We start from the raw sequence: 48873 nt of genomic DNA, 5'->3' as shown, positions 1-48873 counted from the left end.
CAGTTTTGGGTCGGGTTTAGTTTCGTGCGGTCTAAATTTTGTGAAAACGATGAAAAGAGCGTTACTTATCACTTGACTTAATACCACAAGACTTTCACTTATATAAACGTATGATTTTAAATAAATGTCTCCATCTCAGGAAACAATTTGTTTAAATAGTCAAAAATCATGTATACTAGTGATTAGGAAATCATTTTAGGAGGTCAATTTATGCAGATTCAACAAATTCCAACTGGTCCAATCCAAGAAAATTGTTATTTAATTTGGCAACAACAAGATTTATTAATTATTGATCCAGGAGCAGATGCCCATCTATTAAAAGAGCAAATAAAAAAAAACGCTGCTCACCCTTTAGCGATTTTATTAACACATACGCATTATGATCACATCGGAGCCGTAGAAGAATTACGCGCTTTCTACAACATTCCAGTATACGTAAGCCCTTTAGAAAACAATTGGCTAGCGAACCCCCTCTTAAATTTATCCAGTCGCCATCCTGAGTTAGGTGGAATCGTTGTACAGCCAGCTGAACACGAATTGGAATTAAGAGGATACAAAATCGGTTCAATTGAATTTCAGGTTGTGGCAACACCAGGACATTCTCATGGGAGTCTAAGTTTTATTTTTGAAGATTTTGTTGTGAGTGGTGATGCATTATTTAAAGGAAGCATTGGACGAACAGACCTACATACAGGGAATCTAGAGCAATTAATCGAAAGTATTCAAACCCAATTATTTACGCTACCAGACCATTACGAAGTTTTCCCTGGGCACGGAGAACCAACAACAATTGCCTGGGAAAAACAAACAAATCCTTTTTTTAATCGATAAGACGATAGGAGAAAAAAACATGACAAAAACAGAAATCTATTTAGTTCGACATGGAAAAACAATGTTTAATACGATGCAACGGGTACAAGGTTGGTGCGATACGCCACTAACAACGTCTGGTGTTGAACGAATTGAAGATTTAGGGCGTGGGTTAAAAGACACGCGCTTTGCAGCAGCTTTTTCAAGTGATAGTGGCCGAGCAATTGAAACAACACGATTGATTTTAAGTGAAAACGTAGCCGGGCATAAGACACCCTACCATACCGATCAAAGAATTCGTGAATGGTGTTTTGGCTCGCTTGAAGGTGGGTATGACGCGGAGATGTGGGGGGTCATTCCAAGAGTATTGGATTTTAAAACGTATGATGAAATGATTACTGCTAAAACGACTTTTGAAGAAATTTGCGAAGCGATTTATGTAGCAGACACGGCCAACTGGGCTGAAACCTATGAAACACTTAGTACCCGGGTAATGACTGGCTTTGAAGATATTGCACACAAAGCAGAGAAAAACGGTGGTGGCAAAGTATTGGTCGTTTCACATGGTTTAACGATTGCTTTATTCCTTCATCTCATCAATCAAGAAAATAACGTGCGAATTGACATTGATAATGGCTCTGTCACAAGATTAGAATACGAAAATGGACAATTTACCATCCATGAAATTGGTAGCCGCGTCTATTACGAACGCGGAAAAGAATAACTCAAAACAAGTCATCTTATAAATTTAAGGTGGCTTGTTATTTTTTTGAAAAATGCTTGGTAATCTACAAAAGAAAAGGTATACTTAAAAGGCATGTAAAAAAAAGATTATTTATTTGGAAAGGATTTTTTTATGGAGTTCATTGATTTTTTTAAAGCCATATTATTAGGGATTGTTGAAGGGATTACGGAATGGTTGCCTATTAGTAGTACTGGACATTTAATTTTAGCAGACGAATTTATTCAGTTGAACGTGTCAGAAGACTTTATGACCATGTTTAATGTTGTCATTCAACTTGGTGCAATTATGGCGGTCGTTGTTTTATATTTCCACAAGTTAAACCCTTTTTCACCAAAGAAAACGGCTCTTGAGAACAAACAAACTTGGTCATTGTGGTTTAAAGTGATTGTGGCGATCTTACCTTCTGTTATAATCGGGCTTCCTTTTGATGATCGGTTAGATGCTCACTTTTATAATTTTATTACCGTTGCTATCATGCTAATGGTTTACGGAATTGCCTTTATCTTAGTTGAAAAACGGAATCAATCAAAAACACCAATTGTTACGAATTTAAACCAAATTACCTATCAATTTGCTCTATTTGTTGGAATGTTCCAAGTTTTAGCTTTAATTCCTGGAACCTCTCGTTCAGGTGCGACTATCTTAGGTGGAATTATTCTAGGTGCGTCTCGTTTTGTCTCAGCTGAATTCTCTTTCTTTTTAGGCATCCCAACCATGTTTGGTGCTAGCTTTTTGAAAGTAGTTAAATTTTTACTAGCCGGCAATACATTTGACGCAGCAGGTATTGGTATCTTACTAACCGGCACAATTGTATCTTTTGTTGTTTCAATTTTAGCAATTAAGTTCTTAATGAATTATATTAAGAAAAATGACTTTACCATTTTTGGTTGGTATCGAATCATCTTAGGTATTATTCTAATTGCTTACTGGGTTATTGCTTATTAATTAACAAAAAATAAAAGTAGATCAACCTTGCGGATTATTCGCTTACCGGTTGATCTACTTTTATTTTATTAAGTATTTTTGATAATTAAGCCGTCGATGATATCCACTGCACTCTCGGTATGATTGATGATGGTTTCAAACAAGTTATAGACATCACGCCATTTTACAATTTCTAAAACATCTTTTTCTTCACTAAATAATTGCTTTTTCAAACGACTGTATAACAAATCTGCCTCTGATTCAATCTGATTTACTTCAACAATTAATTTTTTTAAATTTTTAGAATTCTTAAATTTAGGAAACTCTGCCATTGCTAAGTGTACTCCTTTGGCCGCACGACTAACAAAAGCCGCAAAGACTTCAGTTTCCGCTCTTAACTCAGTGATGACTAAGTTTTCAAATAAGTAGGTCATGCCGTTAATTCCGTCCATAATATCATCTACACGTTCCGCAATAATTAAAATATCTTCACGATCAATCGGAGTGATAAAAGCATCATATAATTCATTGGTTAATTCATCAATTAAATAATCATTTCTTTTTTCGAGTTGATGAATCACTTGGGAATTTTCCTCTAGTTTTTCAGCATCGTAGTTTTCTATAATTGTTTCTAAATGTTCAGCAGCAGTATGTGCATTTTCAGCTAATTGCTCCATTGTTTTAAAATAGTCGTACTGTTTTTTTCTAGCCATTTTATTATCTCCTTAAAAAATTGCCACAAATATTTTTGCCATTGCATATGCGATTAAGCCACAACCTGGGAAGGTCATTACCCACGCAAAGAGCATTTCTTTTACAATCCGCCAATCGACACTTGATAAGCGCTTAGAAGCACCGACCCCCATGATTGCGGTTGTTTTCGTATGAGTCGTTGAAACTGGAATACCTAAAACCGAAGCTAAAAACAAGCAAATTGCTGCACTTAAATCAGCAGAAAAGCCTTGATAAGTTTCTAATTTCACCATATCCATTCCAACAGATTTAATAATACGCATCCCGCCGACAGAAGTTCCAACCCCCATCGTAATTGATGAAACAGCCATTACCCACAATGGGATTTCAAAGCCATTCCCTGTTTTTTCTGCTAAGTTGTTATAAAACAAAGCTAACATAAATACACCCATAAACTTTTGACCATCTTGTGCACCATGTAAAAAGGCATTTGCCGCAGCTGCACTTGCTTGGCCATAATGAAAGAATTTATTCGCTTTTGGTCTTGGCACGTCCATAAAGATCCAAACGAGCGCTTTTGTAATAACAAAACCACCACCAAAACCTAAAATAGTAGAAACAACTAAACCAATTAAAACTTTTTTCCACTCGCCCATGTTTACCGCACCAATACCACCTAGTGCCATTGCCGCCCCGGTTAAGCCTGCAATCAAAGCGTGGGATTCACTAGTTGGGATACCAAAATACCAAGCAGCTACTGCCCAAAAAACAATCGCAAATAAAGACGCTGCAAGCGCAATCTGAGCCGCCTCCACCCCTTGAGAATCAAATGAAACAATATTACTAATTGTTTCAGCAACCTGAGCATTAAAGAAAGTCATCACTAACGCACCAAAAAAATTCATTACAACCGCAATCCCAATCGCGACATTGGGTTTTAATACCCTTGTCGAAACGGCCGTTGCAATCGCATTTGGGGCATCCGTCCAACCATTCACAAAAATAACACCCATGACCAACGTGATTGTTACAATTAAAGCAACATTCAAAATTTACACCACCATTATTATTATTACTAGTTATATTTTTCCATTGTATCATAGCACATTATAGTAGAAAATTGAAAGTGCTTTTCTCTTTTATTTGACAATAAAAAAATGAACAACCATGTAAAAGTGGCCAAAAACTTTAAGAGTTTGTTTCATTTCAACTCACATAGACGTTTATTAAAAATAAAATACCACTACTTTATTAAAAAAAAAGAGCAGCTTAATCCGACGATAGATGAAACACTAATAACACTACCTCCTTTATTTTCATTTTTTTCGTGTAAAGTAAAAATTCCTGACATCATCTATTGCATTGCGTGTTTTCATTAGGTATAATGACTAGTGTTGATTTATACGTAATTCGTATAAAACTTTTTTATCGGAGGTGAAACAAATGCCAAACATTGAATCTGCAATTAAACGTGCTCGCACAAGTGAAGCTGCTAATGCTCAAAATTCATCTCAATTAAGCGCAATGCGCACTGCTATCAAAAAATTTGAAAAAGCAGCTGAAGCTGGAGCTGATAACGTAGCTGAATTATTCCAAGCTGCGACAAAAGCAATTGACATGGCTGAATCAAAAGGTTTAATCCACAAAAACAAAGCTAGCCGCGACAAATCTCGCTTAAGCAAGAAAATCGCTAAATAGTCTAAAATAAAAGAACCAACGATTTTAAGATCGTTGGTTCTTTTTTATTTCACCCATTTTTAAAATTAACAGCTGAAAAGCAAATTCTTTTTCAACCTTGCCAGTTTTTGTCGCATAATCATTTTCAATAAGTTCGTCCAAAAGTTTAACGAGTTGGGGTACTTTAAATTTTCTAGCTTGTTGCATTGCCAGTTTGATTCGATAAGGATGAACTTTTAGCGTCTCCGCAATTGAACCTTGTTGATAACCGATATTTTCAAGTAAGCGAACTTGTAACAACAAGCGGATTTGACTAATCAAAATCGCGTTAATCTTAATTGTTTCTTCTCCTTGTACCCGTAGCTCTTCATATAAACGCAAAGCCGCTTCGACCTTGCCGGCTAAAATACTTTCGGTTAAATCAAAAACATTTTGTTCAAGTGATTTAGGAACTAAAGAGTCAATGATTGTTATATTAATCTTTTTTTCTTCTGCAGCAAATAAGCGAATTTTTTCGAATTCTCTCATCGCCTTACTTAAAGAAGCGTCTGTTAAGAATAGAAATTGCTCAAAAGCATCGCGACTAAACTCAAGTCCCTCGTTATTAAAAGTTTGCTGTAAATAACGTCGCACTTCTGCTTCTTTCATTGGTTCAACATCAATACGAGTAGCCGCTTTTTTTAATCTTTTTGTTATCTTTTTTCGTTCATCCATTTTTTCTTGATTAAACCAAATAACTAAAATCGTTGTTTCTAAAGGCTGCTCAATATATTCAATAAATTTATCTAGGACATCTTCTTGCTCACTCTTTATTTTTTCAGAGCTTAAGAATAATGGATTTTCTAGAAAAACTAAGCGATAATCCCCGAAAAATGGGCTTGATTCAACTTCTAGTAACACATCATTTAAGGAATTTTCAACTAAGTCAAATTGCTGGAAGTTTAAATCCGTTTCAGTGAGCATTAAGCGCTCAAAAAAAGCTTGGCGAACTTGCTCTCGTAAAAAATTTTCGGTTCCAATAACTAAATAAATATTTTCAAGTTTCTTTGTTCTAATACTTTGAATTGCTTCTTGTGCATTCATGGTAAAACCTACCTTTAGCTAATCTAAAACTTTCTCTTTATTTATCCTAACAGAAGAATTGGGCTTTGACTAGCCTTCTTTCGAGGTCAAGACTTTAGGATAACGACTAAGAAATGACCATTCATAGCGAATCATTCCTTCTTGATCGGTTCGGTAAACTTTTACTTGTTGCTTTTCTAATGTTTCTAGCACTTCCCGATTCGGGTGTTTGAATTGGTTCTTCACGCCACAAGAAATGATTCCGTGTTTTGGTTGAACTTGCTTGATAAAATTTTCCGTACTCGAAGTTTTACTACCGTGATGACCTAATTTTAAAACATCTGCTTTTAAATCGAATCCACTTTTTAAAAGTTGTGTTTCTCCTTCTTCTTCTAAATCACCCATAAATAAAAATTGTAGCCTTTTAATTTGACTACTCAAAACAAGGGAGTCGCCATTCGTTCCTTTTCCTAGTTTACTTGGATGTAAAACTTGAAATTGAATTTTTTTCCCGACTTGATCACCCGCTTTTAACTCAATAATTTTAGTTGAACGACTTACTTGCTTTTTTAAGTTTACCATATTCGGATGTTGCAAACTTCCGTGTCCAATATAAATTGTTTGAATTGAAAAATTTTGAATTAAAACAGATAAGTCACCTACATGATCAATATCCCCATGCGTTAAGAAGAGGCCATCAATCGTGCGAATTCCCTCTCCTTTTAAAAAAGGGACAAGTGTATACTCGGCATTTTTTGATGTCATCTGACTGTTTTTATTAAAATGAATTTTCCCACCTGTATCAATGACATAAACTTCTTTGTTCCCAAAACTTTGTAAAACGATACTATCGCCTTGGCCTACGTCAACAAAACTAACCGCTGTTTTTAAAGACCATTTCGGAAGAATCGTAACTAGTAGCAACAATACAAATACCCACTTGCGCGATTTTTTATTGGGATAACAATATAGACTGAAAATAAAGAGCAAAAAAACGAAGAAAAAAGAGCGTTTACCAGTAATAAAAACAAAATAACGACTAAATTGCAAACTATTCTCTAAAAAAGCAATGAACATTTGAAAAAGCGTGATTAACCAAGTAATCGGCCATTTTAAGAGAGTTAAACCAACAAGTATAACAAAACCAGGTAGTAAAAATAAACTAAATATTGGCGCGATAAACGCCGTTAAAAGACCACCAACTAAACTAACTTCATAAAATAAATACATCAAAATTGGACTAGCTAAGAGCCCCACGTCGATACTTAATCGCCAAGAACTTTTCTCAATACTTGCACAAGATAAAATAACAAAAGATAACAAGATTGATAAAATACCAGAGACCTGTAAGAAGGACTTTGGCTCAATCAATAATAAAAGAAATAAACCAATTGCAAAACGATCATAGGCTGAAAGATGAATCTGTTTACTTTTAAATAAAAAGTTGACTAAGTACATGATTGTCGCGCGCCAAATACTAATTCCTTGACCAAATAGAATTAGTAAAAAAAACATTATTGCTAAAAAAGGCCAAATAAATTCTTCCATCACAAGTTGGCTTCGACGAAAAAAGTAGAAAAACCAACCGAGAAAGATGGCTAAATGCATACCAGATATACTAAATAAATGCAAAATCCCACTACTACTATATGCCTCGCGAATTTCTTGGAAAGATTGGTCTCGATAACCTAAAAGTAAGGCTTTGATGTAGCGTGCTAAATCTGGTGGGAACTTTTCTTCAACCCAATCAATGGCTTGCGCACGTATTTGTCGCCCTTTTGAAAAGTGTGACAATGGTTTTTCACTTGTAACTTTTTCAATCATAAACGTTCCTAATTGGTTACGCGAAAATTCATAGTCCTTCCGATTAAAGCCGTGCAAATTACGTGAACCTTCTCTTTCTTTAAAAGAACCAACGACTTGCATCGCTTTGTTCCGTGTACCCCTTTTTTGCCAACTCGCTAACTCTGCTTGGTTTTTCGCCTGATATTGAAACGTTAATCGTCCAAAGTCCGTTTTTCCTTCTCCTGTCACAAAAGTATCGTTTATTTTTATCGTATCCGGATAAATAGCAATTTGAATGCGAAGCGAAGTTTGTGTTGGTGGTAATTCATAATGACTAAAAGGCAGTCGGATTAAGAATAAACAAGTCATCCCAAAACTAATGTACAATAATAAACTTTGCTTTTGATAAACCATTTGAATGACATAATAAAACGTCACCCCCAGTAACAACCAGCTTTTTAATAACAATGCGTATAAAATTGTAGTAGAAACAATTAAAGGCAATAGTAAGTAATTTCGCCAATTCGTTCCTTGAATACTATTCATTGAATGAACCAAATAAATAATAGTAATGATTCTTTCTTTTTAAGTTTGTCATCATAAATCTCCTCTTTATTTGTTTTTTCTAACTAATAAAAAGTACGCATTTACGTTCTGATTTAATTAAAATCACAAAAAAACTAACAAAAAAATTTTGCTAGTTTTTAGTTAAAATATTTAGGATTGGCCTTTGTCGGCTAAATTGCCAAAAGATAATTTCTCAAAATATTTCGGTTCTAACTGCACTTGATGAACAGTTGCACCGACTTTATGAATAAGTTTTTGTGCGTATTCATCGTTTCGATAATTATGTAAGTAATGAATTTTCTTTATTCCTGCTTGTAAAATTGCTTTTGTACAATGCAAGCAAGGAAAATGGGTCACATAAATCTCCGCCCCATCTGTTGAAATACCCAGCTTCGCACATTGAAGTAAAGCGTTCATTTCAGCATGAATCGTTCGAATACAATGACCGTCCACCACATAACAATCATGATCAATACAATGCTCATCGCCACTGACAGAACCATTATAACCGCCTGCAATCACACGCTTGTCTTTGACTAAAGTCGCTCCAACTTCAAGTCGAGTACACGTGCTTCTTAACGCTAATAAAACCGACTGAGCCATAAAATATTGGTCCCAAGGAATTCTTTGATTACTCATTTTTTACCTCTTTTTGTTTTTAATTATATTTTAATCGAGTTTCGTAATTTTTCAACTGTCTTTTCACCAAACCCAGATACTTGAGTCAAGTCATCCACACTTTTAAACAACCCGTTTTCTTCACGATGGTCAATAATGGCTTGCGCCTTGGCAGGGCCAACGCCCGTTAACTGTTGTAATTCGCTTAAACTAGCTGTATTGATGTTAATCAACGCTTCTTTTGTTTCGGAAATTTGTTTTTCTGGTAGTGGCATTGAAAAAGCAACTTCTTCTTTTGTTGCTACATAAATCATTTGTTGATCGACTAATTTTTCCGCTAAATTTAATGAACGGTCTTCGGCAAGCTCATTCAACCCTCCTGCTAGAAGAATCAACTCTTGTAAACGCGCATCAAATGCCAATTCATAAACGCCTGGTCGCATAACAGCCCCTTTTATATCAACAAGAATTGTTTCCGTTATTTGCTCACTAATAACGGAATGCGTCTCAGTGCTTGCAGTCGAATATTGCGTATTTTCCCAAAGCGGGACATCCTCCTTTTGAAAATAAAAGAAAAAAAGGCTACCTAAGCCCAAACTCACTCCGACGATAACAACGATTAACGGCATCATTTTGTTCTTTTTTAACCATGTCATAGTAAGTATCCACTCCTTTCAAGAGATAGATACGCAAAAGACCGATTAGAAATTCAATCGGTCTCGTTTTTTTATAAAGCAATAATTTGAGTGAGTTCCGTCACGTAATGGTCCGCTTGAATATTCGTCAAGATTTTTTCATTATCAAAAAAGATCGTTTGCATGCCGGCGTTCTTTCCCGCATCAACGTCAAGTTTACGGTCGCCAATCATCACTGTTTCGACCGGGTCTAATTGGTATTTATCCATTAGGTATAACAGTGACGTCGGATTGGGTTTGCGCGGAAAAGGTTGTTCAGAACCAATGATTTCTACAAAGTATTCATTTAATCCTTCTTTTGCTAACATTTCTGCCGTTGATTGTTGCGTTCGATGAGTCAAAATAAAATGTTGCCCACCGCGTTGGATAATCGCAGTCAAAACTTCTCTTACTTGTAAAAAAGGCTGCGGTTGTCTAAGATCCGCCATTTCAAGTGCTTTAAATTTTTGAGTGAACTCCGTAAAATCTAAAGCATATTCGCGAGCAACCGCCGCTGAAGACTCATTTTTTAAAAGAAAATATATTTTAGCTGCATCACCTGAAATCGCAAAATCTTTGGCTAAACTACTTAAGATACATTCGAGCATTACTGGATACGTGTCATAGAGTGTGCCATCAAAATCCCAAATATAATTTTTATACATTTCTTCACCTAACTAATTTTTAAATGAATGAATCGGTGCTGGAATACGACCACCACGTTGAATGAAATCAAATGACTTTGCTGAATTAACTTTCATTACTGGTGCTCGACCTAAAAGTCCACCAAATTCAATCATATCACCAACCTGGCTATTTTTTGCTGGAATAATCCGAACAGCTGTCGTTTTATGATTAATTACCCCGATAGCTGCTTCATCGGCAATCATTGCCCCAATTGTTTCAGCTGGTGTATCACCTGGGATTGCAATCATGTCTAATCCTACAGAACAAATCGCTGTCATCGCTTCAAGTTTCTCTAAATTTAATAAGCCACGTTCAACTGCTTGAATCATCCCTGCATCTTCAGAAACCGGAATAAAAGCACCGGACAAACCACCTACATGATTACATGCCATGACGCCACCTTTTTTCACGGCGTCGTTTAATAAAGCTAAAGCAGCCGTTGTGCCGTGCGTTCCCACCGATTCTAATCCCATTTCCTCTAAAATAAAAGCGACACTATCGCCAACAGCTGGTGTTGGGGCAAGGGATAAATCGACAATCCCAAATGGCACGCCTAAACGTTCTGATGCGACACGCCCGACTAATTGACCCATGCGTGTAATTTTAAAAGCAGTTTTTTTAACTGTTTCAGCCACGACATCAAACGATTCACCACGAACTTTTTCAAGCGCACGTTTCACTACACCAGGTCCACTCACTCCAACGTTAATTTCACAATCGGCTTCTCCAACGCCATGAAAGGCACCAGCCATAAATGGATTATCTTCGACTGCGTTAGCAAAAACAACTAATTTCGCACAGCCCATATCAGAAGTTTCGGCTGTTTCTTTTACGATTTCCCCCATTAATTTAACAGCATCCATATTAATTCCAGCTTTGGTTGAACCGATGTTTACAGAAGAGCAAACAAATTGGGTCTGGGCCAACGCTTCAGGAATCGATTGAATTAAAGCCAAGTCAGCCCCTTGATAGCCTTTTTCAACGAGTGCACTATAACCACCAATGAAGTTTACGCCAACCGTTTGAGCAGCCTTATCTAAAGACTTAGCAATTTTGATACAATCAGCTGGTGTCGCTTGAGCAGCAGAGGCGACTATGCCAATTGGCGTAACTGAAATTCGTTTATTAATAATTGGAATACCAAACTCTGATTCAATGCCTTCTCCAACTGAAACTAAATTTTTAGCTTTGGTTGTAATTTTTTGATAGATTTTCTCACAAGTAACATCGATATTCGCATCCATACAGTCAAGTAAGGAGATCCCCATTGTAATTGTTCGAATATCTAGGTGTTCTTCTTCGACCATGCGAATTGTTTCTAGTATATGATTAACTTCCATTCATCTGACTCCTTAATTATAATTTATGCATTGCTTCAAAGATTTCTTCATTTTGAATATTAATTTTTACGCCCAAATCAGTGCCCACTTGTGTTAAAGCTTGGCGAGTGTTTTCAAAGTCTAGTTGAGGATTCAGTTCTAAAACCATCATCATCGTAAAATATTCTTGCATAATGGTTTGAGTCACATCAACAATATTAATATTTAGTTCGGCCAACTTTTGGCTAACTCCAGCAATGATTCCTACCTTATCTTTTCCAATAACTGTTAGTATTGCTCGCATATAACCACTCCTTAATTTTTTTATCATTATAGCATAATAAAATGTGAAAAAACCTTCAAATCTTCATTTTCTTTTAATTTTCCCGAACATTTTAAAACAATTGCTATAAAACATTCATAAAAGCACGCGACTCCTCTCAAAAATAAAAAAGCATACAAGACTTTTTATCGACTTGTATGCCCGCTTTAAAATAAATGGTTATAAAACTTTATTTAAAAAACTTTGAGTACGTGGATTTTTTGGTTTTGTAAAAATGTCAGCAGGTGTCCCTTCTTCTTGAATAACACCTTCATCCATAAAAACCACGCGGCTCGCTACTTCTTTGGCAAAACCCATCTCATGAGTGACAACGACCATCGTCATCCCTTTATCGGCTAAATTTTTCATCACCGCTAGGACTTCGCCTACCATTTCAGGATCAAGTGCCGAAGTCGGTTCATCAAAAAGCAAAACGTCTGGATTCATCGCTAATGCTCGTGCAATTGCCACTCGTTGTTGTTGTCCTCCAGAAAGGCTTGCTGGATAACTGGCCGCTTTTTCTTTAAGTCCGACTTGCTCAAGTAATTGGAAAGCTTTTTCCTCCGCTTGTTTGCTTTCTTCTTTTTTGACTTTAATTGGACTAATCGTTAAATTCTCAAGAACAGATTTATGTGGAAATAAATTAAAACTTTGAAAAACCATACCCATTTTTTGTCGGAGTTGATCAATATTTGTCCCTTTATTTAAAATATTTTGCCCTTCAAATGTAATCATACCAGAAGTAGGCATCTCAAGTAAGTTTAAACAACGTAAAAAAGTACTCTTCCCACTACCTGATGGACCTATAATTACAACAACTTCTCCTTTTTCAATTTGCAAATCGATTCCTTTTAAAACTTCATTTTTTCCAAAACTTTTATGTAAGTTCTTTACGTTAATCATTTGTATTCATTTTCCTTTCTGCGACTCCTAAAAGACGAGACAATGTAAAGGTTAAGACAAAGTAAATGAGCGAGACAACAACATAAGGTAAGAATGGTTTAAAACTCGCCCCTTGAACATTTCCTGCTTGGAAAATTAATTCTGACACACCAATCACTGACACAACCGATGATTCTTTAATAACCGTTACAAATTCGTTACCCAGTGCTGGTAAAATATTTTTAATTGCTTGTGGTAAAATAATAAATCGCATCGCTTGAGCCTGCGTCATCCCTAACGAACGAGCAGCTTCTAATTGGCCTTTATTTACCGCATTGATCCCTGCACGAATAATCTCAGCGACATACGCCCCACTGTTAATGGACAGCGCAATACAACCTGCGGCTAGACGTGAAACTTCTATCCCTAAAATTCCTGTTCCAAAGTACACAATAAAGATTTGAACAAGCAAAGGTGTCCCACGAACATATTCAATATAAATCGTTGCTAAAATACGTAATAATTTATTTTTGGCTAGTTTCATTAAGGCTAGTAGCCCACCAAGAGCCGTCCCAAAAAGGACACCAATTAAAGCAAGCAAAATAGTAAAACCGGCGCCTTTAATATAATATGGAGAGTATTTCGCAAAGAAACCTTTTTCATCTTGTAGTAACCATTGATTGGCTTCTTTTTGATATCCTTCAAGTAAATTGTTATCAAGAATCTCGGTAATGCTTTGGTTTATATGTGCCTCTAACTGGGGCGCATTTTTAGAAAAAGCAACCGCTACTTCTTTACTAGCATCTGCAAAAGTAACATCTGAATACACGATATCTTCGTGTCGATCAACATACCCTTGAGCGACAGGACCTTCTAAAATGGCGCCTTCAACTTTATTATTTTTTAAATTCATAACAACATCTGGGATTTTTTGCAAAGAAATTACTTTTGTTTCAGGCAATTCACTTAAGGCAAGTTCTTCTTGGGTGGATTGCTTTTGCACCGCAACGGATAAGCCTGAAAAATCAGTTAAGGAAGTTAATTTTGCTTGATTTTCTTTTCGAACAAGCATTTTTTGTTCAATCGTCATATAAGATTTCGAAAAACTGACTTCTTTTAATCGTTCTGGAGTTGGCGACATTCCTGAAATAATTAAGTCAATTTTCCCCGTTTTAAGCGAGCCAAGCAAGGCGTCAAATCCCATTGGTTCGATTACTAAATCTACTCCTAAATCATCCGCAATTTTTTGAGCAACAGAAATGTCAAAACCGACAATCGTTTGTTTGCCATCGATTTCTGTGTAAAATTCATAAGGAGCATAATCTGGTGATAAACCGACAATTAAATTCCCTCTTTGTTTAATTGTCTCAAAAATAAGATCCTCATTTTCGTTCGCAAAAACGCTGGTCGTTGTTCCGGCTATTCCTAAAAGTAAAAACAATGAAAAAAACGTAATAATTATTTTTTTAATACGCACACTATATTCATCCTTCCTGATATTTTTGAATAAAAATTCATTTCCAACTGAGCTATCATACCACAAAAATAATGAGATAAAAAGCCTGATATTCATTATTTACAGTCTATTATTAGATAGCAATTCACAAAAAAGATTGATATAATAAATAACAAGATATATTGATGACCGTTCGTTAAAAGGGGGACTTATTTTGAAGGAACAATGCACCGTGAATCAAATAACACAAGAATTTTCAATGTTTTTAGATGAATCGAATGATTATTTGAAAACGATTAATAATTTAGAAAAGCTAAATTTATCAAAAGAACATTTAGCTCAGTACATTTCATTTATGCAAACAGCACCAATCTCAATTGTTTTTATTGATGACGCGTATCGTGTTTTATTCACAAATAAGAACTTCGAACAACGAATGAGAAAACGACAAACAGAATTAATTGGGCAATCGCTTAAGGTTATTTTTCCAACAAACTTTCACAGCACCGATCAAGAAGAAATTTGGAACCAAGTGTTGACTCATAACCAATGGAACGGGAGTTTAACTTACCTAGATAAAGATGGTCAAATAAAGAAAATTTGGCTAAAAATTAAACAATTTAAAAATAAAAATGATCGTGCTACTTTTGGTATTCAATTTTTTGATTCTGGCACTTTGAATTTTCGAGCTTTTTCAGAAAATACTCGTTCTTATTTTGACGTACAAACAAAACTACCCAATTTTAATCAATTCTCTTACGATATCAACCAATCGATTCGAAAAAGAGATACGAAATTAGCTGGACTTGCATTGATTCGTTGTCAAAATCTTTCTGAAATTTCTATGCACCATTCTAGATCCACCCATAAACTAGTTACAAATGAAATGGTCAAACGAATTCGCAATGTACTCCCTAGATACTTTTATTTATACCGCCTCTCTCGCGAAATTTTTGCCTTGTACAGTTCAGATTATAATAATGAAGATGATTTTAAATCCGTTGTGCAAAAAATCCGTGAAGTTTTATTAGTGCCACTCGTTTTAGGGGAGCAAACAATCTTTTTAAATGTTGAAATTGGTGTTGCTTTTTATCCAAATAAAATGGATCACCTCGCTTCTCTCTTAAGCAGTGCTGAAATTTGTTTGAATCAACGAGATACTTCGCAAATCGTTTACTTTTCAAACCAAATGATTGAAAGACATGTCAGTAATATTCAAATCATTGAAAAATTACAAAATGCTTTAGATCATAAACTTTTACAACTCAAATACCAACCTATTTTTGATCAAAAAGGACAAATCAAAGCTGCTGAGGCGATGATTTATTGGGAAGATGAAAACATTGGGATTATTAGTCCTAAACAACTGTTAGAAGCGACTATTGAATACGGGCATACGCATAAATTAAATCGTTGGCTGCTAAATCAACTTGCACATGATCAATTATTCAATCGATTTGAGATCATTATCCATCTGGAACCTAGTCAATTAATGGAAAAATCATTTCTCACTGAAATTGCCTCACATGTAAAAAATAAGACATTGATGCCAAAGCAAATCTATTTTGAAATTACTGAATTACAAAATATTCAAAAGGTAGATCAAGTTATCCAACGCTTAAAAGAATTAAAAACAATGGGCTTTGGTTTGGCAATTAATGACCTTGGAATTGGTTATTCAAACTTTAATTTGCTAACAAATTTGACTGTCGATATTTTAAAAATTGATGCTTCTTTCATGGCCGGTTTAGAAAAAAACTCTCGCAAAGAAATCGTTTTGCAACATATCATTCAATTAGCCCAAGCATTAGGCTTAATGACTTGTTGTGAAGGCATTGAAACAATTGAAGAATTAAACCTAGCTACTGGACTTGGTGCTGACTGTTTACAAGGTTTTTATTTTTCAGAAGCACTAGCCATCAATGATTTTTTTAATCAATACCGTTAAATAACCATAGAACAGCTTGCATAGCGCAGGCTGTTCTATGGTTATTTATTTTCAATTAAAATTTTCCCACGAAAACCGCGAACACTGTAATAAGAATCAGCAGCATTGTGGTAAATGAACGTTCGACCAAAGCGCTTATCTCCAAAAATCGCCCCGCCTAATTCCCGAATTTCTTTTGGCGTGTGTAACCAACTAGAAGTTTTTTCATCAAAATGAGCGATTGTTTGTAAAAATACATAATCAACTTCTGTCAAAAGTTCAATACCTAGCTCACTTGCTATTTGTTCGGCACTACTTGTCGGTTTATTTTTTTTACGTTTATTTAACGCTGCTTGGTCGTAACAAATACTTCGTCGACCTTTTGGGCTTTCAGAAGAACAATCCACGTAGTAAAGCTCGCCAGGTAAATGGGCAAAACGAACAACGTCTGGTTCTCCTTGTGTTTCTTCCATTTTAAGAATCGAAGAAAAAAGTTTCTCGTCATTTAACAATGCTTCTTCTACTTGCGCCCAAGTCGTAGCTGGATGACGTGCCATGTTTTGATTGAATCGTTCCTTTAAAATGGCTACTTGATCCTCTTTTTCCATTTGCAACCTCCACTTTTTTATTTATACTCACAACAAGTTAAATGGTCATTCACCATTCCGATCGCCTGCATAAAAGAGTAAATACTCGTCGGTCCTATAAATTTAAAACCATCTTTTTTCATTTTTTTAGCAATTTTTTGAGATAAGATACTTTGAGACGGCACTTGCTCGATGCTTGCCCACTGATTTACAATTATTTTCCGGTCATTAAAATCCCAAAAATACTGATCAAAACTCCCGTATTTTTCTTGAATTTGAAGGAAAATTTTAGCATTATGAATGACTGATTTAATCTTTAGCGGGTGTCGAATAATTCGGGCGTCTGCTAGTAACTCTTTATATTTATCTTCTTTATATAGAGCTATTTTTTGATAATCAAATCCATCAAATGCTTGGCGAAAACCTGTTCTTTTCTTTAAAATGGTTGACCAACTTAAGCCCGCCTGCATGCTTTCTAAAACTAACATTTCAAAAAGTAATTTGTCTTGATGAACGACTTTTCCCCATTCGTGGTCATGATAGTCTTGTTCGAGTTGCCCTACATTTGCCCAATTACAACGCATTTTTCTTACCTCCAATTAGCCGCTTCAAATGCCTTGCGTTAGCATTAAAGAAACCTTTATCAATTGGCCTTCTTCTTGTGCGACAGAAATTTGAAAAAATATTTTTTCTTCCTTTGTTGCAGTAATTTGCATCATTTCATTAACCGTCATTTCTAATTCTATCTTATAATCGTTCTTTGTTAAAAAATCGCGGTATAATTGTGTCACTGCTTCTAAATTCATTTCTTTTTCATTTATTTCATAAACAACTTGCAGCATTTGTCCTTCATCCGTCAAAACTTTATTAGATGTTAAAATTTTAGCTTTTTTAGGAATCGGAATTTCTTTTGGAAAATCATCCGGTAATTTTGAGTCTGAAAAAAACTCGATATTCTTCTTATTGCCGTCCGCATCTTCGCCCTCAATTTTAATTGTACCTTCGCCATCTTTTCCGGTTTTAATTATCGCCTTTTCGCCCTCTTTTGTCTCAACCTTGACTTCGCCTGGCGTAATTTTCACGTTATTTGTTTCTTTTTTCGTCCCACACCCTACCAACAAGCTACTGACAAGCACCATCATCAAAACTAACCTTTTCTTTTTCATTGCTTTTCTCCTCCCATCGTCTATGGTTAAAAAAACAGCCAAAAATACCATTGAGTTCTCCTAAAAATGGGCTTAAAATAACTAATAAAAGACAAAAAAGCAACGTGTGACAAAATATTTTTATTACCTTTATTCTAGCATACATGCCTTAATTAAGCGATTTCAAAGACTTTTTATGAGGTTCTTTCTCCAAAAAACTTTATAGATGATCTTTAATAAAATCGACTTGCGCAATAATATGTCCGATATTCCCCTCGCCTGCAAAAAGGGCTTGATCAAAAAAATCAGGCGTTAGATCCGACCAATAAAGGGGGTGAATTTCATCAATCAGAGTGACTTCTTTTTTTAGACGCCCCACATAAACTTCTATATAACAATTTTGCATATGATAAGTAAAATCCATCAAATGATGCAGTTTGATTTGTGTTGGGCAGATCCCCGTCTCTTCCTTTAGTTCTCGGTAAGCGGCTTGAAGGCCTGGTTCTTTTTCTTCAATTTTCCCACCTGGTAAATTACGAAGCCCTAAGTATGGTTCTTTTACACGTTGACAAAAAACAATTTTTTCCATTGTTGGATTATAAACGAGTATCAAATTATAACCTTGCATGTTTGGTCTCCTTTTTTGTTTGAAAATTTTTGACGCATCAATTAAAACCGCTCATCCTTCAATCTAGAGGAGCGGTTTGTCGTTTTTATTTGGTTAAATCTATTTTTTTGCTTATCCAGTAAATAAGAATACCACCGATACTCATTGAAATAAGTTCTCCAATTCCAATAATTAGCCAGTTGTAAAAAAACGGCAATTGATAAAGCACCGTTAATTGTGCGGATACCGTAAACATTGAAAAAGAAAAGACGAGCGCGGTTACAAGCATTTTATACTTCATATTCGGGATTTTTTTAGTCAATTGCTGGTTAACGATCAAGACAACAAACGTTCCAACACTACCGACAAAAACGTCAATTAAGCCGTTTGGCGATGCAAAATTGGCGATAGCTACCCCTAGAGTAACTGACCAAATATAGCGGCGATTATACAATGCTAAATAGTTAAACATTTCCGATAATCGAATTTGGACAACGCCAAAACTAATGACGGATAAAAAGACAGTAATCACAATGTATAAACTTGTCACCAATGCCATTTTTGTTGTCTCAGATATACTTAAAGTGCGTGTTACTTTTGTTTCTTTTAAATTCATTTAAATTTCTCCTTTACAAGGTTTCCCTCGTTAATAACTACGGCCAAAGGATTGAAGTGCCGTAGTGTGGCCTGGACCACTAGCCATTATCATACCGAATTTTCTTTTGCTTGCCTAGTCTTTTATTTTAAAAGCCAACCACCATCAATTGGAACGATATTCCCTTGTAAATAACTCGCACGAGTACTAGCTAAGAACAACGTCAATTGAGCCACTTCTTCAGGCAACGCCCAACGTTTGACAGGTGTTTCTTCTGCGACCTTTTTAGCCATTTCAGCGTCTCCTAAAAAATCTGCCGCATTCATTGGCGTTTGAATTGCGCCTGGAGCAATCGCATTCACATGAAGGCCTTTGTCTGCATAATCAAGAGCCAATTGTTTTGTAAATCCAACAATCGCATGTTTTGAGGTCGTATAAGCCATTCCACCACCACCTGCAACAAGACCCGCAATCGATGCCATATTTATGATTGTGGCCGTCTCTTTTTCTAGCATCGAAGGTAACCATAATTTAGTTAAATAAAACATACTATTTAAATTAGTCGCTAGAATTCGATGCCATAAGTCAAGGGAAGTATCCTCTAAATTCCGATAGTCATCTAAAACTCCCGCGGTATTTAATAAGATATCAATCGTACCAAACGCTTGCTGGCAAACTTTAACAGCGGTTTGGCATACAATGAATTGACTCAAATCACCGGTATAACTTTGAAAGGTATTGTAACTAGTTAACAAACCAAAATCTTTTTGACAATCGACGCCAAAAACATAAGCACCTTCTTCTAAAAAAGCTTTGGCTTGTGCCTGGCCGATCCCTGAAGCCGCTCCTGTTACAAAAACAATTTTTTGTTTAAATTCACTCATTCTTGAACAATTTCCCAATCATTCGCTAAAATATCACAAACAGTCGGTGCAAAGCTTGAGAATCCTTCATCAGATGTTTTAATTAAAAAATAGGGCGTAACCGGGCACCCATCAAATACGTCTTCCGTCACTAAAGTAACGTATAATTCAAAGCCACTCCAACCTGAACGAATAATTTTTGCCCCTTGCTTTAATTGTGGAAGTATCTCTTCAAATGTCATCTTCATTCTCCTTTTCTTTTTCGTTGTGAAAATCATCTAAAATTGCGCGTACTTCATCTGTTGATTTCGTGTTCATTAAGCTTACACGCAAGTCACTTGCACCCGGGAACCCCTTAACATAAATCTTAAAAAAACGATGAAGGCCTACAATTGAACGCGGGATTAACTCTGCATACTCGTCTTGTAAGTCTAGTTGCATGCGTAATAAACCAAGTAATTCTTGACTTGTGTGTGCTTTCGCTTCTTTTTCAAAAGCATATGGATTTTTAAAAATTCCGCGACCAATCATAATCCCATCCACACCATATTGTCTAGCTAATTCTAATCCTGTTTGACGATCAGGAATATCACCATTAATCGTAATCAGAGTAGCTGGCGCAACTTCATCGCGAATGGCCATAATTTGCGGAATCATATCCCAGTGAGCCGCGACCTTACTCATTTCTTTTCTTGTTCGCAAGTGAATGGATAAATTCGCAATCTTTTGCTTTAAAAGATGACGAATCCATGCTTCTAACTCCGCAACATCGCTATAACCAATCCGCGTTTTAACACTGACTGGTAGTCCCCCGGCTTTGGCTGCTTGGATCAATTCTGCCGCGACATCTGGTCTTAAGATTAACCCGCTGCCTTTCCCACGCCCAGCTACATTTGGTACGGGACAACCCATGTTTAAATCGATTCCTTTAAAGCCCATCTCAGCTAAACGAATACTCATTTCTTTAAAATGAACAGGGTTATCGCCCCATATATGAGCAACCATGGGCTGTTCATCTTCAGTAAAGAATAAACGTCCTCGAACGCTATCTTTCCCTTCTACATGACAAAAACTATCAGAGTTAGCAAACTCCGTAAAAAAAACATCTGGTGCGCCTGCTGCTTTGACTACGTGACGAAAAACAACATCCGTCACGTCTTCCATTGGTGCTAAAATAAAAAAGGGTTTTGGTAAATCTGCCCAAAAATTATTCGTCATTTATTTTTCTCCATTTCATTGATTCCTTTCACTTAAGAAGCCTCAAAAAACATTATCATTATACTAATATTCGCTCTAAGATGCAAAAAAGACTTCTGAAATGAATCAGAAGTCTTTTTAAAGATTATTTTTTAAAAATACCAAATGGTTTTCCGACTGGTAAAAATTCTCTTTCAAAATGTGTATTTAAAACAGCAGCACCACAACCATAAAAAGAAACAATGGCAATTGCTAATTCAGAATACGCTGCTAGTTGATGCATAGCGTGTTCCATAATCCCAAAAGAAGAAGCGGCTAGCCCAAGGAATAAAAAGTCAATTAAAACAAAAATTGTAAATAAAACTTTATGTGTTTCCATGGCACCAATTGTCATAAATAAAGTGAAAATTAAATAACCTAAAAACGCCATCCCCATTTGTTTGGTATCGGCTTGGGTAGCCAACGTTTCTCCAAAAACACCACTTTGCTCCAGCCAAGCAAACCCCATTGCATACCAGAAAAAGGCATAAGCGCCAAAAGCTGTCGCCCCAAAGGTATTATTGTGTTTAAAATCATTAATTGACGCCATCAATTGTGCAGAGGCTCCTAGAAAAATCGCCCAAGGTAACACAAGTGAGACACCAGAAGTGAATCCTAATTTTTGAGAAGAAGCAACAAGTGTCACAATTGCTAAACCAAACAAACCTAATGCAGAAGGATCCGCGACAACTACTTTTACTTTTGTTTCTTTCATAACTATCTCCCTAACTACTATATATACTATTGGAAAATAAAACACCAACGCTTGATAAAATAACAAACTTATCCAATAAAGTCAATCACTTCGGTTCATTATTATGATTTACAACAAATAAAGGCTCAAATGTTGCAATCATTTTTGAAATGATTCGCAAATTTGAGCCTCATTTTTTGAATTATTCAATTAATTGTGTTTTTGCTAACTGTTTATACCAATAAGCACTTTTTTTAGGGTAGCGCTCTTGTGTGTTAAAATCAACATAAAATAAACCATAACGTTTTTCATAGCCATTTGACCAAGAAAAGACATCCATTAGTGACCATAAGAAATAACCTTTTACGTTTGCCCCATCTGCAATCGCATCAGCAATGACTTCCAGATGCTGTTTTACATAATCAATACGTGCATCATCGTAAACAGTCCCATCTATAAACTCGTCTTTGTAACCAAGTCCATTTTCAGTAATATAGATTTTTTTATAATTTGGGTATTCTTTTACTACACGCATTATTTGATCGTAGAGTCCTTTTGGATAAATCATCCAATCCCAATCCGTTCGAGGGACGTCCACGTCAAACTCGCGTCTTCCAATTCCTTTAAGTTGATATTTAGAACCGCCTTTGTCTCCGGTCGAATTATGCGTAATTTCTGTTTCACCATCAAATTCACGCATCCAATCACTCATGTAATAATTAATCCCTAGGAAATCATTGCGATCTTTAGCTTGCTTTAAAATCGCGAAATCTTCTTCACGTAAATCTAATGAGCCCCCATTGACCGCTAAAATATGCGCGACACCGGCCATCGTTTCTGCCGAGTATTCTCCTAAATAAGTCGCATCTAAAATAAACTTATTATGGATAATATCTTCTAATTCCGCTGCACGAACATCAGCTGGATTATTTGGATTATAAGGATATTTCGTAGGCAATGCATGAACAACACCAATTTCACCCAGATAACCCGCCTCTTTAAAGTGGTTCACAGCGCGTGCGTGGGCAACCATCATATTATGATGCGACTGAAAAACTTTTGCAAAATCATACTTAATCCCTGGTGGAAATTTTCCAACTAAGTATTGACCGTCACCGATTGGGCCGATTTCATTAAATGTCGTCCAATAATTGACCTCTGAAAATTCTTTAAAACAAAATTCGGCATAGGTTACAAAATGATTAATATTCTCACGATTTAAAAAATCACCATTTGAGTGGAGTGTTTCTGGTGTGTCAAAATGATGCAACGTAACAAAAGGCTCTACTTGTCGTTTTTTACATTCTGCAAATAATTTGTGGTAGTATTCGACTCCTTTTTGGTTGACTTCACCAAACCCCGTTGGGAAAATACGAGACCAAGCAATCGAAATTCGAATACCATTCACACCAAACTCTTCGCATAGTTTTAAATCAACTGGATAACGATTATAAAAGTCACTCGCGGGTTCAGCAGTATACCAGTAATTTTCTTCTAAATAAGTATCCCAAGCAACTCGTCCCTTACCATCTGATTGCGTTGCACCTTCAGCTTGGTAAGCGGCTGTCGCACCGCCAAAAATAAAATCTATTGGTAATTTTTTCAATTTATACGCTCCTATCTAATTTTTAAATTGCTCTTGAACAAAAGCAAGCGCTCCTTGACCATCGCGGGTTAATTTAATGTATTCTCCGCCTTGTGTTTTGACTAATTTTACGCCTAAGCGATCGGTATCTTGTTTAATGTCTTCATAGTTGGAAGCGACTTGAGGTGCTAAAATGACAAGTTGGAAATCTTTTAAAATATCCATATGCGCCCCATAACTACCTGCGGCTGCTTTAACGGGTGCATCATATTCTTTTGCAGCTTTGTTTAAGGCATTTGCCAACAACCCACTTGTTCCACCACCCGCACACAAAACTAATACGCTTGTTTCACTCGCAAACGAAGGCGCAACAGCTATGGTTTCTTCAGATGGTGTTATTTCTTTCGCTGATACTGGGTTCAATGCTTCTGAGTCGACATTTAATTTTTCTTCCGCTAAAACTTGTTCATCATAAACTCGAACAAAAGGATAATAAATGACCACATCAATCGCAATTAAAGCAATCGCTAAAACAAACGACCATAAACCAAAGCCAGTTCCCATGATAATACCAAGTGGACCTGGCGTCGTCCATGGTAAGTTCACACTAAAGCTATTCATCCCTAAAACGTCCACAAAAAATTTAAAAACCCAGACATTCACAATTGGCGTTAAAACAAAAGGAACAAAAAAGATCGGATTTAAAACAATGGGTGCACCGAATAAAATGGGTTCATTCACTCCGAAAAAAGTTGGTACGACCGATGCACGGCCAATTGCTTTGTTGCGTTTTGATTTAGTTAACCACATGAACATAAACGGAACCACTAACGTCGCACCTGTCCCACCCATCGTTACAATAAACATTTGGGTCCCAGAAGTCAAAATCTTATTCGCATGCTCACCAGCTTGTAATAGTTGGAAGTTTGTTTCAATATTCGCATAAGTGATTGCCGCAATGGCTGGCTCAACAATTGACGGGCCATGAATACCGACAAACCAAAATAACGCATACGCCCCAAAAATGATAGTAATGCCTAGATAACCATCGGCTGCTGTAAATAAGGGTTCGAAAAATTTACCAATCCCTTCAGCTACGCCACTGCCAAGGAAACTTCTAAAAATAACATCCAATACATACAAACTTAAAATTGATAAAGCAAAAGGAATTACGTCTTTAAAGACTTGAGAAATATTAGGTGGTACTTCTTCAGGCATTCGAATCGTGACATTGTTTTTCACACAAAAATGATAAATGTTCACGGTAATAAAAGCAGCTAAAAAAGCCGTTAGTAAGCCTTTGGTCCCTAAAAATCCATTCGCAAATCCTCCATCAATTGAATCGGAAGCTAATAAAAGCAATCCAGAAATCGCTGCTAACATCGTTGATAAAAAGTTAATCTGATTCGTACTTTCTAATTTTCGATTCATCGCATCTGTTAAAGATTTTGCCGTTGTACCTGCAACCAATAATGCAATAATTCCCATTGTATAACCATAAGGCTTCATAATAAACGCCTCAATGTTACTCGGCCAAGTATAGCCAAAGATATTGGGAACGTATGCAATTAGTAGAAAAATACTCGAAAATAAAATGACTGGCATTCCTGCAATAAATCCATCTCGAATGGCACGTAAATAAATATTTCTAGAAACTTTTTCAAAAAAAGGCTTTCCTTTTTCAATTTGTGCAATTAACGCATTCATTGGCACTTACTCCCCTCGTTTATAAAGTTCAATCATGTGTTTCATCAGATCTTTCAATAAAAGCGTTGTCATTAAATGGTCTTGTCCATGCATTAAAGTTACACTAAAAGCTAAATCTTCACCCGCGGCTTCTTTTTGAAGCAAGCTTGTTTGAGCACGATGCGCATCGACAATACACGTGTTAGCCGCTTCTACTAGTTCTTCTGCTTCTATATAATTGCCTTCTTGTGCTGCCTTTAACGCGTCCATCAATTTAGAACGCGCATCACCAGCATAAGAAACAATTTCAAAACCTAATAAAGTAATTTCTTCCCGATTCATTTTATCCACCCCAATTATTTTTTTAAATTTTATTCAGCCATGATGTTGCTGTTTTTTCAATCACGGCATTTAATTCATTAATTTGTTTTTTCCCAGTTGTCTGTAACCATTGACGAGCAGCCGCTTTACCTTCTTTTATATAAACTGGCACAACTCCGGCCCATGTTGCTCGCCCACATAAAACACCATTGAACTGCGCGCCTGCTTCTTTTGCAAAAACAAGTGTTTCTTGAAATAGTTTCGAACTTACACCTGCGCTTAAGTAGATATAAGGCAAATGAGACGAAGCTTCTTGTTCACGGAAATATTGCACCGCTTCTTCTTTCGAGTAAGCGATTTCACCTTGATTAAAACCAGCCACGTAATTCATATTCACGGGCACTTCAACTTTTAAAACATCGACACCAAAACGATGATTTGAAAAAACTTTCATGGCTTCATTGACTTTCCTTGGCTTGATTTTAGCAAAATCTAAACTTGCGTTATCCGCTATTTTTTCATCATAAGTTAAAATCTCTAAAAAGAATGGTAGCCCTTCTGCCGTACATTCAGAACCAATTCGTTCAATATAAGCTTGTTTTTGTAAATTCACAAAAGCATCCCCATCGACATCATAATAAAGTAAAAATTTCAAAGCTTCGGCACCTTGTTCTTTTAAACGTTTGACAGACCATTCAACTAAACAATCCGGTAAACGACTCGTTGAATTTGTATCATAACCTGTCTTTTCATAAGCTAGTAAAAGACCTGCTGTTTTCGCACGAGCCTCAGCTGCGGGCAACCCATATTCTGGATCTAGTAAAATTGAAGAAGCATAAGGAGTCAATTCTTCTGAAACAAGTACTTTTAACTCTTCCATTTGTGCAACGGTAGGCTCTTGGGTTTGATACTGAGCCATCATTTTCTTTAATGCACCTCTTTGATCAAAAGCTAAAGCAGAAATATAGCCTTGTCCGGTGCTGACTTTCTCCAAGTATTGGCGTTTTTCTTTTGTTAATCCCATTTTAATATCCCTCGCTATGTTTATTTTCTAGAACTAGATTTGATTCAGTTTAATATTTTTAATCATTGTATTCGCCGCGATCCCATTTTTGTAAAAATTCAGCAAAAAAATCAGGTGCATTTTGATTTTGGTTCGACGTTTCAATGTGTTTGATTTTTTCAATTAACTGTTTGTTTTCTGGTGTCTCTAAATATTCTGCTGCAATAAAAGCTTCAATAATATCACACATCAATAACTCACCTATAATTTTTCCGCCAAAACCGATCACATTCGCATTTAATTCTTCTTTAGCGTATAAAGCCGACGTCATATCACGAACTAACGCGGATCGTATACCAGGCACTTTGTTAACTGCATTGTTGATTCCAACACCTGTTCCACAAATACAAACACCTAAATCTGCTGCACCACTGGCAACTGCCTCGCCAACTTTTTTTCCATAAAGCGGGTAATGCGTACGCGTAAAATCATAAGTTCCAAAATCAAGTACTTCATGGCCAAGTGACTTTAAAAAATCTGAGACTTTTATTTTTGTATCTGTAACAATATGGTCGCATCCAATCGCAATTTTCATTTTGTTTTCCTCCACTTTCTTTTCTTTAACAACCCATTTTATTCAACATGTCCACACGAATTTGATGACGTCCGCCATCGTAAGTTCCTGTTACAAAAGCTTTAACAATATTTTTAGCAAGTCCTTCACCAACTATTTCTGAACCTAGAGTAATCATGCGTGCATTATTGTGTCCTCGAGTCATGTAAGCGGATCGTTCATCAGAAACTTCAGCTGCAATCATTCCTTTGATTTTTGTCGCGACCATAAAACTCCCTACTCCATAAGCATCAATGGCAATCCCTAAATTTTGCTCACATTCCTTCACTTTTTGAGCAATAGCTAATGTTGTTTCCACAAAATCTTTTTCTGAACCCTCGCTGACATCAAACACTTCATAATTATTTTCAATTAAATATTGCTTCAACGTTTCTTTTAATTGTTTCCCCGCGGTATCTGCTCCAATTATAATTTTCACTTTACTTCCTCCCAACTTTTTTTGATTACTTTGTTAGTAGCTTATTGATTACAAACACATTATAAACAAAAACAAACAAAAAGTAAACACTTTTTGTTTGTTTTTGTTTATTTGAATGTTTAAAGCCAATAATGGAACTAGAAATAGAAAGTATAACGGCTTGCTTAATAAATTACTTCGGTATAATTTGCTAATTTTTTTCTTTTTTCTTCATCTAAGTCATCGGTTACAACTGCCGTCAAATCACTTAAATGGCAAAAAGCCGTGAAGTCTTCTTTACCAACCTTTGAAGAATCAATTAATAAATATTTTTCGACAGAATGCTTTAAAGCTAAGCGTTGTGTGTACGATTCCCCTACCGAAGAAGTCATGACCTCTCCATCTTTTACCCCATTTCCACTAAAAAACATCTTACTAAAACGCATTTTTTCTAAACTAGTATTGGTAATTTCTCCGACAAAAGATTCTGTCACTTGACGCATTTCCCCACCTAAAAGATACACTCGAAAAGATTCCGTTGTTTTTTGAAACAATAAATTAAAAACAGGTAAGCAATTTGTGACGACAGACAATGTTTGTTGGTAAATTTGTGTAGCTAAAAATTCAACTGTCGTTCCTGGACCTAAAAACAAAGTATCCCCTTCCTCAATTAATTCAACTGCTTTTAGGGCGATCGCTTGTTTTGCTTCTATATTGTAAGTGTGTTTTTCTTTATGGGAAGCTTCCTTATATTGAAAAGCAGTATTACTTCGCGCCCCCCCGTGAATCTTTTTTAAAGCCCCTTGCTCTTCTAATTCAGCTAAATCTCTTCGCACAGTCATATCCGTTACTCCTAGTGCCTCAACAATTTCTGAAGTGCGAACGGTTCCTTTTTGATTTACCATTTTAATAATTTCTTCTAAACGCTCGTATTTATTCAAAATGCCACCTCTATTTTTTTATTTTTCTTTATTATAGCTTATTTTTTGGTAGCAACAATTTTTTGTTGGTATTTCAAACATTTTCAAACAAAAAAGGTAGTAGAAGTTGTTTTATCTCCTTCTACTACCTTTTTTGTTTAAATTACATATAAGTAAGCTTTTTCTTTTTCTTTTATGATTCTAGCTGGAACACCAACTGCTGTTGAATAGGCCGGAACATCTTTTAAAACGACCGCATTCGCACCAATTTTGGCTTCTTTGCCGATTGTTACATTCCCCAAAATTTTTGCACCAGCACCAATCATCGCACCATCTTCAACCGTTGGATGTCTTTTAGCTTTTTGATCACCACCAACACCACCAAGTGTGACACCATGAAATAAAGTAACATCATTTCCGACAATTGCTGTTTGACCAATAACAACTCCCATCCCATGGTCGATAAATAAACCACGACCGATAACAGCACCGGGATGAATTTCAATCCCGGTCTCTCTACGGCTTCGATGAGAAAGCAATCTAGCAAAAAAGAAATGTCCGTTATTATATAAATGATGAGCCAAACGGTGATATACTTGCGCTTTTAATCCAGGTGAAAATAAAATCGCTTCGGTTAAACTTCGGGTCGCCGGATCTTTTTCTAAAATGACCTTTCCCAGATTGATGATAAATTGAATCATTTCCTCACTCCTATTCTTGAGCAAATAAGACCGTTGATAAATACCTTTCTCCTGTATCTGGTAAAACGACAACGACTTTTTTTCCTTCACCAAGTCGCTTAGCAACGGCTTTGGCTGCTGCAAAGTTCCCACCAGAAGACATGCCCACTAAAATCCCTTCGTTCTTACCTAAATCTCGTGCTGCTTGATAAGCGGTCTCTTCATCCATATCAATAATCTCATCAATGACCTCTTTATCATAAATAGCTGGAATAAAGTTCGCACCAATTCCTTGAATACCATGTCCAGCAGGAGCACCACCCGTTAAAACAGGCGATTTTTTCGGTTGAACAGCTACGGTTAAAATGTTAGTGTTTTTTTCTTTTAAAACCTTGCTAATACCGCTAATGGTCCCACCTGTCCCAACGCCGGCTACAAACGCATCGATGTCCCCATCTAAGTCTTTTAATAACTCAGCTGCGGTTGTTTCTTCATGAGATTTTACATTGGCTTCATTTTCAAACTGCTGCACTGTAAAATAACCATTTTCTTTGGCCAGAGCTTCCGCCTTGCTAACAGCGCCAGCCATTCCTAGTTTTCCTTCTGTTAAAACTAACTCTGCTCCATATGCTGTAATAATTCGACGTCTTTCAATACTCATTGTATCAGGCATTACTATGATGACATGATAACCCAGTGCTGCCCCAATCATCGCCAAAGCAATTCCCGTATTCCCACTGGTTGCTTCAATAATCGTGTCGCCTTGTTTTAACAAGCCTCTTTTAGCAGCATCTTTTACCATATAATAAGCTGGTCGGTCTTTAACACTACCACCAGGATTAAAACTTTCTAATTTCACATAAATATCGGCAGAGCCTACTTCCTTATGGTTCACCTTTACTAAGGGTGTTTGACCAATAACCTCGGTAATATTTTCGTATAACATAATAAAATCCTCCTTTTTTTTTGCCAGACTAGGTCTGATTTACTTTTAATCAAAAAAAACCTTTTCCCCCCGTGTATTTTATTAAATACACAGAGGCAAAAGGTTAACTTTCGCGGTTCCACTCTGTTTTCAGGATAATTCCCAACTCAAATTCAAGTACAAATATACTCTAGTTCGATAACGGGAACAACCGTAATAATCTACTTAATTTCGATTATAAGCTCATTGGCGCACTTCACTTAACTTCCATATAGACCTCTTTCACCAATGAGGCCCTCTCTAACATATATCTAGTTAAATTACTTTACCAATTCAACGCTAAAATTATTTTCTTTATTTATGAGATTATACTAAGAAAACACAAGGTTTGTCAAGTTTATTTTTAATTTTACGGTTTTGTTGATTACTTTTAAAAAGGAGATTGATAGATATTCTTAATTATCATCGCAAACAAGCACAAAAAAGTCTTGTAGCTTTTTTATTTTTTTTCAGTAATAATAGATAAAAGGAGTGGTATTTACATATGAAATATTGTTTAGAATGTGGAACAAAATTAATAGAAAAAGAGCTCGAGGAGGAAGGGTTGGTTCCTTATTGTCCAAGTTGTCAACACTACCGCTTTCCTGTGTTTAGCGTTGCCGTTAGCGTCATTATTAAGAATACTTCGAATGATAAAATCTTACTGATTCAGCAGTACAATCACAAAAAGAATATTTTAGTCGCAGGTTACATTAACCAAGGTGAAAACGCAGAAAACACCGTTGTCCGCGAAGTTTTTGAAGAGGTAGGCTTAAAAGCTATTAAAGTCCACTATAATCGGAGTGAGTACTTTGAGAAAAGTAATACTTTAATGATGAATTTTGCTTGTACCGTCGAAGATGATACTATCTATCGAAATGAAAAAGAAGTGGATCAAGTAAACTGGTTTCCAATTGACGAATGTTTGGCAGCAATTGCTCCAAACTCATTAGCAGAGAAATTCTTAATTGCGTATTACCGTGACGAAGGGATTATCGAATAAAAAAAGACGGACCGAAACAGCTACTAGCTTGCTAGCATTTCGGCACGTCTTTTTTTATAAGATTTAGGCGAAAAATTCTTGTCTTTTTTGTTCTCGTTTATCGATAAAAATTTGCTCTTCTGAAATACCTTTTTCTTTAAGCATTGCAATATTTTCTTTTAAAAAGTCGTCACTACCAACAATGTAATAGTGACCTGTTTGATCTAATGCTAATTCATTTGCTCGCTGGTAATATTTTGTCCGATTGTCTACAAATTCTGCCTGGAAATTTTTTGTTGCTTGAGATTGAAAGAGATCTTGGAAAAGAAACTCTCTTGAAGATTCGATACTCAAGGAATACAAATTCTTAATGGCTGCTCCATTTCGTAAGTAATCTAATACTATTGGTCTAAAAGTCGCAATCCCAACGCCAGAAGAAAAGAAATAAACTTTTTGATTTTTATTTAGTAACGACACATTGGAATGAATTTTAAATAAGGCAACTTCATCGCCAACACGAAGTTGATTTAAGTTCGCTTTAAAAAGAGAGGGCTGTTCCTTAATTCTAGTCGTAATGCCAATTTGATTCTCACTTGGTAAAGTCGATATCGACATGTGTCGTACCAATTGGCGATTTGGTTTTGCTCCTTCGTTAAAACCTTTTAGAGCAAGATGAACATGCGCTCCAGCTTCCCATGTAAAGTCAATCGGACACGCCAACTGATACGTTTTTACTTCTTTTGATTCGTCTATAATCTCTTTAATTTTTGTCCAGTATATCTCCATCGTACGCCTACCTTTCATTTTTCCGACTTAAATATACTATACAATAATTGAGAATGATTATCAATTAGTTAGAACTAATATCAAATGATGGCGGATACTTGGCTTATCCCATCTCAATTGCACCGGTATAAAGTTGATAATATTCCCCTCTTTGCGCAATTAAATCCTTATGGTCCCCACGCTCAATAATTTTCCCTTGATTCATCACAATAATCGCATCGGCATTTCGAATTGTTGAAAGTCTGTGCGCGATTACAAAAACCGTACGACCTTTCATTAAAGCATCCATCCCACTTTGGACAATGCTTTCTGTTCTTGTATCGATACTTGAAGTGGCTTCATCTAAAATCAGTACTGGCGGATTAGCAACCGCTGCTCGAGCAATCGCTAATAATTGGCGTTGCCCTTGCGATAAAGAACCACCATCACCTGTTAATTCGGTATCATAACCTTTTGGTAATTGTCGGATGAAAAAGTCGGCATTCGAAAGTTTAGCGGCAGCTATAATTTCTTCGTCAGTTGCATCAAGTTTCCCATAGCGAATGTTGTCTTTAATCGTTCCTGAAAACAAATGCGTATCTTGTAAAACAATCCCTAAAGAGCGTCTCAAATCATCTTTTTTAATTTTTTTAATGTCAATTCCGTCATAGGTAATCGTTCCTTCTTGAATATCATAAAAACGATTAATCAAGTTTGTAATCGTTGTTTTACCTGCCCCAGTCGCTCCAACAAAAGCAATTTTTTGCCCTGGTTTAGCAAACAGACTAATATCATGCAAGACTGTTTTATTCGGATTATAACCAAACGTTACATGATTAAAGCGAACATCTCCCGTTAATTCGGTGTATACGACTTGGCTTGGTTGCGTTTCTTTCCAAGCCCATTGTCCCGTTCGCTGTTTTACTTCTTTCAATTGCCCATTAGGCTCTTTTTCAACATTTACTAACTCAATTGTGCCGGTATCCGTTTCTGGTTTTTCATCTAATAATTGGAAAATTCGTTGTGCACCGGCTAACGATAAAATAATGGAGTTAAATTGTTGCGAGATTTGAGCAATTGGCATTGTAATACTTTTCGTAAATTGAACAAACGAAGCAATGCTACCAACAGTCAATGCCGTCACACCAGTAATGGCAAAAATTGAGCCGACAACCGCCGTTAATAGATAAGTAATATTCCCTATATTTCCCATAATCGGCATTAAAATATTCGCATAAATATTGGCTTTTGTTGCATTTTCTTGTAAAGTGGCATTCAATTGATTAAAGTCATTGAGCGATTCTTCTTCGTGATTAAAGACTTTTACTACTTTTTGTCCTTCAATCATCTCTTCTACGTAGCCATTTAATGAACCTAATGCTGTTTGTTGAATTGAAAAGTAACGACCACTACGGCTTCCTAGGAAACGAATGACAAATACCATCACACCCACCATTAATAAAACAAAAATGGTCATCGGTACATTAATAATAAACATGGCAATTACAATCGATAAAATCGTAATTAGTGCTGAAAATGTTTGTGGAAAAGACTGACTAATCATTTGTCTTAACGTATCAATATCATTTGTATAATGACTCATAATATCGCCTGTTGCGTGACCATCAAAGTAGCGAACGGGTAATTTAGACATATGCGCAAACATTTCATCACGAATATCTTTTAATATACCTTGCGATACCGTAACCATTGTGCGGTTATAAATATAGGCAAATAACGCACCCGTTAAATATAATCCAGCCATCATTGCAATTGTTTGAGCTAATTTAGAAAAGTCCGGATTTGCTTGTAAAGTTAAAGGCATAATGTAATCATCAATTAAAACCTTCGTAAAGCTAATTCCAATGGCATTCGTTGCAGCACTAATGATAATACTAATAACAACAACCAACAAACGCCATTTATAGTCTTTTGTCGCATAAGATAAAATTCGTCCTAGCGTTTTAAAAGGACTGTTTTTAGTAACGGCAATTGATTTATTTTTCATCTACTGCTCCTCCTTTCATTTGAGAGGCATATACTTCTTGATAAATGGCATTTTGGGCCATCAACTCCTCATGCGTCCCAATGCCATCAATTTTCCCTTCATTTAAAACGACAATTCGATCAGAATCTTGAATCGATGCAATTCTTTGTGCAACAATAATTTTTGTCGTATTTGGAATTTCTTCATTAAAAGCGCGTCGAATATAGGCATCCGTTTTTGTATCAACCGCACTTGTGGAATCATCCAAAATTAATATTTTTGGTTTTTTAAGTAGTGCACGAGCAATCGTCAAGCGCTGTTTTTGTCCACCTGACACGTTTGAGCCACCTTGGTCTAACATCGTCTCATACCCATCTGGGAAAGATTCGACAAAACCATCGGCTTGAGCTAACGAGGCCATGTGCTTGATTTCTGTTTGAGAAGCTGTCTGATCACCCCAGCGTAAATTTTCGCTAATGGTACCAGAAAACAGCGTGTTTTTTTGCAAAACCATCGCAATCTGATCACGTAAAGTAACAAGATCGTATTCTTTGACATTTCGACCAGAAACGAGCACTTCACCGGCTGAAACGTCGTAGAGTCTAGGTATTAATTGAATTAAAGAACTCTTTCCACTGCCAGTTCCACCAATAATTCCTATTGTTTCGCCTGATTTTATTTTTAAATTAATTTCGGATAAATCTGCTTCTTCAGAAGAATCGTTGTATTTAAATTGAACATTTCTAAATTCAATTTCGCCATTTTCAATTTCCATTATTGGGTTGGTTGGATTAACTAACGTTGGCTTTTCATTTAATACTTCGCTTACTCGCTCAATCGAAGCTTCTGAGATGACAATCATTACGAAAATCATCGAAATCATCATTAAGCTATTTAAAATTTGCATCATATAAGTAATAAAACTCGTTAACTCACCAGCCGTCATACTACCACCGACCACGTATTTCGCACCAAACCAATAAACCAATAATAAGGTCGTATAGATCCCTATTTGCATGACGGGATTGTTTAAAGCAATAATTTTTTCAGCTTTCATAAAATTTTGCTTGATATCTTCCGAAGCCTGTTTAAATTTACTAATTTCTTGTTCCTCACGCACAAATGACTTCACTACCCGAACGCCATTGATATTTTCTTGAACTGTTCGATTTAGATGATCGTATTTTTTGAATACCTCAATAAAATAAGGATGCACCTTAAATACTAATCCAATTAAGGCACCCCCTAAAATTGGCAGTACAATTAAAATAGTTAATGCAAGTTTCAAATTAATAAAACTAGCCATTGAAAAGGCAAAAATAATCATAAATGGCGCACGAATAATTGTTTTTAAAATCATTTGAAAGGCCATTTGAATATTTGATATATCCGTTGTTAAGCGTGTAATTAAGCTTGATGAGGAATATTTATCAATATTATCAAAAGCAAACGTTTGAATGTTTTTATAAATATCATGGCGAAGATTCGTTGAAAATCCAACCGCTGCTTCTGATGAGAATTTCCCACCTAAAGCGCCAAAAAGCATGGATAGACAGGCAATTACAAACATTAAGGCTCCGATTTTTAAAACATAGGCCATATCACCTTTCATTAGCCCTTTGTCTAAGACTTTTGCCATCAAAAATGGAATAAATATTTCAGCAGACACTTCTAGTGCTAAAAAAAGCATCGTTAAAAACGACGGCAACTTGTATTGCCGCATTGACTTACTAATTGTTTTGTACATAAATGATTCTCCTTCTGATTATTTCAAAGATATTCTTGCTCCATTAAATTGTAGATTTTAATGATTGTCTGAATGGTCGTTTTAATCTCTTCTTCAGGAATTTCTTTCAGCAACTCGCTATTTTTTTTATGAAAATCATAAATCAGATTTTGATAAAGCTCGATTCCTTTTGGCGTTAATTGAAGATTAACGACTCGTTTATCTTCACTATTTTCTTCTTTTACTAAATAACCATTTTCTTCTAAGACTTTAATATCTCTAGTAATGCTAGGCATCGTAACATTAACGGTCTCTGCAATATCACTGACTCGAACTTCATTTAACTTTTGTGACAAATCATGACAAATTTTAATTAAATAAACATGGCGACGCTGCAACCCAACTGGTGGATTTGGTAAAAATTGAATAGTCTGTTTCGCTGCCATACAAGCTGTAATATAATCTTCTGATAGTTGATTACTCATTGAACCCGCTCCTTTCATAAATTACCTAAGATAATTACCAATAGTAAGTATATTAGCGGAGTATAAATAAAATTGCAATAATAAAGTAACATTTTCAGCGTTCATTTTTTTCACCGATGCCTCTGAGTCAAATATTTTATATGAAGCGACTGGATTCAAGAAGAAATTGATTCATTATTTTCTAACCACACAATACAAAATTAAAAGAAGAACTTGATGTTTTTGTCATCAAGTCCTTCTTTTAGTTTTGTGATTTTAAATATTCTGTGTAGGCATAAACGAGTGGTCCAATTCCTTTTGCATCATTTTCCACAATTGGTTCTGAAATATAATATTCGTAAGAGCCATCTCGCTGTTTATAATGGCCTTTTCCTGGCATGCCACCTAAACCAGCAACTAAGCAAATATCTTTTAATCTATATTTTCCATCATGACAAAAAAGTTTTTGCTCTACAATATTTTTTAATATTTCTTCTCCCTTATAATAAAAGTTTTCTGGCAATACGCCTAAGCGCGCACCCTTCATTAAAGTGTAAGCAATCGCGCTTGAACCACTCGTTTCAAGATAATTACCTTCTTTAGCTCCTTGATTGGTTACTTGATAAAAAAGTTTTGAGTCCGCTTCTTCATTAACAAATAATGCTTCAAGTAACGCTGTTAAATCAATGACCAACGTTTCTTTTTCTTTTGGATAATCATCTTTTAAAAGACTAATTGTATCAATTAGAGCCATTGCATACCAACCTAGCGAACGCGTCCAAAAATTTTCACTACAACCCGTATCTGAATTTGCCCAAAAAGCTTTACGCGTCTCATCATAACCATGGTAGTATAAACCTGTTTTGGGATCTTTCATTTTTTGACTCACATTGTAAAATTGTTGCATGATATCTGGTAAATTCTGATTCGCATTAAAGTTTCGCTCATATTCTAAGTAAAACGGCTGCACCATGTATAAACCGTCTAACCAAATTTGATTTGGATAGATTTTTTTATGCCAAAAACTACCTGATGGCGTCCTCGGTTGCTTTTTTATTTGAGCATACAAACAATCCATCGCTTTTTTATACCTTTCATCTTTTGTTTGCTCATATAAAACAAATAAAACTTTGCCTTCATTGATTGAATCTGAATTCATCGCGTCTAAAGAATACCCTAAAATTTCACCTTTTTCATTCACGTAAAAATCAATAAAGCTTTTTAAAAACTCAAAATATTTTTCTTCTTTCGTACTCTGATACATCTCTAAAACAGCAATTAACATACAACCATCAATGTAACTCCAAGCAGGTGGTTTATTTTCTAAAATCGCTTCTTGATTCCAGACTGGTTTGTCAGGAGTTGATTGATTTAGTAAATCATCAAAAAAAACTTTAATTTTTTCCATTTTTTCTCCTTCTATAAAAGGCAAGCGAACGCTTTACTTCTTTGTTTTCTATCAATCGTTTTACTTAAATTTGAATTACTTTCGTGTGCGTTGCTTCTTCATGCCCACCAGCTTTACCAGCCAATAAAGGTAGACAAATAAAGTAACAGCTCATTAATTTACACAAAATCTCTCTTTGAAAAATAACAGCTACTGAAATATCTTTACGGATTTCATCGGTTGAAATAATCTTCAAACGATAAAATCCTTTGCCAATCGTTTGACCATTTTGCATAAAAGGGTATTGAAGTAAGAAATACAAACTGCTAACGATTGTCATCCCTAAAATTGTTCGTAGCCAATTGTTTGAAATAACTGGTTGCATCCAAGGTAATAAAAAACCAAAAGTTAGAAATAGTAACAATATTCCCAGAAAAAAATCAATCACTTGCGCAATTGCTCGCTTCATTAAAAAGATCATCTTTGCATTTCTCCTTCCACGTATTTTATCCCTATTCTTTTCCACCTGTGCTCGCAACCCCATCCACAAAATAGCGTGAACCAGAGAAGAATAACGCAATCATCGGTAATAATCCAAGACAAGAAGCCGCAAAGACGCGACCATAATTAACCATCGCTTCCCCATCAAGTTGTTGTTTTAGTACAACTGAAAGAACGGTTTTATCTGGACTATTTAAGAAAATAAGCGGACCTTGGAAATCATTCATTCCCCACATAAAGCAAAGGAGCGCCACTGTGATTAAAATCGGTTTAATGACTGGAACAATAATTTTAAATAGAATTTGCAAATCATTGCAACCATCCATCACGGCGGCTTCATCTAGTTCACGTGGAATGGTACGCATAAACTGAATAATCATAAAGACAAAAAAGGAAGATGAAGCAAAAATATCCGTAATATATAAACTAGCAAAAGTATCTAACAATCCCATTTCACGATACAGTAAATATAAAGGAATTCGAAAAGCTAGTTCTGGCATTAATAACGTGACAATTACTGCACTAAAGACAAATTTTTTCCCTTTAAAAGATTTACGCGCAATCACATACGCTGTAATTAAACAAGATAAAACGGTAAAAATTGTTTTGGGAATTAAAAATTTTAAAGTGTTGCCAAAATAATAAAGAATATTATGCTCTTTCGTAATTTGCCAAGCTTCTTTAAAATTCGTTGTTACAATACGATCTGATGGCGGGAAAATATTAAGCGTACCAAAAATATCTTGATTTTGTTTAAAAGAAGAACCAACCATCCAAAATAATGGATACAATAAAATAATCCCGACAATAATTAATAACGCGTAACGAATCAACTCATTGATTTTACGCTGCGATTTACTCATTTCCATCTCTTAACCTCCTAATCGTTATAGTAAACCCAGTGGTCCGACGATTTAAAAATAATAATCGTAAACACACCCACAAGTGCTAATAAAATCCAAGTTAACGCACTGGCATAACCATAGTTCCCATTTTGAAATGCTTGTTCATAAATGTATAAATTCAAGAAATAGGTTGATTTATTGGGTCCACCCTTTGTAATTAAATAAGCAGAGTTAAATTCTTGGAAAGCTTTTACCAAAACGTTAATGGCATTAAACAAAATAACAGGAGTGATAATTGGAATCGTAATACTAAACAATTGTCGAACTTTGCTTGCGCCATCCATTTCAGCTGCTTCATATACTGATTTTGAAACACCTTGTAAAGCAGATAAGAAAATAAGCATTGTCGACCCAAATTGCCACGTTTTTAAAATTATTAGTGTAAAAATGGCAAACGTTGGATCTTTTGTCCAATTAATCGCGACGTCTCCTCCTAAGTGAAAGACGCTTAAAAAACCATTTACCGGGCCATTTACATCAAATAACATCGTCCATAAGATTGAAACAGCGACGTTCCCTCCTAAAATAGATGGAATATAATAAGCGGTTCGGAAGAAATTTACCCCTTTTAATTTAAAGTTCAAAATAGCCGCTACAATGAAAGAAACTGTCACAACAGCAGGCGTGCCAATCAAAACGTATTTTAACGTCGCAACTAAAGAGGCACGAAAGGTATCATCTTTTGTAAATATTTCAATATAGTTTTGTAAACCTACAAACTCTGGATCACCTAAAATGGGATATTCTTGTAAACTATAGATAAAAGAAGCGATGATTGGATAAACTTTAAAAACTAAAAAGCCAATCGTCCATGGTAATAGCATTAAATAGATCAGATAATTATGTTGCTTTTTTTTCATAAGGTTCTGTTCCCCCTTTTTTCATTTTGTATAAGAAAAACAGGGTTGTAACATAAGCTTCTTTGTTTGTAAAATAACCAAAATTACAGTAAGTAGATTTACAAAAAATTGTTCTTTACTGCTAAAAACTCAGAAAGATTTTTGCAATCGAATCGTCTTTTGGTGTATTTTGCCACATTTTATACTTACGTTACAACCTTGCCGCTAATTATTAGTCTTTATAATATTTATCTAATGCATTTTGTTGTTTTTCTACATAATCTTTTGCAGCTTCTGCAGCAGTTGATTTTCCTGAGCGGAAAGCTTCAATTGCAGTATAACGTTCATTTCTTACGTTTTCGTCTTCAAAATATGGGTCCATTACTGTTTGGTCATATTCAGCTAATACTTCATAGCCTTGTTTTACAGAACCGTCAATTAGAGCAAGTTTTTCTTGGAAATCATAAGTCACTTTGTTACTTGAAACGCCCAATGTATCCCCAGCAGCTTTTACTGCCTCTTCATTTGTGAACATGAAGTTGATAAAATCCGCCGCAACTTCTGGATTTTTACTATTACGTGAAACAGCATAACCAAAGTTTGGCTTCACATATACATTTGGTTTTTCATTCGCCGTTTCGTTGAAGTAAGCGCCAACTGTTAAATCATCACTTGCTTGGCCACTTTGGTAAGAACTTACCCATTTTCCTAGTGAATTTGCCCATTCATAAATACCACCTGTACGGCCATTAACCCACTCAGGATTTGACTCATTTTCAATGGATGGGTCTTGAGCAAATGTCGGCATCACGCCTGCATCTTCAAAAGCTTTGTACTGACTTAAAACTTCTTCAACCTCTTCAACAGAATAATTAACTTGCCCATCGGTTTGCATCACTTTACCGGTTTTGTTAAACAACATTTGAGCGATAAATAAATCTTTAGATACTTCTCCCATGTTTGTAAAAGCATATTTATTTTCTGCTCCAGTAGCCGTATTGTCTTTTGAAATTACTTTTCCAGCTTCGATTAAATCAGTATAAGTAACGGGTAATTCTAGGTCGTTTTCTGTAAATAATTTAGAATTCATTAAGTTTACACGACCCGTCATTCCATGAGGAACGGCTGCTTGTTCACCGCTAACTTGCATCGCTTTTAAATAATTTTCATCCCAATTTGATAAATCAATAAAGTTTTTCACTTCATCCAAATTATAAAAGACATTTTTACCTCGGCCGTAAGAAAACAACCAGTTATAGTTTACTTGCATGACATCTGCTTCGGTTTTACCTGAAAGCTGAGTTAAAATTTTCGTTTGCCAGCCATCCCAAGCACCATATTCAATATCAACCGTTACATTTGGATTAGCTTTTTCATATAGTTTTGCGACTTCTTTCATCGCTTCATGACGATTATCCGCTCCCCACCAAGAGAACTTAATTGTCACCTCTTCTTTTGTGATTTCACTTGATTCTACTACTTCATTGCTCACATCATCACCAGAAGAAGCATCTGATTTCGTGCCAGAACTACAACCAACTAACAACGTCGTAACCATTAACCCACTAGCTAATAATTTGTTCAAGTTTTTTCTTTTCATCTTTTCGTCCTCCTAAACTTTTATCATAAATAAATGATTTACACGAAATATGTATCCGCTTACCACTAATATACATCAATGTTTTTGATGGTCAACGCAATCAAAGAACTTGCACAACCAAGTAGACAAAAATTACTATTTTTGAACTATATTGACTTTTTTTAACTTTAACTAAAAAAACACGCATGCCATCCATTTTTTTTGTAAAAAAAATGAATAAAACTTGTTACGACAACGTTTTATTTTATCTCTTCTAATGAACAAACAACTTTTTTCTTTTTATTTTTCACTTTAATAAAAAATAAAAAAGCTATCTCATTTATAGAGGATAGCTTTATTCAACAAAGTTTTTATTTAATTTTGGCATTAGTTGTTATTTTTTTCACGTAAACTTTTTTTGTAAGCAATTTGTTTTTTTCGATACTGAAGTGGTGACGTTTCAACATATTTTTTGAATACTCGGTTAAAATAGGTAACGTTTTCATATCCTATGTGACTCGCTACTTGTGCAACAGTCATTTTAGAGTCTTCTAACAATCGTTGCGCTTGTTGAATTCTTTGAATGTTTGTAAATTCTGTAATCGTATAGCCGGTACATTTTTTAAAAATACGACTTAAATAGGATTTATCTAGGTAAAATACCTTTGCAATTTCTTCTAAAGAACCAACCGTTGCATAGTTATCACGAATATAGTGTTGGACTTCATTGACAAAATCATTTATTTCTCCTTCGACTTCAGTTGGCAATGAATGCATCGCCCCACTGATTTTTAATCGAGTGAGATAGATAATTAGCTCAAAAAAATTTAATTGGACCACTGCTTGATAGGCAATTTGTTTTTGTTCAATTTCACTTGCTAATGCAATCAAGCAATCCTCAACAAATGCACGATCCGCGTGAGGGATTTGAACGACGCCACAGTGTTCCTTTAAAAACAATTCTAAATCAATTCCCAAACTAGTTGCCGTTGCTTCAAAAATCTTTTTATCAAAATGAAAAACTAGACGATCATGAAACAACTCTTTATCTGAATAAGTATTATGCACTTGATTGGAGTCAATCAAGATAAAACTCCCCTCTTTTACAGCATAATGTTGTTGATCAATAAAAAAATGACGCTTTCCTTGGAAAAAATATTGAATTTCACATTCAGGATGCCAGTGTTTTATCATATTGTATTCAACGGTTCGAGTTGAACGATCAATACTGATACCATTCATCTGACTACTAATAACGACTTCTTTCATATTAAAATCACCCCTTATTTTCATTTATGGATAATTTTAACAGGCTTCTACTTTTAAGTACAATGCAAAATGTGATTTTGGCAAAGAATAATCGGCGCATTTTGAGCATCTGTCTTTTCTTAGGGGCAAAAAAGAAAGCGTTACAATTTAGAGAACCAAAGCAACAACACGCAAAATAACGCTTGAACATTTTTTTGCGTGTTGTTTTATAAAATATTTATTTTTTATGAATTTTATTCTAACTCTAACCTTTTTTATGACAATCGGCTTTTAAAATCTTCATAATGAAACGATTTAACTATTTTTAATTGATGATTTGCATCCACGGCCATTAATTTTGCAAGCGGCATCCCATTGAAGGTATTCGTTTTAACAAAAGAGTAAATGGCCATGTCACAAAAAATAACTTTATCGCCAATTTGTAATGGTGTGTCAAAAGAATAATCGCCAATGATATCCCCGGCTAAACATGTTGGTCCTCCGAAACGATAAGTAAAAGCTTTCTCCTGCGCTCGACCACTCCCCATTATTTCTGGGCGATAAGGCATCTCTAAAACATCGGGCATATGACAAGTTGCAGACGTATCTAAAATCGCATTGGTTATGCCATAGTTTTGCGTAATGTCTAAGACTTGCGCGACTAAATAACCGGCATTTAGCGCCACAGCCTCACCTGGTTCTAGATAGACTTCTAAGTTATAGGTGCGCTTTATATATTGAATACAGTCAATTAAAGTGCCCAAATCATAATCTGAACGTGTGATATGATGGCCACCACCAAAATTCAACCACTTCATCTGGTGTAGATACGAACCAAATTTTTCCTCGACTACTTTTAATGTAACTGCTAAATCATCGGCATTTTGTTCACACAAAGTATGAAAATGCAAACCTTCAATTCCCGTTAAATCTTGACCCACGAAATCACTTAAAACAATACCTAGCCGTGATCCTGGCGAGCAAGGATCATATAAATCATGGCCTTCTTGTGTCGAACACTCTGGATTAATTCTTAGGCCAAATGATTTTCCACTGGCTAGCGCTTCTTTTTTATAATATTGCCACTGACTAAAAGAATTGAAAATCAGATGATCACAAATTGGTAACAATTCCGTTAATTCCTCTGACCGATAAGCCGGTGAAAACACATGCGTCTCTTTGCCAAAATGTTCATAGCCTAAGCGCGCTTCATAAATCCCACTTGCGGTAGTACCATCTAAATATTTGGCCATCAATGGGTAAAAGTAAAACATCGAAAAAGCTTTTTGCGCTAATAAAATTTTACACCCCGTTGCTTCTTTGACTTTAACTAATTGCTCAAGGTTTTTTCGCAATAAGTTTTCTTCAATCACAAAAGCCGGTGTCTGCACTTTTTCAATGTCCCACAAGATTTCTGATATCATTATTCTGCCACCAAGACAGGATTAAAATCTTCCACCCACGGTAAGCCCCATTGGTTCAATGCTTTCATAAATGGATCTGGATCCATTTCTTCAACGTTATAAACGCCTGGTTTATTCCACAGACCATTGACAACCATCATCGCCCCAATCATCGCGGGGACTCCAGTTGTATAAGAAACGGCTTGAGACCCGACTTCACGGTAACATGCTTCATGGTCACAAATATTATAGACATAATAGGTTACGTCTTTGCCATCTTTTTTCCCACGATAGATACAACCAATATTGGTTTTTCCTTTTGTTCGTGGCCCTAAAGAAGCCGGATCTGGTAAAACGGCTTTTAAAAATTGTAAAGGAATAATTTCTTTCCCTTCAAATAAAATTGGCTCAATTGAGGTCATCCCCACATTTTCTAAGCATTTTAGATGCGTTAAATAACTTTGGCCAAAAGTCATAAAGAAACGAATTTGTTTAATCCCTTTGATATTTAAAGCTAGTGACTCTAACTCCTCGTGATATAACAAGTACATCTCTTTTTGACCGACTTCGGCAAAATCATAGACTTTTTTTATGGCCATTGGAGCCGTTTCAATCCACTGGCCTTCTTTCCAGTAACGACCATTCGCTGAAACTTCGCGAATGTTGATTTCAGGGTTAAAATTGGTTGCAAATGGATACCCATGATCGCCACCGTTACAATCGAGGATGTCAATGTAGTGAATTTCATCAAAATAATGTTTTTGGGCATAAGCAGAAAAAACACCCGTCACCCCCGGGTCAAAACCAGAACCTAAAATGGCGGTAATTCCTGCTTCTTCAAACTTTTGGCGATATTCCCATTGCCATTTGTATTCAAACTTGGCCGTATCTTCTGGTTCATAATTTGCCGTATCTAAATAATGGGTTTTTGTTGCTAAACAAGCATCCATAATAGTTAAATCTTGATAAGGTAAAGCTAAATTCATCACGATATCCGGTTTGAAGTCTTCAATTAAAGCAATTAACGCTTCGACATTATCGGCATCAACTTGGGCGGTTGAAATTTCACAACCTTGGCCGTCTAGTTTTTCTTTTAAATCGTCACATTTTTGTTTTGTTCTTGAAGCAATACAAATCTCTTTGAATACTTCTTTATTTTGGACACATTTGTGCACAGCAACACTTGCAACCCCACCTGCACCAATAATTAATGCTTTTGCCATTTTTCCACACTCCTAATTGATTGCTAATAATAATTCACGAATAATTTTACAAGCTAAAGCGGTCGATGCCCCACTTAAATCGTAAGGCGGCGACAATTCATTGACATCTAAGCCTACAATATTTAATTTGGCGAAGTCTAAGATTGCCTCGAGTAACGTTTCAAATGATACACCGCCTGCTTCAGGTGTCCCTGTTCCTGGAAAAGCAGAAGGATCAAGGACGTCTAAATCAATGGTTAAATAAACCGGTTTGTCTTTCAGTTGTTCAATGACTTCTGTTAGGCCATTAAAGTTAAATTTTTGTAAATAAGTATGGTTTTTAGCAAACTGGAACTCCGCTCTTTCTCCAGAACGAATACCAAATTGAAAAATCCGCTGATCACCAATTTGATCCCAAATTCGACGAATCACCGTTGCGTGAGATAATTCTGCGCCTAAATATGCTTGTCTTAAATCGGTATGTGCATCCAGTTGAATCACATGAACATCGGGATAAGCTTCAAGCACGGCGTCAAACGCTCCTAACGTGACTAAATGTTCGCCACCAATCATAAAAGGTCGTTTTTTAGCAGCTAAAATTTCTGCTGTATGAGCTTTTATATCCGCTAAAGCTAAGTCGACCCGCCCAAATGACAATTCCAAATCACCAGAATCAAAGACCTGTATTTCTTCTAAATCTTTGTCTTGATAAGGACTATAGGTTTCTAGACCAAAAGATTCCCCGCGAATCGCTCGACTAGCAAACCGAGTACCCGGTCGATAAGAAGTAGTTGAATCATATGGTGCCCCAAACAAGACTGTTTTAGCTTCTGCAAAAGAAGCCGTACAACCAATAAAAGTCTCAACATTCGTTTGCATCTATATTAGCTCCTTAATATAATTTGGTAAATAAAACGCGCCACGGTGAATCTCTGGATTATAGTAACGGGTATGAATTTTCTGCGCTTCCCATTGGGCAACTTGAATATCCGTTTCTGGATTCGCTTTTTTTGCTGAATACCCAAACAATAAATAACCCGCTGCGTAACTTGGTACACTGCTCATATAAATTTTATTAATTGGAAAGACCGAAATTAAGCGATGACGAATATGACGAAAAGCTTCTTCGTCTTCTTCATAAAAGCCATTGGCATGCTGGCTAATTAACGTCCCTTCTTCACGTAACGCTTTGTAACAATTTCCATAAAATTCACGCGTAAAAAGACTCTCATTAATGCCAAATGGATTCGCCGTATCGACAATAATCAAATCATACGCTGCTTCTTTTCCGCGAACAAATTTCAACCCGTCTTGAAAATGCAAACGAACGCGTTTATCAGAAAAAGTCTCTTGGTTTTTAGGAAAATACTTTTGACAAACTTGGATAACTTTTTCGTCAAGTTCTACCACATCAATGGTTTCAATGGATTCGTATTTTTCTAACTCACGTAATACCCCACCATCACAGCCACCAATGACTAAAACATTCCGAATCAATGGTTGAACCGCTAGCGGCACATGGACCATCATTTCACTATAAAAAAACTCATCTTTTTCCGTATTAATTAATTCTCCATCTAAAGTCAAAATACGTCCAAACTCCTTTGAATCAAATAATGCAATGTGATGATACTCGCTTTGGCAGCTAAAAACTTCGCGATCGACATTAATTGATAACTTTACCCCTTCTTGGTGATACTCTGAAAACCACAAGTCCATTATTTTGCTCCTTTCACGACTTTAATCGTCTGTAAGGTTGTATCTTCGGTTCCCATAACGAGGCAACCTTTTTCCTGTGCATAAACAATATGCTCGACCACTTCATTCGTAATCAGTTCGCCCGGAGCAACAATTGGAATGCCTGGTGGATAGCACATCACCATTTCCGCTGAGATATAACCTGCACTTTCAACTAACGAGCGACTTTCATGATGCGCAAAAAAAGCTTCTCTTGGTGAGATCTTCACTTCGGTTTTTGCAATATCAAAGACCAGTAAGCCTTTTTTATCCCGTTTAAAGCGACGACGAATTTCAGATAAAGCCCCGACTAACCGCTCAATATCATGGGGTCGATCGCCAACAGAAACATAAGCCAAAATATTGGCGGTGTCGCCAAATTCAATTTGAATATTGTATTCATCGCGTAACAAGTCGTAAACTTCACTACCAGTTAATCCTAAATCCGTTGTTTTTACGCACAATTTTGTGACGTCAAAATCATAAATGGCCTCTCGGTTAATCACTTCTGTTGAATAAGCATAATAATCACCAATTTCATTGATTTCATCACGTGCATATTGTGCGAGATTTTTGACTTGCTCAAAAATTACTTTGCCATTTTTAGCTAGATTGTGACGAGCCAAGTCCAGACTCGACATTAATAAATAACTTGCACTGGTTGTTTGGGTTAAATTAATTATTTGACGAACATATTCTGGGTCAACCCCTTCGTTACAAAGTAAAAATGAGCTTTGGGTCAATGAACCACCCGATTTATGCATGCTCACCGCAGCCATATCTGCTTGAGCATTCATCGCATTCATTGGTAATCCTTCACCAAAATACAAGTGTGCTCCGTGCGCTTCATCCACAAGAACTTTCATGCCATGTTGATGAGCGAGCTCCGTAATGTTACGCAAATCTGAACAAATTCCATAATAAGTCGGATTATTAATTAAAATGGCTTTTGCCTCTGGATTAGCTAAGATTGCTTCTTTGACTTTACTTAAAGGCATGCCGGTTGAAATTTCTAACTCTAAATGTAACGGTGTCTCAATATAAACTGGTACTCCACCACACATAACTAGTGCATTAATCACACTTTTATGAACATTTCTTGGCAATAGAATTTTCTCGCCTGCTTTAAGCGTGGCATAGATCATATTTTGAACCGCCCCCGTCGTGCCATTGACCATAAAAAAAGCATGTTTTGCACCAAAGGCTTCCGCTGCAATTTTTTCGGCTTCTTTAATGACAGAAACTGGGTGACTTAAATTATCAAGTAGCTTCATCGAATTTGCGTCTAGTGACAACGCTTTTTCACCTAAAAAATTGGTTAAAGCAATACTACCTTTTCCTCGTTTATGTCCAGGCACATCAAAAGGGACTAAACGCTGCTTTTTTAGAGCCAGTAAAGCTTCCACAATTGGCATTCTTTCTTGTTTTTCTGTATACACGTTATCTTCTCCCCTCCTTTTATTTCGGATGCTTGGGTACAAAAAAAGAACCCAAGCAATAGTTATCTATTACTTGAGTTCATTCGATTTCTCCATCATTGTCTTCTTGTTTTTTTCTAAAATCACATAAAAAAACAAAATCGCGTTTACCGGTAGAACGTTAGAGTCTATTTAGTAGGCATACTTTTACCACTCTTACTAATCGTTTTCACAAGCATAATGTTAGACTAACTATCCAAGTCATTACCTTATAAAAAATTTGAGTCGATAACTTCTTGTTATCTCTTCAATGGGCGCGAAGCCCCTTTACTACTTCAAATCTGTTGTTTCCAACAGCAATAAGTTTGGCAAAGTAAAACTCGCCTCTCTCGTCTTGCAGAATTACTGCACGCAAATATTAACATGAAAAAATTATGAGTACAATCATTTTTTTCAAAGAAAACTTCTTCTTGTCTTAAAATAACGAATTATATTATATGTAAAAGGCTTTAAAGTTCGCTAAAAAATAAAATAATAAAAGGAGACGTTAAGCCTTTTCCAACTATAATTGAACCAATTTCATAATTCACTTTTATAGAAAAGACAACACTCATCCAATTTCGAATTGTGTAAATTTTTCGAAATTTCATGACTATTCCTTTTCG

50 protein-coding genes and 1 other annotated feature are annotated in these 48873 nt (G+C 35.8%); of the genes, 6 read left to right on the top strand and 44 right to left on the bottom strand.

All coding sequences use genetic code 11. The features are described from left to right. The first annotated feature begins 210 nt into the window (after positions 1 to 210). The 3 genes from JOD14_RS07370 to JOD14_RS07360 all read left to right on the top strand — a co-directional run bounded on the left by JOD14_RS07370 (position 211) and on the right by JOD14_RS07360 (position 2500). A complete protein-coding gene (locus tag JOD14_RS07370; RefSeq protein WP_204654198.1) occupies positions 211 to 831 on the top strand; it encodes an MBL fold metallo-hydrolase in 621 nt (206 codons plus the stop codon). A 19-nt stretch (positions 832 to 850) separates the two neighbouring features. Continuing rightward, positions 851 to 1534 carry a histidine phosphatase family protein gene (locus tag JOD14_RS07365; RefSeq protein ID WP_204654197.1) on the top strand — a complete coding sequence of 228 codons (684 nt, stop codon included), beginning with the start codon at positions 851 to 853 and terminating at the stop codon, positions 1532 to 1534. A gap of 132 nt (positions 1535 to 1666) precedes the next feature. After that, entirely contained in the window at positions 1667 to 2500 is an 834-nt protein-coding gene (locus tag JOD14_RS07360) for an undecaprenyl-diphosphate phosphatase (protein WP_204654196.1), read from the top strand. 68 nt (positions 2501 to 2568) lie between these two features. On the opposite strand, the gene JOD14_RS07355 is transcribed toward JOD14_RS07360, so the two are convergent. Together JOD14_RS07355 and JOD14_RS07350 are read right to left on the bottom strand one after the other, a co-directional pair. Continuing rightward, a complete protein-coding gene (locus JOD14_RS07355) occupies positions 2569 to 3192 on the bottom strand; it encodes a DUF47 domain-containing protein (RefSeq protein ID WP_204654195.1) in 624 nt (207 codons plus the stop codon). A gap of 12 nt (positions 3193 to 3204) precedes the next feature. Next, positions 3205 to 4221, bottom strand: coding sequence for an inorganic phosphate transporter (locus JOD14_RS07350; RefSeq protein WP_204654194.1), 1017 nt, complete (start codon positions 4219 to 4221; stop codon positions 3205 to 3207). Positions 4222 to 4615: 394 nt separating this feature from the next. On the opposite strand from JOD14_RS07350, the gene rpsT reads away from it, so the two are divergent. Further along, on the top strand, positions 4616 to 4870 hold the full coding sequence (gene rpsT / locus JOD14_RS07345) for a 30S ribosomal protein S20 (protein ID WP_204654193.1): 255 nt from the start codon (positions 4616 to 4618) through the stop codon (positions 4868 to 4870). Between the two features lie 24 nt (positions 4871 to 4894). Here rpsT and holA read toward each other — a convergent pair whose 3' ends face one another. The 9 genes from holA to JOD14_RS07300 form a co-directional block, all read right to left on the bottom strand. Next, positions 4895 to 5932, bottom strand: a complete 1038-nt coding sequence (gene holA, locus JOD14_RS07340) for a DNA polymerase III subunit delta (RefSeq protein WP_204654192.1) — start codon at positions 5930 to 5932, stop codon at positions 4895 to 4897. 69 nt (positions 5933 to 6001) lie between these two features. Next, positions 6002 to 8242, bottom strand: a complete 2241-nt coding sequence (locus JOD14_RS07335; protein ID WP_204654191.1) for a DNA internalization-related competence protein ComEC/Rec2 — start codon at positions 8240 to 8242, stop codon at positions 6002 to 6004. 171 nt (positions 8243 to 8413) lie between these two features. Continuing rightward, positions 8414 to 8902, bottom strand: coding sequence for a ComE operon protein 2 (locus JOD14_RS07330; RefSeq protein WP_204654190.1), 489 nt, complete (start codon positions 8900 to 8902; stop codon positions 8414 to 8416). 23 nt (positions 8903 to 8925) lie between these two features. After that, on the bottom strand, positions 8926 to 9537 hold the full coding sequence (locus JOD14_RS07325; RefSeq protein WP_204654189.1) for a helix-hairpin-helix domain-containing protein: 612 nt from the start codon (positions 9535 to 9537) through the stop codon (positions 8926 to 8928). Between the two features lie 71 nt (positions 9538 to 9608). Then, positions 9609 to 10220, bottom strand: a complete 612-nt coding sequence (locus JOD14_RS07320; protein ID WP_204654188.1) for an HAD-IA family hydrolase — start codon at positions 10218 to 10220, stop codon at positions 9609 to 9611. Positions 10221 to 10232: 12 nt separating this feature from the next. Continuing rightward, complete coding sequence (locus tag JOD14_RS07315; RefSeq protein WP_204654187.1) at positions 10233 to 11582, bottom strand: PFL family protein; 1350 nt, start codon at positions 11580 to 11582, stop codon at positions 10233 to 10235. 16 nt (positions 11583 to 11598) lie between these two features. After that, positions 11599 to 11865, bottom strand: a complete 267-nt coding sequence (locus JOD14_RS07310) for an ACT domain-containing protein (protein WP_204654186.1) — start codon at positions 11863 to 11865, stop codon at positions 11599 to 11601. Between the two features lie 198 nt (positions 11866 to 12063). After that, positions 12064 to 12786: an amino acid ABC transporter ATP-binding protein gene (locus tag JOD14_RS07305; RefSeq protein ID WP_204654185.1), complete on the bottom strand. Its 723-nt coding sequence runs from the start codon at positions 12784 to 12786 to the stop codon at positions 12064 to 12066. Beyond that, complete coding sequence (locus tag JOD14_RS07300; RefSeq protein WP_379962453.1) at positions 12779 to 14242, bottom strand: ABC transporter substrate-binding protein/permease; 1464 nt, start codon at positions 14240 to 14242, stop codon at positions 12779 to 12781. Before JOD14_RS07300 ends, JOD14_RS07305 begins: the two co-directional genes overlap by 8 nt. 193 nt (positions 14243 to 14435) lie before the next feature. On the opposite strand from JOD14_RS07300, the gene JOD14_RS07295 reads away from it, so the two are divergent. Continuing rightward, the gene (locus tag JOD14_RS07295; protein WP_204654183.1) at positions 14436 to 16169 is read left to right on the top strand and encodes a sensor domain-containing phosphodiesterase; all 1734 of its coding nucleotides are present in this window, start codon (positions 14436 to 14438) and stop codon (positions 16167 to 16169) included. 41 nt (positions 16170 to 16210) lie between these two features. Here JOD14_RS07295 and JOD14_RS07290 read toward each other — a convergent pair whose 3' ends face one another. The 18 genes from JOD14_RS07290 to cysK all read right to left on the bottom strand — a co-directional run bounded on the left by JOD14_RS07290 (position 16211) and on the right by cysK (position 30047). Beyond that, positions 16211 to 16756: a DUF4256 domain-containing protein gene (locus JOD14_RS07290; protein WP_204654182.1), complete on the bottom strand. Its 546-nt coding sequence runs from the start codon at positions 16754 to 16756 to the stop codon at positions 16211 to 16213. Positions 16757 to 16773: 17 nt separating this feature from the next. Next, positions 16774 to 17319, bottom strand: coding sequence for a DNA-3-methyladenine glycosylase I (locus JOD14_RS07285; RefSeq protein ID WP_204654181.1), 546 nt, complete (start codon positions 17317 to 17319; stop codon positions 16774 to 16776). A 24-nt stretch (positions 17320 to 17343) separates the two neighbouring features. Next, positions 17344 to 17901, bottom strand: coding sequence for a hypothetical protein (locus tag JOD14_RS07280; protein WP_204654180.1), 558 nt, complete (start codon positions 17899 to 17901; stop codon positions 17344 to 17346). 199 nt (positions 17902 to 18100) lie between these two features. Further along, complete coding sequence (locus JOD14_RS07275; protein WP_204654179.1) at positions 18101 to 18508, bottom strand: NUDIX hydrolase; 408 nt, start codon at positions 18506 to 18508, stop codon at positions 18101 to 18103. 85 nt (positions 18509 to 18593) lie between these two features. Next, positions 18594 to 19103 carry a QueT transporter family protein gene (locus JOD14_RS07270; protein ID WP_204654178.1) on the bottom strand — a complete coding sequence of 170 codons (510 nt, stop codon included), beginning with the start codon at positions 19101 to 19103 and terminating at the stop codon, positions 18594 to 18596. Positions 19104 to 19225: 122 nt separating this feature from the next. Further along, positions 19226 to 19966 (bottom strand): 3-oxoacyl-ACP reductase, encoded by a 741-nt coding sequence (locus JOD14_RS07265; protein WP_204654177.1) that lies wholly within the window; start codon positions 19964 to 19966, stop codon positions 19226 to 19228. Beyond that, on the bottom strand, positions 19963 to 20187 hold the full coding sequence (locus JOD14_RS07260) for a DUF2829 domain-containing protein (protein ID WP_204654176.1): 225 nt from the start codon (positions 20185 to 20187) through the stop codon (positions 19963 to 19965). Before JOD14_RS07260 ends, JOD14_RS07265 begins: the two co-directional genes overlap by 4 nt. After that, positions 20177 to 21163, bottom strand: a complete 987-nt coding sequence (locus tag JOD14_RS07255) for a tRNA dihydrouridine synthase (protein ID WP_204654175.1) — start codon at positions 21161 to 21163, stop codon at positions 20177 to 20179. The genes JOD14_RS07260 and JOD14_RS07255 overlap by 11 nt, the downstream gene beginning before the upstream one ends. A 124-nt stretch (positions 21164 to 21287) precedes the next feature. Then, positions 21288 to 21896 (bottom strand): acetate uptake transporter, encoded by a 609-nt coding sequence (locus JOD14_RS07250; protein WP_204654174.1) that lies wholly within the window; start codon positions 21894 to 21896, stop codon positions 21288 to 21290. A gap of 181 nt (positions 21897 to 22077) precedes the next feature. After that, positions 22078 to 23481 carry a 6-phospho-beta-galactosidase gene (gene lacG, locus JOD14_RS07245; protein ID WP_204654173.1) on the bottom strand — a complete coding sequence of 468 codons (1404 nt, stop codon included), beginning with the start codon at positions 23479 to 23481 and terminating at the stop codon, positions 22078 to 22080. A 15-nt stretch (positions 23482 to 23496) separates the two neighbouring features. After that, positions 23497 to 25167, bottom strand: coding sequence for a lactose-specific PTS transporter subunit EIIC (locus JOD14_RS07240; RefSeq protein ID WP_204654172.1), 1671 nt, complete (start codon positions 25165 to 25167; stop codon positions 23497 to 23499). A gap of 6 nt (positions 25168 to 25173) precedes the next feature. Continuing rightward, positions 25174 to 25488 carry a PTS lactose/cellobiose transporter subunit IIA gene (locus tag JOD14_RS07235; protein ID WP_204654171.1) on the bottom strand — a complete coding sequence of 105 codons (315 nt, stop codon included), beginning with the start codon at positions 25486 to 25488 and terminating at the stop codon, positions 25174 to 25176. 22 nt (positions 25489 to 25510) lie between these two features. Next, positions 25511 to 26491 (bottom strand): tagatose-bisphosphate aldolase, encoded by a 981-nt coding sequence (lacD, locus tag JOD14_RS07230; RefSeq protein WP_204654170.1) that lies wholly within the window; start codon positions 26489 to 26491, stop codon positions 25511 to 25513. A 58-nt stretch (positions 26492 to 26549) separates the two neighbouring features. After that, the gene (gene lacB / locus JOD14_RS07225; RefSeq protein WP_204654169.1) at positions 26550 to 27065 is read right to left on the bottom strand and encodes a galactose-6-phosphate isomerase subunit LacB; all 516 of its coding nucleotides are present in this window, start codon (positions 27063 to 27065) and stop codon (positions 26550 to 26552) included. A 25-nt stretch (positions 27066 to 27090) separates the two neighbouring features. Further along, on the bottom strand, positions 27091 to 27522 hold the full coding sequence (gene lacA, locus JOD14_RS07220; RefSeq protein WP_204654168.1) for a galactose-6-phosphate isomerase subunit LacA: 432 nt from the start codon (positions 27520 to 27522) through the stop codon (positions 27091 to 27093). Positions 27523 to 27686: 164 nt separating this feature from the next. After that, positions 27687 to 28442: a DeoR/GlpR family DNA-binding transcription regulator gene (locus JOD14_RS07215; protein ID WP_204654167.1), complete on the bottom strand. Its 756-nt coding sequence runs from the start codon at positions 28440 to 28442 to the stop codon at positions 27687 to 27689. A gap of 137 nt (positions 28443 to 28579) precedes the next feature. Next, entirely contained in the window at positions 28580 to 29122 is a 543-nt protein-coding gene (gene epsC / locus JOD14_RS07210; protein WP_204654166.1) for a serine O-acetyltransferase EpsC, read from the bottom strand. Between the two features lie 10 nt (positions 29123 to 29132). Continuing rightward, on the bottom strand, positions 29133 to 30047 hold the full coding sequence (cysK, locus tag JOD14_RS07205; protein ID WP_239576135.1) for a cysteine synthase A: 915 nt from the start codon (positions 30045 to 30047) through the stop codon (positions 29133 to 29135). Between the two features lie 88 nt (positions 30048 to 30135). After that, positions 30136 to 30372 (bottom strand) — a binding site (T-box leader). Between the two features lie 198 nt (positions 30373 to 30570). Between cysK and JOD14_RS07200 the strand changes: the two genes are divergently transcribed. Then, positions 30571 to 31068 carry an NAD(+) diphosphatase gene (locus JOD14_RS07200; protein WP_204654165.1) on the top strand — a complete coding sequence of 166 codons (498 nt, stop codon included), beginning with the start codon at positions 30571 to 30573 and terminating at the stop codon, positions 31066 to 31068. A 63-nt stretch (positions 31069 to 31131) separates the two neighbouring features. Here the strand turns inward: JOD14_RS07200 and JOD14_RS07195 are convergent, their stop codons facing one another. From JOD14_RS07195 to JOD14_RS07125, 15 genes are all read right to left on the bottom strand, one after another. Then, positions 31132 to 31833: an FAD-dependent oxidoreductase gene (locus JOD14_RS07195; protein WP_204654164.1), complete on the bottom strand. Its 702-nt coding sequence runs from the start codon at positions 31831 to 31833 to the stop codon at positions 31132 to 31134. A gap of 103 nt (positions 31834 to 31936) precedes the next feature. Continuing rightward, positions 31937 to 33820: an ABC transporter ATP-binding protein gene (locus JOD14_RS07190; RefSeq protein WP_204654163.1), complete on the bottom strand. Its 1884-nt coding sequence runs from the start codon at positions 33818 to 33820 to the stop codon at positions 31937 to 31939. Next, entirely contained in the window at positions 33810 to 35546 is a 1737-nt protein-coding gene (locus tag JOD14_RS07185) for an ABC transporter ATP-binding protein (RefSeq protein WP_204654162.1), read from the bottom strand. Before JOD14_RS07185 ends, JOD14_RS07190 begins: the two co-directional genes overlap by 11 nt. A gap of 23 nt (positions 35547 to 35569) precedes the next feature. Beyond that, positions 35570 to 36010, bottom strand: a complete 441-nt coding sequence (locus JOD14_RS07180; protein WP_204654161.1) for a MarR family winged helix-turn-helix transcriptional regulator — start codon at positions 36008 to 36010, stop codon at positions 35570 to 35572. A gap of 241 nt (positions 36011 to 36251) precedes the next feature. Next, positions 36252 to 37397, bottom strand: coding sequence for a glycoside hydrolase family 88/105 protein (locus tag JOD14_RS07175; protein WP_204654160.1), 1146 nt, complete (start codon positions 37395 to 37397; stop codon positions 36252 to 36254). A gap of 64 nt (positions 37398 to 37461) precedes the next feature. Next, positions 37462 to 37857 carry an RDD family protein gene (locus JOD14_RS07170; RefSeq protein ID WP_204654159.1) on the bottom strand — a complete coding sequence of 132 codons (396 nt, stop codon included), beginning with the start codon at positions 37855 to 37857 and terminating at the stop codon, positions 37462 to 37464. Positions 37858 to 37888: 31 nt separating this feature from the next. Beyond that, on the bottom strand, positions 37889 to 38746 hold the full coding sequence (locus JOD14_RS07165; RefSeq protein ID WP_204654158.1) for a carbohydrate ABC transporter permease: 858 nt from the start codon (positions 38744 to 38746) through the stop codon (positions 37889 to 37891). Between the two features lie 11 nt (positions 38747 to 38757). Next, the gene (locus tag JOD14_RS07160) at positions 38758 to 39642 is read right to left on the bottom strand and encodes a carbohydrate ABC transporter permease (protein WP_204654157.1); all 885 of its coding nucleotides are present in this window, start codon (positions 39640 to 39642) and stop codon (positions 38758 to 38760) included. 211 nt (positions 39643 to 39853) lie between these two features. After that, positions 39854 to 41221, bottom strand: coding sequence for an ABC transporter substrate-binding protein (locus JOD14_RS07155; protein ID WP_204654156.1), 1368 nt, complete (start codon positions 41219 to 41221; stop codon positions 39854 to 39856). A 366-nt stretch (positions 41222 to 41587) separates the two neighbouring features. Continuing rightward, entirely contained in the window at positions 41588 to 42469 is an 882-nt protein-coding gene (locus tag JOD14_RS07150; RefSeq protein WP_204654155.1) for a helix-turn-helix domain-containing protein, read from the bottom strand. Between the two features lie 254 nt (positions 42470 to 42723). Further along, positions 42724 to 43872 carry a carboxynorspermidine decarboxylase gene (gene nspC / locus JOD14_RS07145; protein ID WP_204654154.1) on the bottom strand — a complete coding sequence of 383 codons (1149 nt, stop codon included), beginning with the start codon at positions 43870 to 43872 and terminating at the stop codon, positions 42724 to 42726. Next, entirely contained in the window at positions 43872 to 45074 is a 1203-nt protein-coding gene (locus JOD14_RS07140; RefSeq protein ID WP_204654153.1) for a saccharopine dehydrogenase family protein, read from the bottom strand. The genes nspC and JOD14_RS07140 overlap by 1 nt, the downstream gene beginning before the upstream one ends. 12 nt (positions 45075 to 45086) lie before the next feature. Next, positions 45087 to 45932, bottom strand: a complete 846-nt coding sequence (speB, locus tag JOD14_RS07135) for an agmatinase (RefSeq protein WP_204654152.1) — start codon at positions 45930 to 45932, stop codon at positions 45087 to 45089. After that, complete coding sequence (gene speE, locus JOD14_RS07130; protein WP_204654151.1) at positions 45933 to 46772, bottom strand: polyamine aminopropyltransferase; 840 nt, start codon at positions 46770 to 46772, stop codon at positions 45933 to 45935. It abuts the gene before it with no gap. Beyond that, positions 46772 to 48205 (bottom strand): aminotransferase class I/II-fold pyridoxal phosphate-dependent enzyme, encoded by a 1434-nt coding sequence (locus tag JOD14_RS07125; RefSeq protein WP_204654199.1) that lies wholly within the window; start codon positions 48203 to 48205, stop codon positions 46772 to 46774. Before JOD14_RS07125 ends, speE begins: the two co-directional genes overlap by 1 nt. Between the last annotated feature and the right edge of the window lie 668 nt (positions 48206 to 48873).

This window comes from Enterococcus lemanii, assembly GCF_016909125.1.
GTDB lineage: Bacteria > Bacillota > Bacilli > Lactobacillales > Enterococcaceae > Enterococcus_I > Enterococcus_I lemanii.
The sequence above is the reverse complement of the archived record's forward strand: the minus strand, read 5'-3'. Positions and strand labels throughout refer to the sequence as shown.

What these genes read in the sequence shown, in the direction of transcription:
- JOD14_RS07275 (WP_204654179.1), bottom strand. Translation starts at nt 18,508, where the DNA reads ATGCAAGGTTATAATTTGATACTCGTTTATAATCCAACAATGGAAAAA.
- JOD14_RS07280 (WP_204654180.1), bottom strand. Translation starts at nt 17,901, where the DNA reads ATGAAAAAGAAAAGGTTAGTTTTGATGATGGTGCTTGTCAGTAGCTTG.
- JOD14_RS07140 (WP_204654153.1), bottom strand. Translation starts at nt 45,074, where the DNA reads ATGGCAAAAGCATTAATTATTGGTGCAGGTGGGGTTGCAAGTGTTGCT.
- JOD14_RS07330 (WP_204654190.1), bottom strand. Translation starts at nt 8,902, where the DNA reads ATGAGTAATCAAAGAATTCCTTGGGACCAATATTTTATGGCTCAGTCG.
- JOD14_RS07270 (WP_204654178.1), bottom strand. Translation starts at nt 19,103, where the DNA reads ATGAATTTAAAAGAAACAAAAGTAACACGCACTTTAAGTATATCTGAG.
- JOD14_RS07250 (WP_204654174.1), bottom strand. Translation starts at nt 21,896, where the DNA reads ATGAAAGAAACAAAAGTAAAAGTAGTTGTCGCGGATCCTTCTGCATTA.
- JOD14_RS07365 (WP_204654197.1), top strand. Translation starts at nt 851, where the DNA reads ATGACAAAAACAGAAATCTATTTAGTTCGACATGGAAAAACAATGTTT.
- JOD14_RS07190 (WP_204654163.1), bottom strand. Translation starts at nt 33,820, where the DNA reads ATGAAAAATAAATCAATTGCCGTTACTAAAAACAGTCCTTTTAAAACG.
- JOD14_RS07180 (WP_204654161.1), bottom strand. Translation starts at nt 36,010, where the DNA reads ATGAGTAATCAACTATCAGAAGATTATATTACAGCTTGTATGGCAGCG.
- JOD14_RS07240 (WP_204654172.1), bottom strand. Translation starts at nt 25,167, where the DNA reads ATGAATGCGTTAATTGCACAAATTGAAAAAGGAAAGCCTTTTTTTGAA.
- epsC (WP_204654166.1), bottom strand. Translation starts at nt 29,122, where the DNA reads ATGATTCAATTTATCATCAATCTGGGAAAGGTCATTTTAGAAAAAGAT.
- JOD14_RS07255 (WP_204654175.1), bottom strand. Translation starts at nt 21,163, where the DNA reads ATGACGAATAATTTTTGGGCAGATTTACCAAAACCCTTTTTTATTTTA.
- rpsT (WP_204654193.1), top strand. Translation starts at nt 4,616, where the DNA reads ATGCCAAACATTGAATCTGCAATTAAACGTGCTCGCACAAGTGAAGCT.
- holA (WP_204654192.1), bottom strand. Translation starts at nt 5,932, where the DNA reads ATGAATGCACAAGAAGCAATTCAAAGTATTAGAACAAAGAAACTTGAA.
- JOD14_RS07155 (WP_204654156.1), bottom strand. Translation starts at nt 41,221, where the DNA reads ATGAAAAGAAAAAACTTGAACAAATTATTAGCTAGTGGGTTAATGGTT.
- JOD14_RS07165 (WP_204654158.1), bottom strand. Translation starts at nt 38,746, where the DNA reads ATGGAAATGAGTAAATCGCAGCGTAAAATCAATGAGTTGATTCGTTAC.
- JOD14_RS07150 (WP_204654155.1), bottom strand. Translation starts at nt 42,469, where the DNA reads ATGAAAGAAGTCGTTATTAGTAGTCAGATGAATGGTATCAGTATTGAT.
- JOD14_RS07335 (WP_204654191.1), bottom strand. Translation starts at nt 8,242, where the DNA reads ATGAATAGTATTCAAGGAACGAATTGGCGAAATTACTTACTATTGCCT.
- JOD14_RS07370 (WP_204654198.1), top strand. Translation starts at nt 211, where the DNA reads ATGCAGATTCAACAAATTCCAACTGGTCCAATCCAAGAAAATTGTTAT.
- JOD14_RS07175 (WP_204654160.1), bottom strand. Translation starts at nt 37,397, where the DNA reads ATGGAAAAAATTAAAGTTTTTTTTGATGATTTACTAAATCAATCAACT.
- JOD14_RS07200 (WP_204654165.1), top strand. Translation starts at nt 30,571, where the DNA reads ATGAAATATTGTTTAGAATGTGGAACAAAATTAATAGAAAAAGAGCTC.
- JOD14_RS07305 (WP_204654185.1), bottom strand. Translation starts at nt 12,786, where the DNA reads ATGATTAACGTAAAGAACTTACATAAAAGTTTTGGAAAAAATGAAGTT.
- JOD14_RS07125 (WP_204654199.1), bottom strand. Translation starts at nt 48,205, where the DNA reads ATGCCAATTGTGGAAGCTTTACTGGCTCTAAAAAAGCAGCGTTTAGTC.
- JOD14_RS07285 (WP_204654181.1), bottom strand. Translation starts at nt 17,319, where the DNA reads ATGCGTTGTAATTGGGCAAATGTAGGGCAACTCGAACAAGACTATCAT.
- JOD14_RS07325 (WP_204654189.1), bottom strand. Translation starts at nt 9,537, where the DNA reads ATGACATGGTTAAAAAAGAACAAAATGATGCCGTTAATCGTTGTTATC.
- JOD14_RS07195 (WP_204654164.1), bottom strand. Translation starts at nt 31,833, where the DNA reads ATGGAGATATACTGGACAAAAATTAAAGAGATTATAGACGAATCAAAA.
- JOD14_RS07185 (WP_204654162.1), bottom strand. Translation starts at nt 35,546, where the DNA reads ATGTACAAAACAATTAGTAAGTCAATGCGGCAATACAAGTTGCCGTCG.
- JOD14_RS07265 (WP_204654177.1), bottom strand. Translation starts at nt 19,966, where the DNA reads ATGAGTGAATTTAAACAAAAAATTGTTTTTGTAACAGGAGCGGCTTCA.
- lacD (WP_204654170.1), bottom strand. Translation starts at nt 26,491, where the DNA reads ATGGGATTAACAAAAGAAAAACGCCAATACTTGGAGAAAGTCAGCACC.
- JOD14_RS07235 (WP_204654171.1), bottom strand. Translation starts at nt 25,488, where the DNA reads ATGAATCGGGAAGAAATTACTTTATTAGGTTTTGAAATTGTTTCTTAT.
- JOD14_RS07260 (WP_204654176.1), bottom strand. Translation starts at nt 20,187, where the DNA reads ATGACATTTGAAGAGATACTTCCACAATTAAAGCAAGGGGCAAAAATT.
- cysK (WP_239576135.1), bottom strand. Translation starts at nt 30,047, where the DNA reads ATGTTATACGAAAATATTACCGAGGTTATTGGTCAAACACCCTTAGTA.
- JOD14_RS07355 (WP_204654195.1), bottom strand. Translation starts at nt 3,192, where the DNA reads ATGGCTAGAAAAAAACAGTACGACTATTTTAAAACAATGGAGCAATTA.
- JOD14_RS07290 (WP_204654182.1), bottom strand. Translation starts at nt 16,756, where the DNA reads ATGGAAAAAGAGGATCAAGTAGCCATTTTAAAGGAACGATTCAATCAA.
- JOD14_RS07315 (WP_204654187.1), bottom strand. Translation starts at nt 11,582, where the DNA reads ATGGAAGTTAATCATATACTAGAAACAATTCGCATGGTCGAAGAAGAA.
- JOD14_RS07360 (WP_204654196.1), top strand. Translation starts at nt 1,667, where the DNA reads ATGGAGTTCATTGATTTTTTTAAAGCCATATTATTAGGGATTGTTGAA.
- JOD14_RS07170 (WP_204654159.1), bottom strand. Translation starts at nt 37,857, where the DNA reads ATGATCTTTTTAATGAAGCGAGCAATTGCGCAAGTGATTGATTTTTTT.
- JOD14_RS07160 (WP_204654157.1), bottom strand. Translation starts at nt 39,642, where the DNA reads ATGAAAAAAAAGCAACATAATTATCTGATCTATTTAATGCTATTACCA.
- lacB (WP_204654169.1), bottom strand. Translation starts at nt 27,065, where the DNA reads ATGAAAATTGCGATTGGATGCGACCATATTGTTACAGATACAAAAATA.
- speB (WP_204654152.1), bottom strand. Translation starts at nt 45,932, where the DNA reads ATGCAAACGAATGTTGAGACTTTTATTGGTTGTACGGCTTCTTTTGCA.
- JOD14_RS07320 (WP_204654188.1), bottom strand. Translation starts at nt 10,220, where the DNA reads ATGTATAAAAATTATATTTGGGATTTTGATGGCACACTCTATGACACG.
- speE (WP_204654151.1), bottom strand. Translation starts at nt 46,772, where the DNA reads ATGGACTTGTGGTTTTCAGAGTATCACCAAGAAGGGGTAAAGTTATCA.
- nspC (WP_204654154.1), bottom strand. Translation starts at nt 43,872, where the DNA reads ATGATATCAGAAATCTTGTGGGACATTGAAAAAGTGCAGACACCGGCT.
- JOD14_RS07310 (WP_204654186.1), bottom strand. Translation starts at nt 11,865, where the DNA reads ATGCGAGCAATACTAACAGTTATTGGAAAAGATAAGGTAGGAATCATT.